The 54,769-nt window shown below is 73.2% G+C and carries 53 protein-coding genes, 3 tRNA genes and 1 pseudogene (1 of these 57 cut by a window edge); 23 read left to right on the top strand and 34 right to left on the bottom strand.

Translation table 11 applies throughout. The features are described from left to right. From ACILQ5_RS06905 to ACILQ5_RS06890, 4 genes are all read left to right on the top strand, one after another. On the top strand, positions 1–69 hold the 3' end of the coding sequence (locus tag ACILQ5_RS06905; protein ID WP_395657241.1) for a response regulator. Its footprint begins 576 nt before the window's first position; the window shows 69 of its 645 coding nt (coding positions 577–645); its start codon lies beyond the left edge, outside the window; the stop codon is at positions 67–69. A 100-nt stretch (positions 70–169) separates the two neighbouring features. Beyond that, positions 170–1,081, top strand: a complete 912-nt coding sequence (locus ACILQ5_RS06900) for an ABC transporter ATP-binding protein (RefSeq protein WP_395657240.1) — start codon at positions 170–172, stop codon at positions 1,079–1,081. Continuing rightward, the gene (locus ACILQ5_RS06895) at positions 1,078–1,920 is read left to right on the top strand and encodes an ABC transporter permease subunit (RefSeq protein ID WP_395657239.1); all 843 of its coding nucleotides are present in this window, start codon (positions 1,078–1,080) and stop codon (positions 1,918–1,920) included. Before ACILQ5_RS06900 ends, ACILQ5_RS06895 begins: the two co-directional genes overlap by 4 nt. 247 nt (positions 1,921–2,167) lie before the next feature. Next, on the top strand, positions 2,168–2,653 hold the full coding sequence (locus tag ACILQ5_RS06890) for an Hsp20/alpha crystallin family protein (protein ID WP_395657238.1): 486 nt from the start codon (positions 2,168–2,170) through the stop codon (positions 2,651–2,653). 101 nt (positions 2,654–2,754) lie between these two features. Here the strand turns inward: ACILQ5_RS06890 and ACILQ5_RS06885 are convergent. Both ACILQ5_RS06885 and ACILQ5_RS06880 read right to left on the bottom strand, forming a co-directional pair. Beyond that, positions 2,755–2,837 (bottom strand) — tRNA-Glu (locus ACILQ5_RS06885). Positions 2,838–2,860: 23 nt separating this feature from the next. Beyond that, a tRNA-Glu gene (locus tag ACILQ5_RS06880) sits at positions 2,861–2,933 on the bottom strand. A 114-nt stretch (positions 2,934–3,047) separates the two neighbouring features. On the opposite strand from ACILQ5_RS06880, the gene ACILQ5_RS06875 reads away from it, so the two are divergent. Continuing rightward, a tRNA-Phe gene (locus ACILQ5_RS06875) sits at positions 3,048–3,121 on the top strand. Between the two features lie 60 nt (positions 3,122–3,181). Here the strand turns inward: ACILQ5_RS06875 and ACILQ5_RS06870 are convergent. Beyond that, positions 3,182–4,033, bottom strand: a complete 852-nt coding sequence (locus ACILQ5_RS06870; RefSeq protein ID WP_395657237.1) for a hypothetical protein — start codon at positions 4,031–4,033, stop codon at positions 3,182–3,184. Positions 4,034–4,406: 373 nt separating this feature from the next. Beyond that, complete coding sequence (locus ACILQ5_RS06865; protein ID WP_395657236.1) at positions 4,407–5,636, bottom strand: IS256 family transposase; 1,230 nt, start codon at positions 5,634–5,636, stop codon at positions 4,407–4,409. 212 nt (positions 5,637–5,848) lie between these two features. Between ACILQ5_RS06865 and ACILQ5_RS06860 the strand changes: the two genes are divergently transcribed. Next, positions 5,849–6,688, top strand: coding sequence for a transglycosylase family protein (locus ACILQ5_RS06860; protein WP_395657235.1), 840 nt, complete (start codon positions 5,849–5,851; stop codon positions 6,686–6,688). Between the two features lie 283 nt (positions 6,689–6,971). Here ACILQ5_RS06860 and ACILQ5_RS06855 read toward each other — a convergent pair whose 3' ends face one another. The 4 genes from ACILQ5_RS06855 to ACILQ5_RS06840 all read right to left on the bottom strand — a co-directional run bounded on the left by ACILQ5_RS06855 (position 6,972) and on the right by ACILQ5_RS06840 (position 12,508). Continuing rightward, positions 6,972–8,576 carry an alpha/beta hydrolase gene (locus ACILQ5_RS06855; protein WP_395657234.1) on the bottom strand — a complete coding sequence of 535 codons (1,605 nt, stop codon included), beginning with the start codon at positions 8,574–8,576 and terminating at the stop codon, positions 6,972–6,974. 86 nt (positions 8,577–8,662) lie between these two features. Continuing rightward, the gene (locus ACILQ5_RS06850; RefSeq protein ID WP_395657233.1) at positions 8,663–10,315 is read right to left on the bottom strand and encodes a glycoside hydrolase family 44 protein; all 1,653 of its coding nucleotides are present in this window, start codon (positions 10,313–10,315) and stop codon (positions 8,663–8,665) included. A 640-nt stretch (positions 10,316–10,955) separates the two neighbouring features. Beyond that, the gene (locus ACILQ5_RS06845; protein WP_395657232.1) at positions 10,956–11,336 is read right to left on the bottom strand and encodes a hypothetical protein; all 381 of its coding nucleotides are present in this window, start codon (positions 11,334–11,336) and stop codon (positions 10,956–10,958) included. Positions 11,337–11,449: 113 nt separating this feature from the next. Continuing rightward, positions 11,450–12,508 (bottom strand): LLM class flavin-dependent oxidoreductase, encoded by a 1,059-nt coding sequence (locus ACILQ5_RS06840; protein ID WP_395657231.1) that lies wholly within the window; start codon positions 12,506–12,508, stop codon positions 11,450–11,452. A gap of 17 nt (positions 12,509–12,525) precedes the next feature. Between ACILQ5_RS06840 and ACILQ5_RS06835 the strand changes: the two genes are divergently transcribed. The 4 genes from ACILQ5_RS06835 to ACILQ5_RS06820 all read left to right on the top strand — a co-directional run bounded on the left by ACILQ5_RS06835 (position 12,526) and on the right by ACILQ5_RS06820 (position 19,050). Further along, positions 12,526–13,221: an HNH endonuclease family protein gene (locus ACILQ5_RS06835; RefSeq protein WP_395657230.1), complete on the top strand. Its 696-nt coding sequence runs from the start codon at positions 12,526–12,528 to the stop codon at positions 13,219–13,221. Positions 13,222–13,231: 10 nt separating this feature from the next. Continuing rightward, positions 13,232–16,477, top strand: coding sequence for a response regulator (locus tag ACILQ5_RS06830; RefSeq protein ID WP_395657229.1), 3,246 nt, complete (start codon positions 13,232–13,234; stop codon positions 16,475–16,477). Beyond that, positions 16,474–17,712, top strand: a complete 1,239-nt coding sequence (locus tag ACILQ5_RS06825) for a hypothetical protein (RefSeq protein WP_395657228.1) — start codon at positions 16,474–16,476, stop codon at positions 17,710–17,712. The genes ACILQ5_RS06830 and ACILQ5_RS06825 overlap by 4 nt, the downstream gene beginning before the upstream one ends. 261 nt (positions 17,713–17,973) lie before the next feature. Beyond that, positions 17,974–19,050, top strand: coding sequence for a Glu/Leu/Phe/Val dehydrogenase (locus ACILQ5_RS06820; protein ID WP_395657227.1), 1,077 nt, complete (start codon positions 17,974–17,976; stop codon positions 19,048–19,050). Between the two features lie 77 nt (positions 19,051–19,127). Here ACILQ5_RS06820 and ACILQ5_RS06815 read toward each other — a convergent pair whose 3' ends face one another. The 3 genes from ACILQ5_RS06815 to purF all read right to left on the bottom strand — a co-directional run bounded on the left by ACILQ5_RS06815 (position 19,128) and on the right by purF (position 22,138). Next, on the bottom strand, positions 19,128–19,316 hold the full coding sequence (locus ACILQ5_RS06815; protein ID WP_395657226.1) for a DUF3073 domain-containing protein: 189 nt from the start codon (positions 19,314–19,316) through the stop codon (positions 19,128–19,130). A gap of 156 nt (positions 19,317–19,472) precedes the next feature. Further along, the gene (gene purM, locus ACILQ5_RS06810; RefSeq protein WP_395657225.1) at positions 19,473–20,585 is read right to left on the bottom strand and encodes a phosphoribosylformylglycinamidine cyclo-ligase; all 1,113 of its coding nucleotides are present in this window, start codon (positions 20,583–20,585) and stop codon (positions 19,473–19,475) included. Positions 20,586–20,593: 8 nt separating this feature from the next. After that, positions 20,594–22,138: an amidophosphoribosyltransferase gene (gene purF / locus ACILQ5_RS06805; protein WP_395657224.1), complete on the bottom strand. Its 1,545-nt coding sequence runs from the start codon at positions 22,136–22,138 to the stop codon at positions 20,594–20,596. Positions 22,139–22,253: 115 nt separating this feature from the next. Between purF and ACILQ5_RS06800 the strand changes: the two genes are divergently transcribed. After that, positions 22,254–24,026: a sensor histidine kinase gene (locus ACILQ5_RS06800; protein WP_395657223.1), complete on the top strand. Its 1,773-nt coding sequence runs from the start codon at positions 22,254–22,256 to the stop codon at positions 24,024–24,026. A 129-nt stretch (positions 24,027–24,155) separates the two neighbouring features. On the opposite strand, the gene ACILQ5_RS06795 is transcribed toward ACILQ5_RS06800, so the two are convergent. From ACILQ5_RS06795 to ACILQ5_RS06775, 5 genes are all read right to left on the bottom strand, one after another. After that, positions 24,156–24,632, bottom strand: coding sequence for a (2Fe-2S)-binding protein (locus tag ACILQ5_RS06795; RefSeq protein WP_395657222.1), 477 nt, complete (start codon positions 24,630–24,632; stop codon positions 24,156–24,158). A 4-nt stretch (positions 24,633–24,636) separates the two neighbouring features. Next, positions 24,637–26,937 (bottom strand): molybdopterin cofactor-binding domain-containing protein, encoded by a 2,301-nt coding sequence (locus tag ACILQ5_RS06790; RefSeq protein WP_395657221.1) that lies wholly within the window; start codon positions 26,935–26,937, stop codon positions 24,637–24,639. Positions 26,938–27,114: 177 nt separating this feature from the next. Then, positions 27,115–28,464 (bottom strand): dipeptidase, encoded by a 1,350-nt coding sequence (locus ACILQ5_RS06785; RefSeq protein ID WP_395657220.1) that lies wholly within the window; start codon positions 28,462–28,464, stop codon positions 27,115–27,117. A 71-nt stretch (positions 28,465–28,535) separates the two neighbouring features. Then, entirely contained in the window at positions 28,536–28,895 is a 360-nt protein-coding gene (locus ACILQ5_RS06780; protein ID WP_395657219.1) for a sterol carrier family protein, read from the bottom strand. Then, positions 28,895–29,485: a winged helix-turn-helix domain-containing protein gene (locus ACILQ5_RS06775; RefSeq protein WP_395657218.1), complete on the bottom strand. Its 591-nt coding sequence runs from the start codon at positions 29,483–29,485 to the stop codon at positions 28,895–28,897. Before ACILQ5_RS06775 ends, ACILQ5_RS06780 begins: the two co-directional genes overlap by 1 nt. Positions 29,486–29,554: 69 nt before the next feature. On the opposite strand from ACILQ5_RS06775, the gene ACILQ5_RS06770 reads away from it, so the two are divergent. Next, positions 29,555–30,817, top strand: a complete 1,263-nt coding sequence (locus ACILQ5_RS06770) for an MFS transporter (protein WP_395657217.1) — start codon at positions 29,555–29,557, stop codon at positions 30,815–30,817. A gap of 10 nt (positions 30,818–30,827) precedes the next feature. On the opposite strand, the gene ACILQ5_RS06765 is transcribed toward ACILQ5_RS06770, so the two are convergent. Then, positions 30,828–31,457, bottom strand: a complete 630-nt coding sequence (locus ACILQ5_RS06765) for a class I SAM-dependent methyltransferase (protein WP_395657216.1) — start codon at positions 31,455–31,457, stop codon at positions 30,828–30,830. Between the two features lie 69 nt (positions 31,458–31,526). On the opposite strand from ACILQ5_RS06765, the gene ACILQ5_RS06760 reads away from it, so the two are divergent. Further along, the gene (locus tag ACILQ5_RS06760; protein WP_395657215.1) at positions 31,527–32,135 is read left to right on the top strand and encodes a hypothetical protein; all 609 of its coding nucleotides are present in this window, start codon (positions 31,527–31,529) and stop codon (positions 32,133–32,135) included. Positions 32,136–32,151: 16 nt separating this feature from the next. Next, on the top strand, positions 32,152–32,856 hold the full coding sequence (locus ACILQ5_RS06755; RefSeq protein WP_395657214.1) for a hypothetical protein: 705 nt from the start codon (positions 32,152–32,154) through the stop codon (positions 32,854–32,856). A 22-nt stretch (positions 32,857–32,878) separates the two neighbouring features. On the opposite strand, the gene ACILQ5_RS06750 is transcribed toward ACILQ5_RS06755, so the two are convergent. The 3 genes from ACILQ5_RS06750 to ACILQ5_RS06740 are packed head-to-tail and all read right to left on the bottom strand — an operon-like array spanning position 32,879 to position 36,304. Then, on the bottom strand, positions 32,879–33,655 hold the full coding sequence (locus ACILQ5_RS06750; protein ID WP_395657213.1) for an alpha/beta hydrolase family protein: 777 nt from the start codon (positions 33,653–33,655) through the stop codon (positions 32,879–32,881). Positions 33,656–33,694: 39 nt separating this feature from the next. Beyond that, the gene (gene purL / locus ACILQ5_RS06745; protein ID WP_395657212.1) at positions 33,695–35,935 is read right to left on the bottom strand and encodes a phosphoribosylformylglycinamidine synthase subunit PurL; all 2,241 of its coding nucleotides are present in this window, start codon (positions 35,933–35,935) and stop codon (positions 33,695–33,697) included. Between the two features lie 9 nt (positions 35,936–35,944). Next, positions 35,945–36,304 carry an STAS domain-containing protein gene (locus ACILQ5_RS06740; RefSeq protein WP_395657211.1) on the bottom strand — a complete coding sequence of 120 codons (360 nt, stop codon included), beginning with the start codon at positions 36,302–36,304 and terminating at the stop codon, positions 35,945–35,947. A gap of 212 nt (positions 36,305–36,516) precedes the next feature. Here ACILQ5_RS06740 and ACILQ5_RS06735 point away from each other — a divergent pair, with 212 nt between their 5' ends. Next, the gene (locus ACILQ5_RS06735) at positions 36,517–37,266 is read left to right on the top strand and encodes a hypothetical protein (protein ID WP_395657210.1); all 750 of its coding nucleotides are present in this window, start codon (positions 36,517–36,519) and stop codon (positions 37,264–37,266) included. A gap of 35 nt (positions 37,267–37,301) precedes the next feature. Here the strand turns inward: ACILQ5_RS06735 and ACILQ5_RS06730 are convergent, their stop codons facing one another. Further along, the gene (locus ACILQ5_RS06730) at positions 37,302–37,856 is read right to left on the bottom strand and encodes a TetR/AcrR family transcriptional regulator (protein ID WP_395657209.1); all 555 of its coding nucleotides are present in this window, start codon (positions 37,854–37,856) and stop codon (positions 37,302–37,304) included. A gap of 153 nt (positions 37,857–38,009) precedes the next feature. On the opposite strand from ACILQ5_RS06730, the gene ACILQ5_RS06725 reads away from it, so the two are divergent. Then, complete coding sequence (locus tag ACILQ5_RS06725) at positions 38,010–39,500, top strand: MFS transporter (protein ID WP_395657208.1); 1,491 nt, start codon at positions 38,010–38,012, stop codon at positions 39,498–39,500. Positions 39,501–39,520: 20 nt separating this feature from the next. On the opposite strand, the gene ACILQ5_RS06720 is transcribed toward ACILQ5_RS06725, so the two are convergent. Then, positions 39,521–39,724 (bottom strand): hypothetical protein, encoded by a 204-nt coding sequence (locus ACILQ5_RS06720; protein ID WP_395657207.1) that lies wholly within the window; start codon positions 39,722–39,724, stop codon positions 39,521–39,523. 228 nt (positions 39,725–39,952) lie between these two features. Between ACILQ5_RS06720 and ACILQ5_RS06715 the strand changes: the two genes are divergently transcribed. Beyond that, on the top strand, positions 39,953–41,356 hold the full coding sequence (locus ACILQ5_RS06715; RefSeq protein ID WP_395657206.1) for a glycoside hydrolase domain-containing protein: 1,404 nt from the start codon (positions 39,953–39,955) through the stop codon (positions 41,354–41,356). 112 nt (positions 41,357–41,468) lie between these two features. Here the strand turns inward: ACILQ5_RS06715 and ACILQ5_RS06710 are convergent, their stop codons facing one another. The 3 genes from ACILQ5_RS06710 to purS are packed head-to-tail and all read right to left on the bottom strand — an operon-like array spanning position 41,469 to position 42,849. After that, on the bottom strand, positions 41,469–41,915 hold the full coding sequence (locus ACILQ5_RS06710; protein ID WP_395657205.1) for a DUF3817 domain-containing protein: 447 nt from the start codon (positions 41,913–41,915) through the stop codon (positions 41,469–41,471). After that, a complete protein-coding gene (gene purQ, locus ACILQ5_RS06705; RefSeq protein ID WP_395657204.1) occupies positions 41,912–42,580 on the bottom strand; it encodes a phosphoribosylformylglycinamidine synthase subunit PurQ in 669 nt (222 codons plus the stop codon). The genes ACILQ5_RS06710 and purQ overlap by 4 nt, the downstream gene beginning before the upstream one ends. After that, on the bottom strand, positions 42,577–42,849 hold the full coding sequence (gene purS, locus ACILQ5_RS06700; RefSeq protein WP_395657415.1) for a phosphoribosylformylglycinamidine synthase subunit PurS: 273 nt from the start codon (positions 42,847–42,849) through the stop codon (positions 42,577–42,579). Before purS ends, purQ begins: the two co-directional genes overlap by 4 nt. A gap of 72 nt (positions 42,850–42,921) precedes the next feature. Here purS and ACILQ5_RS06695 point away from each other — a divergent pair. Both ACILQ5_RS06695 and ACILQ5_RS06690 read left to right on the top strand, forming a co-directional pair. Continuing rightward, positions 42,922–43,398: pseudogene (locus ACILQ5_RS06695) on the top strand (general stress protein); the annotation flags it as partial. A 106-nt stretch (positions 43,399–43,504) separates the two neighbouring features. Beyond that, positions 43,505–44,110 carry a dihydrofolate reductase family protein gene (locus ACILQ5_RS06690; protein WP_395657203.1) on the top strand — a complete coding sequence of 202 codons (606 nt, stop codon included), beginning with the start codon at positions 43,505–43,507 and terminating at the stop codon, positions 44,108–44,110. Positions 44,111–44,125: 15 nt separating this feature from the next. On the opposite strand, the gene ACILQ5_RS06685 is transcribed toward ACILQ5_RS06690, so the two are convergent. From ACILQ5_RS06685 to ACILQ5_RS06670, 4 genes are all read right to left on the bottom strand, one after another. Beyond that, positions 44,126–44,377 carry a DUF4242 domain-containing protein gene (locus tag ACILQ5_RS06685; protein ID WP_395657202.1) on the bottom strand — a complete coding sequence of 84 codons (252 nt, stop codon included), beginning with the start codon at positions 44,375–44,377 and terminating at the stop codon, positions 44,126–44,128. A gap of 234 nt (positions 44,378–44,611) precedes the next feature. Continuing rightward, positions 44,612–46,198: a long-chain fatty acid--CoA ligase gene (locus ACILQ5_RS06680; protein WP_395657201.1), complete on the bottom strand. Its 1,587-nt coding sequence runs from the start codon at positions 46,196–46,198 to the stop codon at positions 44,612–44,614. A gap of 46 nt (positions 46,199–46,244) precedes the next feature. After that, complete coding sequence (locus ACILQ5_RS06675) at positions 46,245–46,655, bottom strand: SRPBCC family protein (RefSeq protein WP_395657200.1); 411 nt, start codon at positions 46,653–46,655, stop codon at positions 46,245–46,247. A 14-nt stretch (positions 46,656–46,669) separates the two neighbouring features. Further along, on the bottom strand, positions 46,670–47,554 hold the full coding sequence (locus ACILQ5_RS06670) for a phosphoribosylaminoimidazolesuccinocarboxamide synthase (RefSeq protein WP_395657199.1): 885 nt from the start codon (positions 47,552–47,554) through the stop codon (positions 46,670–46,672). Between the two features lie 57 nt (positions 47,555–47,611). Here ACILQ5_RS06670 and ACILQ5_RS06665 point away from each other — a divergent pair, with 57 nt between their 5' ends. Next, entirely contained in the window at positions 47,612–48,577 is a 966-nt protein-coding gene (locus ACILQ5_RS06665) for a sulfotransferase family protein (RefSeq protein WP_395657198.1), read from the top strand. Between the two features lie 7 nt (positions 48,578–48,584). Here ACILQ5_RS06665 and ACILQ5_RS06660 read toward each other — a convergent pair whose 3' ends face one another. Then, a complete protein-coding gene (locus tag ACILQ5_RS06660; RefSeq protein WP_395657197.1) occupies positions 48,585–49,487 on the bottom strand; it encodes a hypothetical protein in 903 nt (300 codons plus the stop codon). Between the two features lie 126 nt (positions 49,488–49,613). Between ACILQ5_RS06660 and ACILQ5_RS06655 the strand changes: the two genes are divergently transcribed. Further along, the gene (locus ACILQ5_RS06655) at positions 49,614–49,820 is read left to right on the top strand and encodes a hypothetical protein (RefSeq protein WP_395657196.1); all 207 of its coding nucleotides are present in this window, start codon (positions 49,614–49,616) and stop codon (positions 49,818–49,820) included. 6 nt (positions 49,821–49,826) lie between these two features. Here ACILQ5_RS06655 and ACILQ5_RS06650 read toward each other — a convergent pair whose 3' ends face one another. Further along, complete coding sequence (locus ACILQ5_RS06650; RefSeq protein ID WP_395657195.1) at positions 49,827–50,405, bottom strand: antibiotic biosynthesis monooxygenase; 579 nt, start codon at positions 50,403–50,405, stop codon at positions 49,827–49,829. 60 nt (positions 50,406–50,465) lie between these two features. On the opposite strand from ACILQ5_RS06650, the gene ACILQ5_RS06645 reads away from it, so the two are divergent. Further along, complete coding sequence (locus ACILQ5_RS06645) at positions 50,466–51,080, top strand: hypothetical protein (RefSeq protein WP_395657194.1); 615 nt, start codon at positions 50,466–50,468, stop codon at positions 51,078–51,080. Positions 51,081–51,207: 127 nt separating this feature from the next. Here the strand turns inward: ACILQ5_RS06645 and ACILQ5_RS06640 are convergent, their stop codons facing one another. Beyond that, complete coding sequence (locus ACILQ5_RS06640; RefSeq protein WP_395657193.1) at positions 51,208–51,492, bottom strand: acylphosphatase; 285 nt, start codon at positions 51,490–51,492, stop codon at positions 51,208–51,210. A 31-nt stretch (positions 51,493–51,523) separates the two neighbouring features. On the opposite strand from ACILQ5_RS06640, the gene ACILQ5_RS06635 reads away from it, so the two are divergent. Next, positions 51,524–52,978: an MFS transporter gene (locus ACILQ5_RS06635; RefSeq protein WP_395657192.1), complete on the top strand. Its 1,455-nt coding sequence runs from the start codon at positions 51,524–51,526 to the stop codon at positions 52,976–52,978. Between the two features lie 6 nt (positions 52,979–52,984). On the opposite strand, the gene ACILQ5_RS06630 is transcribed toward ACILQ5_RS06635, so the two are convergent. Together ACILQ5_RS06630 and ACILQ5_RS06625 are read right to left on the bottom strand one after the other, a co-directional pair. After that, on the bottom strand, positions 52,985–54,034 hold the full coding sequence (locus ACILQ5_RS06630) for a hypothetical protein (protein ID WP_395657191.1): 1,050 nt from the start codon (positions 54,032–54,034) through the stop codon (positions 52,985–52,987). Further along, positions 54,031–54,588 carry an RNA polymerase sigma factor gene (locus ACILQ5_RS06625; protein ID WP_395657190.1) on the bottom strand — a complete coding sequence of 186 codons (558 nt, stop codon included), beginning with the start codon at positions 54,586–54,588 and terminating at the stop codon, positions 54,031–54,033. The genes ACILQ5_RS06630 and ACILQ5_RS06625 overlap by 4 nt, the downstream gene beginning before the upstream one ends. Between the last annotated feature and the right edge of the window lie 181 nt (positions 54,589–54,769).

Raw genomic sequence — 54,769 nt, 5'->3', positions numbered from 1 at the left:
AAGCTGGACCTGCGCGACCGCGCCCAGGCGATCGTGCTGGCCTACCAGACCGGCCTCTTCGAGTCCTGACCTCCGACCTTCGGAGGACCCGGACGGCACCCAAGGTGCCGCTCGACGAGCGACCTCGCGACGACGCGGCGACCCCCTCGCCGTCCCTAGCGTCGACGCCATGATCACCATCGACTCCCTGACCAAGAAGTACGGCGGCACCACCGTCGTCCACGACATCAGCTTCACCGCCCGACCCGGGCGGGTGACCGGCTTCCTCGGCCCCAACGGCGCCGGGAAGTCCACGTCCATGCGGATGATGGTCGGCCTCACCACACCCACGGAGGGGACCGCGACCATCGCCGGCCGGCAGTTCGCCGACCTGCCCAACCCCGGGCGCGAGGTCGGCGTGATGCTCGACGCCTCCGCCCAGCACGCCGGGCGCACCGGTCGCGAGATCCTGACCATCGCCCAGCGGACCATGGGCATCCCGGCCACCCGGGTCGCCGAGCTGCTGGACCTCGTCAGCCTGACGCCGACCGAGGCGGACCGGCGGGTGGGCAGCTACTCGCTCGGCATGCGCCAGCGCCTCGGCATCGCGGCCGCCCTCGTCGGCGACCCGTCGGTGCTGATCCTGGACGAGCCGGCCAACGGACTCGACCCGGCCGGCATCCGGTGGATGCGCGACCTGCTCCGCGACTACGCCGACCACGGCGGCACCGTGCTGCTGTCGTCGCACCTGCTCGCCGAGGTCGAGATCGTCGCCGACGACATCGTGATGATCGGCCAGGGCCGGATCGTCTGCCAGGGCTCCAAGGCCGAGCTGCTCCAGGCCGCGGGCACCGTGGTCCGGTCGGCGGACCCGGCCGGGCTCCGCCGGGCGCTGGCGGCGGCCGGCATCGCGACGACCACCTCGGACGACGGCTCGCTGCGCACCGAGGCGGACCCCGCCGAGGTCGGGCGCGCCGCGCACGAGGGCGGGGTGGCGCTCACCGAGCTCCGCACCGCCGACAGCGGCGGGCTCGAGGAGATGTTCCTCGCGCTCACCGCCGACACCCAACGAGACTCCCAGCCCGAGAGGACAGCGGCATGAGCGCCACGACCACCACACCCAGCACCACCCCCGGCCGGACCCCCGCCGCGCGGGTCCGCACCGGCCGGCGTACCGACCTGCCGCCGATCGCGCCGATCCCGCTCGGGCGGGTGGTCCGGGTCGAGCTCCGCAAGATGTTCGACACCCGGTCCGGCTTCTGGCTGATCGCCAGCATCGGCATCACCGGCCTGGTCGCGACGATCGCGACCATCGCGTTCGCGCCGGACGACCAGCTCACCTACTACACCTTCGCCAAGGCGATCGGCTTCCCGATCACGGTCATCCTGCCGATGGTCGCGCTGCTGTCGATCACCAGCGAGTGGAGCCAGCGCAGCGGGCTGACCACGTTCACCTACGTCGCCAGCCGGCGGCGGGTGGTCGGGGCCAAGACGCTGTCGTCGGTCACCGTGGCGATCGCCTCGATGCTGTTCGCGTTCGCCGTCGGCGTCGTCGGGAACGTCGTCGGCAGCCGGGTCGCCGACGTGCCGACGGTCTGGGACCTCTCGCTGGGGCACGCCCTGACGATCGTGCTGGGCAACCTGATCTCGCTGTCGATCGGCACGGTGATCGGGATGGTGCTGCGCAGCTCGGCCGGCGGACTGGTCGTCTACTTCGTGCTGGTCCTGCTCGTCCCCAACCTGTCGTCGCTGCTGGCCGCCAGCCAGGGCTGGTACCACGACCTCCAGCCCTGGGTGGACCTGCCGTACGCGCAGAGCTACCTCTTCGAGGGCATGGAGACCGGCGCCCAGTGGGCGCACGTCGCCACCGCCGTGACGCTCTGGCTGGTGCTGCCCGGCATCTACGGACTGCGCCGGGTCATGCGGTCCGAGGTGAAGTAACCCGCCCTCCCCGCGACCCCGTCGCCCGGTCCCTCGCGAAGGGACGAGCGGCGGGGTCGTCGTTCCGACCGGCCCGGGTCGTCCTGCCTCAGCCCGCCGGGCCTCAGGACTCTGGCGGCCCGCAGTCGCCCGGAGCACGATGGGATCGCCACGGCTGAGGGACCGTCTGCGGTCCTCGGTGGAGGGCGCTGCGGTTCCCGGCCGACGAACGATCCTGAGGACCAGGACGAGAAGGAGGGAACGATCCATGAGTCTGATCAAGCGCGAGCCACGCACCGCGTGGCCCCTGGAGACCATGTGGAGCCAGGACGTGGTCGACACGGCCTTCCGCGACATCTTCCGCAACTTCTTCGGTGTCGAGGGGCTCCTCGACCGGGTCGCCGACGTGGCGGGCCCGGTGATGCGGCTGGAGGAGTTCATCGACGGCGACAGCTGCGTGATCCGCGCGGAGCTGCCCGGCCTCGACCCCGAGAAGGACGTCGAGATCACGGTCGCCGACGGCATGCTGCACCTGAGCGCCGAACGGGAGGAGCGGACCGAGGACGAGCGCCCGGACGGCTACCACAGCGAGTTCCGGTACGGCCGGCTGGTCCGCCACGTCCGGCTGCCCGAGGGCACGACCGAGGCCGACGTGACCGCGTCGTACAAGGACGGGATCCTCGAGGTGCGGACCCCCGCGCCCGGGAAGGCCGTCCCGGTCGAGCCGAGGAAGATCCCGGTCGCCCGCGGCTGAGCCCGCCCGCGACCGACCAGCTGTCCCGGGAGCCTCGGCCGTGGCCGACCGGTCACGGCCGAGGCGCTGCCCCCACCTCGGGACCGGCGTGGGTGGCTGGCTGGCACCCCCAACGGGATTCGAACCCGTGCTACCGCCGTGAAAGGGCGGGGTCCCTGGTGGCCCGCCGCTAGACGATGGGGGCCGCCCCCACCCGCGAGGATCGAGCACCCCCAACGGGATTCGAACCCGTGCTACCGCCGTGAAAGGGCGGGGTCCTGGGCCGCTAGACGATGGGGGCCGGACTGCAGGGAGAAGCATAGGGTCCCCGCGCGGGGCGCTCCAAAGCCGCTGCCACGGACGGCGGCACCGTTTTCGTCGGCCCCGGCGGGCTCCTGTAGGGTGTCCGTCGCTCGGGCAGGTAGCTCAGTTGGTACGAGCGTCCGCCTGAAAAGTGGAAGGTCGGCGGTTCGACCCCGCCCCTGCCCACGAGCCGCGACGCCCCCGCCGGGAGACCGACGGGGGCGTCGTGCATCGGCGTCCGGGCGATCAGGCCTCGGCGACCCGCATTCCCCACGGGCCCCCCAGCCACGACACCTCGTACCGGTGACCGACGGGGAGGGTCGCCTCGAGCGTGGTCGTGGTGGACACCTCGGCCGACACCTTCAGGCTCGCGTCCAGGCCGATGGCGTCGACCTTGAGCCCGATCGTGAAGTCGGCTCCTGCCTCGAGGGCGAACGACTTCGCGATCTCCGCCGGCTTCGACCCGCCGGCGCGGTTGTCCACGACGAGGGAGCTCAGGGCACGCGCCTCGAGCGGTACGTCGAGCCGCCGGAACCGGATCGGGAGCGGGCCGCTCACGTCGCCGATCTCGGTGTGGATCCAGTTGTCGTCCGCGTTGCCGGGCGTCGCACGACGCTCCCAGCGGATCGGGAGGCTGACGCTGGCGACGAGCACCTCGCCGGGGCTGCACGTGAGCTTCAACGACTCCGAGATGGTGACCTTCGCGCTGGCGCCGACACCGCTGCCCCCGACCTTCAACGAGACCTCGCCGCCGCTCGCGTGCGAGACCTCCTGGCTCGCGACCAGCTCGAGCCCGGGCACGTCGGCCGCCGAGGCGGTCAGCGCCGGGACGTCGGTGCCGACGACACCGGAGTCGAGGACGTCGTACCGGTCGGCGCTCTTGCCGAACCAGTCCCGGAGGTCCCGCAGCCTCGGCGCGGCGGCCGCGAAGTCGTCGCGGCGCAGGGCCTCGACGAGATCGGGCCCGATCTCGGGCCCGTGACCCTCGTCCGGCCCCAGGGCCAGGAGGTCGGCCAGGAGGCGCTCCCCTCCGTAGGCTGCGGGCTCCTCGAGCGGATCGATCTGCTCGACCTCGGCGGTGACCTGGTGATCTGTCATGTCGCGGACCCTTCGCTCGACAGCCACCACCAGCCTGGGGGCAGGCGGGGACTCCGTCAACGGAGCCGGCCGGATCAGGCGACCGGGACCCGCTGTGAGCCCCACCACGACGCCCCGTGGCGGAGGGCCCGGCCTCCGCCCGAGGATTTGCGGACGCGTCCGCGGCTGTGATTAGGGTGGCCGCGCGCGGGACGTGGACAACGTTGTCCGCAAGCGCATTGTCCGGCCGATCCAGGCGCTGCTCGGGTGGCACGACCACGGGTCGTGAGCACAGCCCTCGGGTGGCGCAGTCGGACCCCTCTTCCTCGCAGTCCCGCGCAGGAGCACCGACAGAGCCCCGCGGGGTGGTGGGCTTTGAGGTGATCCTCGGTGCCTACTCGCCGGCCTCGATGGCGGCGATGTGTCCAGTATCGCTGTCGGGGTAGAGCAGCGCCATGGATCCCTCGGATAGGTAGCGGCGGTCACCGGCTTGCCATTCGTCGTGCATGTCTGCCAGCACGGCTCCGACGAGCCTGATGACGGCGGCGGGGTTGGGGAAGATCCCGACCACGCGGGCGCGGCGCTTGATCTCCTTGTTGACCCGTTCGAGCGGGTTGGTGGACCAGATCTTCTGCCAGTGCGCCCGCGGGAACGCGGTGAACGCGAGTACCTCGGCCTTGGCGTCGTCCATCAGCGGCCCGATCTTGGGGAACGACTTGGCGAGCTGGTCGCGGACCTCGTCCCACGCGGTGCTGACGGCCTCGGCGTCGGGCTGGGCGAAGACCGTGCGGAACACCGCCGCGACCATGTCGGTGTGGGACTTGGGCACGTGCGCGAGCAGGTTGCGGGCGAAGTGGACCCGGCACCGCTGGTGTCCGGCGCCCTGGAAGGACCGCTTGAGTGCCTTGACCAGCCCGGAGTGCTGGTCTGAGATCACTAGCCGCACGCCGTGCAGGCCGCGCTGCTTGAGCGCGACCAGGAAGCCGCGCCAGAAGGTCTCGTCCTCGCTGTCGCCGACGTCGAGTCCGAGGACCTCGCGGGAGCCGTCGGCAGCGATCCCGGTGGCCACGACCACGGCCATGGACACCACTTGGCCGGTGGCATTGCGGACGTTGAGGTAGGTCGCGTCGAGGTAGACGTAAGGGAACTCGGTGTGCTCCAGGGACCGGGTGCGGAACGCGCCCACCTGTTCGTCGAGGCCGGCGCAGATCCGGGACACCTCGGACTTGCTGATCCCGGCGTCGACGCCCATGGCTTCGACCAGCTCGTCCACGGCGCGGGTCGAGACACCGTGGACGTAGGCCTCCATCACCACCGCGTACAGCGCCTGGTCGATGCGGCGCCGCGGTTCCAGGATGACCGGGAAGAACGACCCCTTGCGGAGCTTGGGGATCCGTAGCTCGACATCACCGGCCTTGGTCGACAGCATCCGAGGCCGGTGTCCGTTGCGGTCGGTGACCCGATCCGGGGTGCGTTCGTACGGTGCTGCGCCGATCCTCTCGGTCGCTTCGGCTTCGATCAGCTCCTGCAGCGCGACGCGGACCGATTCACGGATCAGATCCACGCCGTCACCGGCACGGAACGCCTCGAGCAACTCAGACAGGGCAGACTGGGGCAAGGCCATCGGTGGATCTCCTTCAGTGTGTTGCTTGGTCGTTTCACACCGAAGATCCCGCCGGTGGCCGCCTACGTCAGCACGCCTCGCCGGTGAACCTCAAACCCCACCACTCCCTGGGACGCCTACGGAGCACCACTCCGGACCGCACGGTCCGCTCCTGCCGAACCTGGTCGCAACACCGCGCCCGGGCACCCGACACCGAGTGAGGTCTTCGCCGCATGCGAGTGCGACATCTCTTCCGCACCACCCCGAGCACCACCCCTGACCACCACCACCGCCGCTCGTCGGCGCCGACCCGGGCCGCCGCCGTCACCGTCGCGGTCGCCTCCGCCGTCGCGATCGCTGCGGCACCCGCCACGGCCGCCGACGGGACCGCTCCCCGGAAGGCCGTCGAGGTCACCGTCCGCGTGGCCGACAACCCCGCGCAGACCGTCGTCAGCGACGCGGCCCGCCCCGTCGGCGTGCTCGCCGACGCCGGCGTCGAGCGGACCAAGTTCGACCGCATCCTGCTGATGCGCGACGGCCGCGTGATCCACGCCGAGGGCAACAAGGACCTGCACGCCGACGACACCGTCAAGCTCGTTCGGATCGGCCGCGACGTGACGTTCAAGCGCACGCCGATCAAGCAGGGCACCGTCGTGCACAAGACCACGAAGCTCAAGCCGGGCCAGCGCAAGGTCGTCGCCCCGGGCCGCCCCGGCGTCCGCCAGGCCAAGATCGTGCGCTGGACCCGCAACGGCGAGCACGTGGACACCGACCGCTCGCACCGGGTCCTCCGGGCGCCGGCGCCGCGCCGCGTGCTGCTCGGCGTCAAGGCGGCCCCCGGCGGGAACCTCAACTGGGCCGCGCTCGCGCGCTGCGAGTCCGGCGGCAACCCGCACGCCGTGAACCCGGCCGGCTACTACGGCCTCTACCAGTTCAGCATCGGCACCTGGCGCAGCGTCGGTGGGCACGGCATGCCGAACCAGGCCTCGCCCGCGGAGCAGACGCACCGCGCGCAGATCCTCTACTCGCGCAGCGGCCGGTCGCCGTGGCCCTACTGCGGCCGCTTCCTGTGAGGTAGTTCCTGGTGGTCGCATCCCTGCGCGGTCCGTTTCCGCGCAATTGAACGATCAGGGACCGTCTACGCGCGGGTAACACGTACTTTTCCCAGCAATTGAACGGAAACGGACGCTGACCCGGCGCCGCCCGACCCCGCGCCGCCCCGCTCGTACGACGAACGCCCGACCCGTCAGGGTCGGGCGTTCGCCGTCGCGGGCCGAGGTGGACTCCGCCGGGTCGTGTGCCTGAGGACGCGCCATGACGCGTGGTGAGGCACACGACCCGCTCAGGCGGAGCCCGTCAGTGCAGCACCACCGGTCGCGCCGGGGTGAGCAGCCGCTCGCGCGGCGTCGTCCGGGTGCCGGCCGCGCTCGGCGCCGGCGGCGAGACCGGTGCGCACTGCACGTCCGAGTGGCCGTTGCCGGGCTTCCGGTCCGGCAGGGCGCCGGTCTTGAGGTAGCGCGCGATCCGGTTGTCGGTGCAGCCGACGCCCGAGAGCGACCCGGCGTGCGTCGTCCCGTCGACGCCCTCGATGAGCACCGACCTGGTGAACCGCTTGCGGACCTCGAGGGCGCCGGCCCACGGGGTCGCGGCGTCGTCGGTCTCCTCGATCAGCAGGATCGGCGGGACCTTGGCGCCGTTGACCTTGACCGGCGTGCCCGACCGAGCCGGCCAGGTGCGGCACGGCGCGTTGTACCAGGCGTTGTTCCAGGTCAGGAACGGGTGCTCGGCGTAGAGCGCGTCGTTGTCCTGCTGCCAGGTACTCCAGTCCTCCGGCCACGGGGCGTCGGCGCACTGCACCGCCAGGTAGTTGGCGTAGGTGTTGTCCGAGCCGGGGCCGGTCGGGTCGCCGTACCACTCCTTGGCCGGGCCGAGGTCACCGTCGGCGGCGGCCACGAGGACGTGCGCGAGGTCGTCCCAGCCGTAGACGTAGTACGCCGCGCTGACGAAGACGTCGTTCCAGTCCGCCGCACCGAAGTGCGCCTGCGGGTGGTCGCTCAGGTCCTGCAGCGTGTCGTAGTAGATCTGCCGGACGGCGTCACCGTCGGTCCCGAGGCCGTAGGTGTCGTCGTGCGCGGCGATCCAGTCGAAGTAGGTGTCGATGTTGGTGTCGAACTGCTTGTCCTGCTCGAGGTTGGCGGCGTACCAGACGTCCTTCGGGTTCACGACGCCGTCGAAGACGAAGCGGCGCACCCGGTCGGGGTGCTGGGTCGCGTAGACCTGGCCGAGGTAGGTGCCGTAGGAGAAGCCGTAGTAGTTGATCTTCTGCTGGTGCAGCGCCTTGCGGATGCTCTCCATGTCCTGCACCCAGGTGCGGGTGTCGGTGTGCTTGAGGAGCTTGAGGTTCGCCTCCTTGCAGGCGACCGAGTAGCCGACGGCCTTGTCCTGCCAGTAGTCCTCGAGCTGCGGCGTCGTCGGCACGTAGGACGGCCGGCCCGCCGCGAAGAAGTCCTCGTCACAGCTCAGCGACGGCTGGCTGCTGCCGACGCCACGCGGGTCGAAGCCGATCCAGTCGTACGGCGCCCCGCCACCGTTCGGGACGTAGGCACCGAGCCGCGCCAGACCGAGCCCGGAGCCGCCCGGCCCGCCGGGGTTGACCAGCATGACGCCCTGGGACCTCACGCTCGGGTCGTGCTTGATGCGCGACACGGCCAGCTTGATCTTGGTGCCGCCGGGCTTGGCGTAGTCGAGCGGCACCGTGACCATGCCGCACTTCGCGCCGGCCGACTGCAGCGACGACGAGGCGCAGGTGCCCCAGTGGATGGGCGGCGGCGTGTAGCCGCGGTGCGCGGGGGCGGGCGCGGTGCGCGCCGGAGCGGCGGTCGCACCGCCGGCGGTCGCGACCGCGGCCAGCCCCGCGGAGAGCAGGGCCGCTGACGCGACCGCGCTGACGAGCTTCCTCATCGAGGATCCTCCCGAGATGTGAGTGGACGTGGCCCGGAACGGGCCCCGGGACAACCAACCATCTCCGGCGGCCGGAGGGAAGCACCTCAGCGCGGGCGGATCTCGACCAGCGTGACCGACTGGCCGGGGTAGGTCCCGGTGAAACCGCTCCGGCCGACGGCGACCTTGCCGAGCGCGACGATGCCCGCACCGGCGTACTGGTAGGCCTGGGCGGCTCGGGCGTGCGGGAAGTGCTCGAGCGACAGCCGGCTGGTCAACGCCGTCGTGGACTTGTTGACGACGACGACCGTCAACGGTCCGGCGCCCCCGCGCCGGGCTGCGAACACCGAGACCCGGCCGGCGTCGGCGCTGGTGGCTCTCACCCCGCGGTTGCCGAACCCGTGGTGCAGCCCGTCGTAGTTGCGGAAGATGCCGAAGGCCGCCTCCGGGATCCCGGAACGCTCCTCGGGCCAGAAGGTGGCCAGGTCGAGCCCCTCGCGGCCGAAGATGCCGAGCGTGTCGGCCTGGATCACGTTCTGCAGCCGGACGTCGTCGGTGACGCCCAGGCTCATGTTGTACTCGGTCAGCGACGTCTTGGTGCCGGGGTAGCTGCCGTCGACCCAGGCCTGCATCCGCGGCAGCAGCCGGATCCGCTCACCGATCCACGACGGGTCGCGGTAGGTCGGGTCCCACAGCGAACGGGTCACGTCGGTGGTCGGCGAGTAGCCGCCCTGCGGGTAGTAGTGCAGGTCGAAGTAGTCGAGGAGCCGGACGCCGGTCTGCTGCTCGCGGCGCGCGAACTGCTGGAGGTACCAGGAGGAGATGTCGGTGCCACCGTGGGCGGCCCGGTCCGGGGACGAGGGCGAGCAGCCGCCGGCTGCGAGGTCGGCGGCCGAGCAGAAGTAGTTCGGCCAGCCCCACTCGGAGGGCCCGAGGACACCGGCCGTGGGGTCAGCCGCCTTCACCGCGGACGCGATCGCCCTGGACGTCGACCACAGCTCGTCGTAGTCGACCGGGTCGGGGTGGAAGTCGCGGTGCGTGCTGTTCCAGAGCCCCGGCTCGTTGCCGATCTCGTAGAGGCCCACCCCGCCGGCGGCCGCCGACCCGTAGCGCGACACCAGGTCGGCGACCCAGTCACCGTCCCAGGCAGCGCCCGCCGGCGTACCGGCGCGGGTCGGGTCGACCGCGGGAGAGGTGATCCAGTGGCCGTTGCGCTCCCCGTTGCCACACACCGGGTGGTAAGGGTCGTGGTCGTCCTGCGGGTCGAAGACGGCGGCGGGGTAGCTGCACAGCTGGTCCTGGTCGTACGCGACGGACTTCGCGACCCAACCGGCCGCGGGCAGCGTCGCCAGGGTCGTGGCACCCGTCCGGGCGTCCGTCTCGACGAGGTCGTCGAACGCGCTGTAGTCGCGGCCCGTCTCGCAGTAGCCGAAGTCCACGGTCCAGCAGTCCGGGAAGTTCTCGAAGTACCAGTTGGCACCCTGGTTCGCTCCGCGGACCTTCCAGTTGTAGGTCTCGGTGGCGTCGCCTCCCCAGCGGTCGACCGGGAGGCCGACGGAGGTCGCGAACGCCTCGTCGGCGAAGTTCACGCCGTAGATGTCCGGCGAGATCGAGTGCCGGCCGGCTTTGACGTCGACGGTCAGGACCGGACCACCGGAGACCCGGGCGGGGTCGGCGGGCACCGCCCCGTGCGCAGGACCGGCCAGCAGCACGCCGGACACGAGGCCGGCGACGGCCGCAACGCAGACGCTCTTCCTCATCCCAGGGTCCTCGCACAGGTGGTGCGAGCACTCTAGGTGATCGCGGCACGGTCAGCCGGCTGTTCCGAGCCGGACGTCGTCCACGCGCACCCCGTCCCAGCCGTCGGCCGACGAGCACAGCGGACCGCCGAGGTTGGAGCACACCTCGTCGGAGGCGAACCGGAACCACCTGGACCGGCCCGTCGGGCGAGAGGCAGTCGACCTCCTACGCCGACCAGCCGGGTGCGTCCGGACGTCACGCCTGGCCGGCCGGGGCGTCGGTGGTGCCCGCGCCGTGACCGGGACCCGACCGAAGCCCGAGCACCGCCACGTTCGGATATGTCGCGCTTGAGCGCGACGCTCGCGACCGGCGCAGCCGGCAGACCGGCGAGGCGGGCGAACGCCGGCCCGCGCTGCGTCGTCCCGTGCATCCCGGACGCGAAGGCGCCGACGTCGGTCCCGACCAGCGCTGGCCCTTGCGGAGCGCGTCCCAGCTCGCCGGCGCGTCCGGCAGCACCCAGCGGCGGGTGTCACCGCCGAGTGTCACGAACACGGTCCGGTCGTCCCTCGGGTCGGTCGCGACCGAGGTGATGCACCGGTTCGGCGGCCCCGAGGTCATGCCCTGTCGGGGAGGTGGTCACGCGGTTGACCAGACCGGTGGTCAGGCGGTCCGCTCGCGCGGGACCCGCAGCGGCGGCACGCCGCCGAGACCGAGCCGGTAGCGGACGTGCTCGGCGTACTGCTCGAGGGTGCGCCACAGCACCTGGTGGGCCGACCACGGGAGCGGGTCGTCGCCGGTGTACCAGCTCTCGCCGAAGGAGATCCACACCGGCGTCCAGGTCGCGGCGTCGTCCCACGCGCCGCGGCGGGCCTGGAGCATCCGGTGGCGGATCTGGAACGCGCGCCGCGGACCGTCGACGCAGATCGGCGCCGTCGCCACCGGCCACAGCCGCAGGTCGAGGGTCATCAGGTGCACCTCGAGCTCGTGCAGCACGGCCGGGTCGACCAGGACGGTCGCCACGTTCTCGTGCGGATCACGCATGGAGGCACGCTCCCCGTCCGCCCCGCGGCCCGTCAACCCTCCCTTCGGGGGGGTGTGGAGGGCCGCCCGACGCCCGGCCCGCGACCCGGCCCGCGCGCTGTAACGCCGACGCGTCAGCCCTCCGCGAGCAGCTCCCGGACCCGGGGGGCGACCACGGTGCCGTAGAGCCGGATCGACTCGAGCCGCTCCTCGTGGGGCAGCGTGCCGACGGCGTACTTGAGCTGGAAGCGGGACAGGCCGAGGGTGCGCACCGCCCAGGCGATCTTCTGCGCGACGGTCTCGGGCGAGCCGACGAACAGCGACCCGGTGGGGCTCGCGCTCTGCTCGAACTGGATCCGGGTGTAGGGCCCCCACCCGCGCTCCTGGCCGATCTTGGTGAACGCGGCCGCCTGGTGCGGGTACATCTGCTCGCGCGCCAGCTCGTCGGTGGCCGCGACGTGTCCGGGGCTGTGCATCGACACCGGCAGCGTGCCGTGGCCGTAGTGCTCCAGCGCGCGGTGGTAGAGCTCGACAAGGGGGACGAACTGCTCGGGCGAGCCGCCGATGACGGCCACCACGAGCGGCAGCCCGTACGACGCCGCCCGGACCACCGACTCCGGCGTGCCCCCGACGCCCACCCAGGCCGGCAGGCCGGCGGCGGTGCGCGGCCAGACCTCGACACCCTCGAGCGGCGGGCGGACCGTCCCCTCCCAGGTCACCGGCTCCTCGGCCAGCAGCGCGGCGAACAGGTCGAGCTTCTCCGAGAACAGCCGCTCGTAGTCGTCGAGGGAGAGCCCGAACAGCGGGAACGACTCGGTGAACGACCCGCGGCCGAGGGTGACCTCGGCCCGGCCGTCCGAGACCGCGTCCAGCGTCGCGAACCGCTCGTAGACCCGGATCGGGTCGTCGGAGCTGAGCACCGTCACCGACGTCCCCAGCCGGATCCGACGGGTCCGTCCCGCGATCGCGGCCAGCACGACGTCGGGGGCGCTCACGGAGAAGTCGGGCCGGTGGTGCTCGCCGACGCCGAAGAAGTCGAGGCCGACGGCGTCGGCCAGCTCGGCCTCCGCCACCACCTGGCGGATCGCCTCGGCCTGGCTCAGCGGCTCGCCGTCGGGGCCGAGCGCGACGTCGCCGAAGGTGTCCAGGCCCAGGCTCGGGTCCTGCGGGGTGCCGAGCATCGTGAGGTCCACTAGGTCATCATCGGACAATGACTCGGTGCGCGTCGCTCGTCCTCGCGATCCTGGCGCTCCTCGCCGGGACCACGGCGGGCGCCACGGGGCCGGCATCCGGTGCCGCGGACGGCGCCGCGGACAGCGCCGACGCGCCCGCTCGGCACGAGTCGATGCGCCTGCGGGCGGCGGTGCGGGCGCTCCCGGTGGCCGCCGAGACGCCCGACGGCTACGACCGCGACCTGTTCCGGCACTGGGTCGACGCCGACGGCGACTGCCAGGACACCCGGGAGGAGGTGCTGGTGGCGGAGTCCCGGGTGCCCCTCGACGGCTGCACCGTCACGACCGGCGAGTGGTACTCCTGGTACGACGGCGCGACCTGGACCGCGGCGTCCGACGTCGACATCGACCACCTGGTCCCGCTCAAGGAGGCCTGGGACTCCGGGGCCGCCGGCTGGGACGCCGACCGGCGCGAGGCGTACGCCAACGACCTGGGCGACCCGCGGTCGCTGGTGGCGGTCACCGATAACGTCAACCAGTCCAAGGGCGACCGCGACGTCGCCGAGTGGCTCCCCGACCTGGCGGTGTGCCGCTACGTCCGCAGCTGGGTCGCCGTGAAGCTGCGCTGGGGTCTCGCCGTCGACCACCCGGAGCGGTCCGTGCTCGTCCACCGCGCCCGGCACTGCCGGAACCGGTTGGTCGGATTCACGCCCGTCCGACCGGCCGAGCGGTAGGAATGGACCCATGACCTCGGGCGGTTTGGACGGACGGACGGGCGACGACGTCGCCCGACTGCTGTTCGACCTCGTCCCGGACGGCCTCTGGGTCTTCGACGACGACGCGGTCACCACCTGGGCGAACGACCGGATGGCCGAGCTGCTCGGCCGCGACCCGGCCGAGATGGTCGGCCTGTCGGTCTACGACACGCTGGACGAGCAGGGCCGCGAGGACTTCGCCCGGGCGCTGCACCGGATGGTGCGCACCGGCGAGCCCCAGGACGACGTCGACTCCTACTTCATCCGCCCCGACGGGACCGCCGTCTGGGGGCTGATCAGCTTCCGGCCGGTCCTGGACGGCGACCGCCGGATCGGCTGGCTGCACCGGGTGACGCCGTACACCGACCGCAAGGAGCTGCTCGACACCCTCGCGGCCCGGGAGCAGCAGCTCGCCGCGGCGCAGCGGATCGCCCACATCGGCAGCTGGTCGTGGGACGTCGTCGAGGACCGCGTCGAGTGGTCCGACGAGCTGTGCCGGATGTTCGGGGTCGAGCCCGGGACGCTGGTGACGTACGCCGACTACGTGGTCCGCCTGCATCCCGACGACCGCGAGTCCGCCGACCGGGCCATCCAGGAGGCGGCGCGGACCGGCGAGGAGTACTCCTTCGACCACCGCATCATCCGCACCGACGGGGAGGTCCGGTGGATCCGCGGGCGCGGGGTCGTGGAGCTGGCGCCGGACGGGTCGGTGCTGTCGATGAGCGGGACCGCGCAGGACATCACCGAGACCCGCCGCGCCGACGAGCAGGTCGCCGAGGCGACCCGCCGGCTCTTCCTCCTCCAGCAGATGGCGATGGCCGCCAACCGCGCGCGCAGCCTGCGCGAGGCCCTGCTGATGGCCGGCGCCGGCCTGCCCGAGCACACCACCTGGAGCGCGGTGGGCGCCTGGCTCTACGACAAGGACGGTGGCGAGCCCGAGCTCCTCGACCTGCGGCCTCCGGGGAGCCCGGTCACCTGCGACCGGGAGCTCGCGGAGCGGGCGCGGGCCAGCGGCGAGACCGTGATCGGGACGCCGACCGGCCTCGAGGGGACGCACAGCCTGGTCGTGATGCCGGTGCTCCTGGGCGCGGAGGTCGTGTGCGTCGTCGAGCTCGTCGCCGACGAGGTGCCGCCCGACGAGAACTCCCGGCAGCTGATGGCCCAGATCGGCCACCAGCTCGGCGTCGTCGCGGAGCGCGAGCGCAGCGCCGTGGAGCTCGCCGAGGCGCGTGACGACGCGATGGAGGCCTCCCGGCTGAAGTCGGAGTTCCTCGCCACGATGAGCCACGAGATCCGCACGCCGATGAACGGCGTCATCGGGCTCACCGACCTGCTGATGCGCACCGACCTCGACGACCACCAGCGCCGGCTGACCGAGAACCTCCAGGGCGCCGGCCTGACCCTGCTCGGGATCATCAACGACATCCTCGACCTCTCCAAGATCGAGTCCGGCAAGCTCGAGCTCGAGACCGCCGACTTCGACGTGCGCCAGGTCTTCGACCAGGTCGCGTCGGTGCTCAGCGGGCCGGCCCACCACAAGGACCTCGAGCTGGTCGTCGGCTGTGCCCCGGAGGTCCCGCCCCTGGTGCGCGGCGACGCCGTGCGGTTCGGGCAGATCGTGACCAACCTCGGCTCGAACGCCGTGAAGTTCACCGACCACGGCGAGGTGCTCATCCAGGCCCGGGTCGAGTCGCGCACCGACACCGAGGTGGTGCTCCGCATCGACGTCGCCGACACCGGGGTCGGGATCGCCGAGGAGGACCGCGAGCGGCTCTTCGACGCCTTCACCCAGGCCGACCCGTCGACCACCCGGCGGCACGGCGGCACCGGCCTCGGGCTGGCGATCTCCAAGCAGCTCGTCGAGGCGCTCGGCGGCGAGATCGGCGTGACCAGCGAGCTCGGGAGCGGCAGCACCTTCACGTTCACCGTCCGGCTCGGCGTGGCCCCCGACCCCGCGGTCGCGGCCGCCTCCGGCCGGGAGCTGCGCGGACGACGGGTCCTCGTGGTCGACGACAACGAGACCAACCGGTTCATCCTGGTCGAGCAGCTCGGCGGCTGGGACATGCGACCGGTCGCCGTACCCTCCGCCGCCGAGGGCCTGGCGACGCTGCGCGAGGCCGCCCGGTCGGGGCACCCCTTCGAGGTCGCCGTCCTCGACCTGGTGATGCCGGAGACCGACGGGCTCGAGCTGGCGCGCCGGATCCGGTCCGACCCGGCGCTCGCCGGGATCGCGCTGCTCCTGCTCACCTCCGACCAGTCGGTGACCCGCGCCGAGATCGAGGCCGCCGGGATCCACACGTCGCTGAGCAAGCCGGTGCGGCACTTCGAGCTGCGCGGCGCGCTGATGTCGCTGCTCGGCGGCGCGGCGACCGTGGCGGCGCCGGAGGCCGCCGCCGCCCCGGGGCTCGGCGTGCGGGCCCTCGTGGTCGAGGACAACCGGGTCAACCAGCTCGTCGCAGCCGGCATCCTCGAGAACCTCGGCTGCACGGTCGACGTCGCCGAGGACGGCCTCGCCGCCGTCGAGCTGCTCACCCGCCCCCACGACTACGCCGTCGTGCTGATGGACTGCCGGATGCCGCGTCTCGACGGCTTCGACGCGACCCGGCAGGTCCGCAAGGAGGAGCCGGTCGGCCGGCGGGTGCCGATCATCGCGATGACCGCCTCGGCGCTCGAGGGCGAGCGGGAGCGCTGCCTCGCCGCCGGGATGGACGACTACCTGACCAAGCCGGTCGACGCCCGCGAGCTGGAGCGGGTGCTGCGCGACTGGGTGCAGCCCGGCGAGCCGGTCGCCCCACCGCCGGCGGCGGACCCGGACCCCGCTCCGACCGCCACGGCCGAGCCGGTCGGGGAGCCGGTCCCGCTCCCCCGCACCGACCTCGACCGCGGGGTGCTGGACCCCGACCGGGTGGCGATGCTCGCGGACCTGCGCAAGGACGGGGTCAGCTTCTTCGAGCGCACCGCCGCCTCGTTCATGGGCCGGGTCGGCAACCAGCTGGTCGCGATCCGCGACGCGGTCGAGCGCGACAGCGCGATGTCGCTGCTCACCTCCGCGCACCAGCTCAAGGGCAGCGCCCTCAACCTCGGCCTCCCGCGGGTCGCGGCGGCCGCGAAGAAGCTCGAGGAGCTCGGCATCGCCGGCACCACCGAGGGCGCCGGACCGATGCTCGCCGACCTCAACGCCGAGGTGGAGCTGGCGGTCGCCGCCCTCCAGCGCGCCACGACCGACCGCCGATGACGGCGCTGCTGCCGCCGTTCCGGGCGGCCGGGCGGAGCCGCCCGATCGCCCTGGTGGTGCCCGGCTCGACGCTGGCCGAGGTGCGGGCGCCGTACGCCGCCGTGACCGGGCCGACGGCCGGCGGCGGGGCGAGCATCGAGCTGGCGTCCGGCGGGGACCGCCTGGTCGCGCGGTACGACGGCCGCGCGGCCTGGCTGGAGGTGACGACCGGCGGGCGGCGGACCGTGCACCGCTCGCGGCGCCACGGCCGGCCCGACGGCCCGGTGCGCGAGCTCGGGCTGACGCTGACCGGGACGCACCTGACCGTGCTCACCCGCGGGCCGGAGCCGTGGACCGCCCGGTCCCGGGTCGACCTCGCCGGCCGGGTCGACACCCGGTCGGAGGCGTGGCTGTCCGGGCTGCGCAGCGACGCCCCGGTCGCCGGTCGGTTCGGCCAGCTCGGCCTGCGCGACCTGCGCGTGGTGACCGGCGGCCCTCCGGGGCGGGTGCTGCTCTCCGCGACCAGCGCCGGGCCGGGGTTCTTCGACACCGCCCACGCCTCGGTCTGGGAGCTGGACCTCGCCACGCTCGGGCTCACCCACCTGTCCGACCTGTTCTTCCGCCGGCCCGACCGGCCGGGGGCCTACGGCGACCACGCGACGCACCTGGTGCGCGACGGCGACGCCTGGCTGGTGGCCACCAGCACCTGGGGCGACTTCGACCCGAAGCGGCCCGCGGTCGGGGTGACCCTGGCGCGCTCGACGGCCGACCTGCTGCAGGGTGTCCACCTGCTCGACACCGAGCCGCTGCCGCTGCCCGTCGACGGGCTCGGCTCGGTCGGGACCTGGGACCCGCAGCTGGTCCGCACCGACGACGGCTGGCTGGTCGGGTTCGTCAGCGCGACGGAGTTCTTCCGCTTCCACCCGGCGGTCGCGGCCGGCCCGTCGCTCGACGCGCTCACGCTCCGCGGCGCCGCGACCGACCTCGGCCAGACCGAGGGCACGACGCTGGCGCACCTGGGCGGGGAGTGGCGGGTGCTGGCCAGCGACGGCGACGCCCGGCGCTACCCCGTGTTCGACCTCGCGATGCGCGAGACGGGCACCCTGGACGCGCCGTACGGGTCGAACATCCCGTGGCCGACCCTGGTCCGCGACGGCGACGGCTGGCTCCTGGTCGGGTTCGACGGGAGCACGGCCGGCGGGCCGGTGACGGGCTACGGCACGCACGGGGACGTCGTCCTCGCGCGGTCGGTCTGAGCGTGCGGGGGCTGTTCTCGTTCAATTGCTCGGTCCGGTACGCGCTACTGAGCAGTAGACCGGGCCGGACCGCGCAATTGAACGAAACCGGCCGCAGACCCGCGCGACCAGCCCGCCACCAGCGCGCCCCGAGCGCGCCTCCACGTCGTCTTCGCCGACCCGGCCGGACCGTACTACCGTGTGAGGTAGGGCACGACGCCACCGATGTCGCGCCTCCCGCCGCCACCACCCACGTGGCCGACACCAGAAAGCAGGACCACCATGTCCGACGTCTTCGAGCTCGGCTCCGAGCACGAGCAGGTCGTCTTCGCCAACGATCCCGCCACCGGCCTCAAGGCCGTCATCGCGATCCACTCGACCGCCCTCGGCCCCGCCCTCGGCGGCACCCGCTTCCACCCCTACGCCTCCACCGCCGACGCGGTGCAGGACGTCGTGAACCTCTCGCGCGGGATGTCCTACAAGGCGGCGCTCGCCGGGCTCGACCTCGGCGGCGGCAAGGCGGTCATCATCGGCGACCCGGCCACGCTCAAGTCCGAGCCGCTGCTGCGGGCCTACGGCCGGCACGTGCAGTCGCTGGGCGGGCGCTACTACACCGCCTGCGACGTCGGGACGTTCTCGGCCGACATGGACGTGATCGCGCGCGAGTGCTCGTTCGTCACCGGCCGGACCGTGGCGCACGGCGGCGCGGGCGACAGCTCGGTGCTGACGGCGTACGGCGTGTTCCAGGGCATGCGCGCGGCCGCCTCGGTCGCGTGGGGCACCACGTCGCTCGAGGGCCGCGTCGTCGGCATCGCCGGCGTCGGCAAGGTCGGCCACCACCTGGCCCGGCACCTGGTCGAGGACGGCGCCACGGTCGTCGTCACGGACGTGAGCGCGGCCGCCGTCGAGCGGGTCCGCTCCGAGCTGCCGGCCGTGCAGGTCGTCGACTCGACCGAGGCACTGGTCGCCTCGACCCTCGACGTCTACGCCCCCTGCGCCCTCGGCGGGGCGCTCACCGACGAGGTCGTCGAGACGCTCTCGGCCCGGATCGTGTGCGGCGCGGCGAACAACCAGCTCGCCCACCCCGGCATCGAGAAGGCGCTCGAGGAGCGCGGCATCCTCTACGCCCCCGACTACTGCGTGAACTCCGGCGGGCTGATCCAGGTCGCCGACGAGCTCGAGGGCTTCTCCTTCGAGCGCGCCCAGCAGCGCGCCACCGGCATCTTCGACACCACGCGCACCGTCTTCGAGCTCGCAGCCTCCGACGGCGTACCGCCGGCGATCGCCGCCGACCGGCTCGCCGAGCGCCGGATGCGCGAGGTCGGCCGGCTCCGCGGGATGTGGCTGCCCCGGGCCTGACCGGCGCACGCCAGGACGTCATACGGGCCGGTCGCCGAGGCGACCGGGTCGTATGACGTCCGACCGTTACCGACCGCTCAGTCGCGCGAGGGCTGGGAGTAGTCCGACCACTTCTCGAGCTCTTCCGGCTCGAGCTGGTCGGTGTCGTCGCTGTGGCTCTGCCCGTGCAGCTCGTTGGCCAACGCCCCGAAGTCCGTCTCGTGAGTGCGGTACTTCAGGTCGCGGGCGACCTTCGTCTGCTTGGCTTTCGCTCGGCCGCGCCCCATAGGGTCAGCCCCCTCGCACGCTCGGCCGGGGGCGCAGTGGCTCCCGGGCTGTCTCAAAGATTTCTCGTGGAGGCAACGCTACCTGCTGGGTGGCTGTTCCCGCACATCACATCCCGCTATTGCGCCGGCGGGTCTCCGCCGCCGCGCGGCCGGACCTCACCAGCCGGGGTGCCGGCCGACCAGCTCGACCCGCCCGGCGGAGGCGCCGGCGGCGGAGTCGTCCATGCGTACGTCGCCGGCGACCCAGGCGCGCACGCCGTGCTCGGCGAGCACCGCGATCGCGGCGTCCGCGTCGTCGGCGGCAGTGAGAGCGACCATGCCGACGCCACAGTTCAGGGTCATCTCGAGGTCCGCCTCCGAGACCGAGCCGACCTGGCGGACCAGGTCGAAGACCGGCTGCGGGGTCCAGGTGCGGCGATCCAGGCGGGCGGTCAGCTCGACGGGGAGCACCCGCTCCAGGTTCGCGGCCAGCCCGCCGCCGGTGATGTGGGACATCGCGTGGGTCCGGGTCCGGTCGGCGAGCGCCAGGCAGGCGCGGGCGTAGATCCGCGTCGGCTCGAGCAGCTCCTCGCCCAGGGTCCGGCCGAGCTCGTCGACGTGCCGGTCGAGCGACCAGCCGGCGCCGCCGGCCGCGGGGTCGCCCAGCAGGACGTGCCGCACCAGGGAGTAGCCGTTGGAGTGCAGCCCCGAGGACTCCATCGCGACGACCACGTCGCCGGGCCGCACCCGGCCCGGGCCGAGCAGCCGGCCGGCGTCCACGACGCCCGTGGTCGAGCCGGCGACGTCGTACTCGTCCTCGCCGAGCAGGCCGGGGTGCTCCGCGGTCTCGCCGCCGAGGAGGGCGCAGCCGGCCTCGACGCACGCCTCCACGATGCCCTTGACGATGGCCGCGATCCGCTCGGGGACGACCCGGCCGGTGGCGATGTAGTCGGTGAGGAACAGCGGCTCCGCGCCGCACACGACCAGGTCGTCGACGAGCATCCCGACCAGGTCGAAGCCGATCGTGTCGTGCTTGTCGAGCGCCTGCGCGACCGCCACCTTGGTGCCGACGCCGTCGGCGGAGGTGGCCAGCAGCGGCCGGTCGTAGGCCTTGAGGGCGGAGGCGTCGAAGAGCCCGGCGAAGCCGCCGATCCCGCCGATCATCTCCGGACGCCGGGCCTTCTCGATCCAGACCTTCATCAGCTCGACGGCCTTGTCCCCGGCCTCGATCGAGACGCCGGCGGCGGCGTACGCGTTGGGTGCAGCAGGGTCGGGCACGGGGCTGGACAACGGGGCTCCTACGGGTTGTTCAGGACGGGGAGCGCCTTGCCGAACGACGGCGCCTTGATCGAGCTCTCGAGGAGGTGCTTGCCCAGCAGGCTCTCGTCGGGCAGCGCGATCGGGTACTGGCCGGTGAAGCAGGCCTGGCACAGCCGCTCGGGAGCCTGCCCGGTCGCCTCGACCATCCCCTCGAGCGAGATGTAGCCGAGGCTGTCGGCGCCGACGCTGGCCGCGATCTCGTCGACGTCGAGCCCGTTGGCGATCAGCTCGGCGCGGGTCGCGAAGTCGATGCCGTAGAAGCACGGCCACTTCACCGGCGGGCTGGAGATGCGCACGTGCACCTCGAGCGCGCCGGCCTCCCGCAGCATCCGGACCTGGGCGCGCTGGGTGTTGCCGCGCACGATCGAGTCGTCGACGACCACGATCCGCTTGCCGCGGATCATGTGGTCGAGGGCGTTCAGCTTGAGCCGGATGCCGAGCTGGCGCAGCGTCTGGCTGGGCTGGATGAAGGTGCGCCCGACGTAGGCGTTCTTGACGAACCCCTGGCCGAACGGGATGCCGGACTCCTCGGCGTACCCGGCCGCGGCCGGCGTGCCCGACTCGGGCACCGGCATCACGAGGTCGGCCTCGACGGGGAACTCCCGCGCCAGCCGGCGGCCCATCTCGACCCGCGCCTCGTGGACGCTGCGGCCGCTGATCCGGGCGTCCGGGCGGGCCAGGTAGACGTACTCGAACACGCAGCCCTTGGGCGCGGGCTCGGCGAACCGGTGGGAGCGCAGGCCGTTCTCGTCGATGACGATCATCTCGCCGGGCTCGACCTCGCGGACGACGCTGGCGCCGATGGTGGCGAGCGCGGCGTCCTCGCTGGCGACCACCCAGCCGCGCTCGAGGCGGCCCAGGACCAGGGGCCGGATGCCCTGCGGGTCGCGGGCGGCGTACAGGGTGTTCTCGTTCATCCAGACGAAGCAGAAGGCGCCGGAGAGCTGCGGCAGCACCTCGAGCGCCCGCTGCTCGAGCGAGGTGTCGGGGTGGTGGGCGAGCAGCGCGGTGACCAGGCCGGTGTCGTTGGTCGAGGTCTCCACCGGCCGGGTGTGCAGGTCGAGCTCGTCCTCGGGGCCGGGGAGGTCGGTGACCATCTGTGCGAGGTCGTGGGTGTTGATCAGGTTGCCGTTGTGGCCGAGGGCGATCGAGCCGTCCGCGGTGGGCCGGAACGTCGGCTGGGCGTTCTCCCAGGTGCTGGCACCGGTCGTGGAGTAGCGGGCGTGGCCGATCGCGAGGTGGCCCTTGAGCGAGGCCAACGTGGTCTCGTCGAAGACCTGCGAGACCAGGCCCATGTCCTTGTAGACCAGGATCTGGCGCCCGTTGCTGACCGCGATGCCGGCCGACTCCTGGCCGCGGTGCTGGAGGGCGTAGAGGCCGAAGTAGGTGAGCTTGGCGACGTCCTCGCCGGGGGCCCAGACCCCGAACACGCCGCACGCGTCCTGGGGTCCCTGCTCGTTCGGGTCGAGGGCCGCGGTCAGCCGGCCGTCGCCGCCCCGTCGGGGGCTGCTCTGGAAGGGCACGACCGGAGTCTACGGGCGCGAGTGGGGCGTGTCCCATTCCTGGCTCGCCCATTGACCGGTGGGCAGGGTCTCGACCAACGTACGATGGACGAGCCACCTGAGCAGACGAGGATCGATGTCACGGGAGACCCCGGAAGCCACGGCCAGCCATGCGACCCGCTGGTCGGACGCTCCGTCGCGGGACGCCCTCCAGCTGATCGCCGAAGGCGTGACCAAGGTCGCCGGGTTCGGGATCGCCGCGATCAGCGTCGCCCGCAGCGACGGCAAGCTCGAGGTGATGGCGGTCGCCGGGAGCGACGAGGCGCGCGAGTCGCTCCAGGGCCGGCGTACCCCGCTGGACCAGCTCTCCCGCGAGATCGAGAAGGCCGACGACTGGGGGCTGTTCCGCTTCGTCCCGCACGAGCGGCTGGACCCCAGCGCCGGCGAGCAGTGGGGCTGGGTCCCCGACATCGAGCCGATCGACGACCCGGACGCCTGGCACCCGCTCGACCTGCTCCTCGCCCCGCTGAACGACGACGAGGGCCAGCTCCGCGGGACCCTCGCGATCGACCTGCCCGTCGACGGGCGCCGGCCGGGTGAGCAGCAGCGCGCCGTGCTCAACACCTACGCCGAGCAGGCCCGTCAGGCCGTGATCGTGGCCCTGGAGCGCGAGGCGCTCGCCGACCAGGTGCGGATCGCCGAGGCGGCCCGCCGGATCGTCCGCCGCGCGACCGCGCAGCTGAGCTTCGAGCGGATGGTCGCCGACAGCCGCGACGCGCTGCTGGAGGGCTTCCGGGCCGCCGGGATGTGGCTCCAGACCTTCGACCAGGACGGCCACGGGGAGATCTACACCGCCGACGGCCGCGGCATCGTGCTCGGGCCCGAGCTGGTGGCGATCGCGGAGACCGCGGCCCGGCTGGCGTGGGAGGAGCAGACCGCGGTCGTGGTCGCTCCCGGGCGCACCTTCGACGCGATCGGCGAGGAGCGCGGCCGGCTGGTGGCGGACTTCATGGCGTCCATCGGCGTGGAGACGCTGCTCTTCACACCGGTCGGCGCCGGGCCGGAGTGCCTCGGCAACCTGGTGCTCACCCGGACCGTCGGGGCCACGGAGTGGACCGACGCCGAGGCGACCATGGCGCTCGACATCGGCCACGACCTCGGGCGCGCGATCCTCAACGCCCGCACCTTCGAGCGCGAGCACCAGCTGGTCGAGGAGCTCCAGGAGCTCGACACCTACAAGGGCCAGCTGATCGCCACCGTGGCCCACGAGCTCAAGAACCCGCTCACCTCGGTGATGGGTCACCTCGAGATGCTCGAGTCCTCGCCCGACCTCTCCGGCACCACCGTGACCTCGCTGCACGCGATGGAGCGCGGCACCCGCCGGATGGTCCGCGTCATCGACGACCTGCTGCTGCTCTCCAAGGTGGGCGACGCCGAGAACCCGCTCATCGCCGTCCCGGTCGACCTGCACAAGGTCGTCGACGACGTGCTCGACCTCGTCACGGTGGCCGCCGGCCAGAAGGGTCTCGAGCTCCGGGTCGAGGTGCCCGAGGGGCCGGTCACGGCGCTCGGCGACGCCACCGAGCTCGACCGGGTCTGCGCCAACCTCGTCAGCAACGCCGTGAAGTACACCCCCGAGGGCGGCACCGTCACCATCGCGCTCGACCGCGAGGGCGACGAGGTGGTGCTGACGGTCAGCGACGAGGGCATCGGCATCTCCGAGGCCGACGTGGCCAAGCTCGGCACCGAGTTCTTCCGCTCGTCCAACCCGGTCGCGGCCGCCCAGCCGGGCACCGGCCTCGGGCTGGCGATCGTGCGGCGGGTGCTGGCCCGGCACGGCGGCCGGATGTCGATCCGCTCCGCGCTCGGCGAGGGCAGCACCTTCCGGGTGCACCTGCCCGCCGCCTGAGGTCGGTGACACGCCGGGTTTCACCGGCTGACCGGTGAGACCCGCACGACCCGCCGAGTCCCCACGGCGTGTCGTGCGGGTCTGCCCGGGCAGGTTCGCCGGGCCCTCAGCCGAGTCAGGTCACCGGACTCACATCGCGCGCTCGCCCTGCGCGATCGCCTCGCGGATCCGGGTGTAGGTGCCGCAGCGGCAGATGTTGCGGATGCCGTCCAGGTCGGCGTCGGTGATCCGCCGTCCCTCCCGCCGCGCCCGGTTGACCAGCGCGACGGCCATCATGATCTGCCCCGGCTGGCAGTAGCCGCACTGCGCGACGTCCCGGTCGAGCCAGGCCTGCTGCATCGGGTGCAGCGCGGCGCCGACGGTGTCGGGGAGGCCCTCGATCGTGGTGACCTCGTCGTCGGGCCCGAGGTCGCCCACGCGCACCGAGCAGGGGTTGAACGCCTTGCCGTTGACGTGGGAAGTGCAGGCCTTGCAGACATTGATGCCGCAGCCGTACTTGGGCCCGGTCACCCCGAGGAGGTCGCGCAGCACCCAGAGCACCCGCACGTCCGGGTGGACGTCGACGGTCACGGTGCGGCCGTTGAGGACGAAGGTCTGCTTCGGCATCAGGTCACCACGCCTTCCTCAGCCCGTTGGTCGGCGACTGCGGGATCGGGGGCACGGTCGGCTTGGGCCGGAACCGCAACGGGTCGCGGTGGTTGAGCGGGAAGTACGCCGGCACCTCGCCGACCGCCCGGGCGTAGGCGCACGCGACGGCGGCGAAGGTCGCGGCCACGCCCGCCTCGCCGGCTCCGCCGGGCTGCCCGCTGTCGGAGGGCATCACGACGACCTCGACCTCGGGCGGGGTGTTCCACTGGCGCGTGTAGAAGTAGTTGTCCCAGCTCGCCTCGAGGAAGTGCCCGTCGCGCAGGTGCAGGCTCGAGGTCAGCGCGAGGGCGATGCCGTCGTTGATGCCGCCCTGCATCTGGGCCTCGAGGCCGCGCGGGTTGACGACCAGCCCGACGTCGATCGCGAAGACGACCTTGGTGACCCGCGGGCCGCCGATGCCGTCGCGGATGTCGCGCCCGGTCTGGGCCGGGCGGCAGTCGATCTCGACGAGGCAGGCGCTCGCGCCCTTGTACTCCTTGTGGATCGCGATCCCCTGCGCCGTCCCGCTCGGCATCGACCGGCCCCAGCGCCCGAGGTCGGCGACCCGGTCGAGCACCGCTCGCACCCGGTCGTTGCGCAGGTGCGCGCGACGGAACTCGTAGGGGTCCTGGCGCATCGCCGCCGCCAGCCGGTCGACCATCAGCTCGCCGGCGGCCCGGACGTCGGGTGAGTAGATGTTGCGCATGCTGCCGGTGTTGAACCGGTCGTCGGTCTCGACCAGGGTCTGCACGACTGCACCGAAGTCGTAGGGCACCTCCTGGGTGAGCTCGAAGACCGTCTCGGCGAAGCCGAGGTTGCCCAGGCCGGCCGGCAGGTCCGCGGCGTGCGCGGTGATGAGCTCGCCGAGCCCGTGCCGGAAGTCGGTCTCGACGCTGGTGTGGGCCTGCTGGAACGCCAGCACCTGCCCGCCCGCGTGGACGGCGCGCACCCGGCTGGTCGCCATCGGGTGGGTGCGCCCGACCCGGGCGTCGTCGGCCCGGTGCCACATCAGCTTCACCGGCTTGCCCATGGCCTGGGAGATCTTCGCGGCCTCGAGGGCTCCGTCGAAGAAGAGCCGGCGGCCGAAGGACCCGCCGCCCTGGACGACGTGCACGGTCACGGCGTCGGGCGTGAGGCCGAGCTCCTCGGCGATCCGCTCCTGCGCGGTGATCGGGGACTTCAACCCCGACCAGATCGTGGCCCGGCCGTCGCGGACGTCCGCGATCGCGGAGTTGGTGTCCATGGCGGAGTTGCTGCGGAAGTAGAAGAGCACGTCGAGCTCGACGGTCTCGACGAGCGGGTTGTCGGGCAGCTCCGGCATCGGCGTCTCGGCGGCCCGGAGCTCGCGGACGATGTCACGGTCGGCGAGCCCGGCGACCGGGCCGTCGGCCCAGTCGACGTGCATCGCCCGGATCGCGTCGATGCACTGGCCGAAGGTCTCGGCACGCACGGCGACGCCGGTGTCGACCAGCGCCACGTCGGTCACCCCCGGCATGGCCAGGACCTCGCGCTTGTTGCGCAGCCGCTTCGGCGTCCCGTTGAGGGTGGGCGCCCGACAGACCATGGTCGGCAGCGCGCCGTCGACCTGGAGGTCGGTCGCGTACTGCTTGCGGCCCGTCACCGCCTCGAGCGCGTCGACCCGGGGCTGCCCCGTGCCGACGACGCGGAACTCGCCCGGGTCCTTGAGTCGGACGCCGACCGCACGGGTGGTCCGGCTCGCGGCGGCACCGGCCAGCTCGCCGTACGACAGCGACCGCCCGTCGGGCGCCTGGACGACGCCGCCCCTGGCGACCAGGTTCGCGACCGTGTCACCGAGCTGGATGGCGGCGGCCTCGAGCAGGGCCTGCTTGGCGACCGCGGCGGCGACCCGGATCGGGGTGTACGTCGAGATGGTGGTGTTGGAGCCGCCGGTGAGCTGGTTCCAGACGAGCTCGGGGCGGGCGTCGGCCAGGGTGACGCGCACCTTGTCGAGCGGGAGCTCCAGCTCCTCGGCGACGAGCATCGCCGTCGAGGTGGTGATGCCCTGCCCGACCTCCATGCGGGGCAGGGCGAACGAGGCCGCGCCGTCCTCGTGCACCTCGACCGTGATGAGGTTCGCGGTCGGCATCGCCGCCTCGGTCAGGAAGTCGTTGAGGTCGTAGAGCTCGGCGGGCTGGGGCGTCCCCGGCACCGCACCCGCCGGCGCGATCCCGAGGTCGGCCGCCGCGACGAGGGTGGCCCCCGCGACGACGTACCCGACGAAGGTCCGCCGGCCGACCACCACCCGAGCCTGTTGGGTCGTCATGCCGGTCTCAACGAGCCGGCGTGACCGCCGTCACGGGTCCGGCTCAGGATTTTCGGACGGGATCTCTCCGGCGTGTCGGTTTCCCCGGCCGGCCGGGGATCCCTGGACTTAGTGGGCGAAGCAACACCCACTAGGTCCAGGGATCCCCCACGGAGTCGCCCGGCCCGTACGCCGGCCTCAGCGCGCCAGGTTGCGCAGCAGCAGCGCCTCGGCGAGGACGACCCGCTCGAACTCGGCGAGGTGCAGGCCCTCGTTGGCGCCGTGCGCGCGGGTGTCGGGGTCCTCGACGCCGGTCACCAGGACGCTCGCCTCGGGGAAGGCCTCGAGGAACTCGGCGATGAACGGGATCGAGCCGCCCACGCCCATGTCGACCGGCGCGGTGCCGTCCCAGGCCTCGGCGAACGCCGCGCGGGCGGCGTCGTACGCCGGGCCGCTGGCGTCGATCTGCGTGGCCTCACCGGTGTCGACGACCGTGTGGGTCAGGGTCGCGCCCCAGGGGACGTGCGCCTCGAGGTGGCGGACCAGGCAGTCGAGCGCGTGGGCCGTGGTGTCGCCCGGGGCGATCCGCATCGAGATCCGGGCGCGGGCGGCCGGGACGAGCGTGTTGCTGGCGCCCGCGACCTTCGGCGCGTCGAGGCCGGTGATGCTGATCGACGGCTTGGTCCACAGCCGCTCGACGGTCGAGCCGCTGCCGATCCACTCGACGCCGGGCGCGGCGCCGGACTCGGCGCGCAGCCGGTCCTCGGGGTACTCGACGTCGGCGGCCGGCCCCGCGTGCAGCCCCTCGACGGCCACGTTGCCGGCGTCGTCGTGCAGGCTGCTGAGCAGCCGCGCGAGCGTCATCACCGCGTCGGGGACCAGACCGCCCCACATGCCGGAGTGGACCGCGTGGGTGAGGGTCCGGACCTCGATGTCGAGCCGCACCAGGCCGCGCAGGCTGGTCGTGAGGGCGGGCACGCCGATGTCCCAGTTGCCCGAGTCGGCGATCACGATGACGTCGGCCTTCAGCCGCTCCTGGTGCTCGGCCAGCAGCGCCGAGAGCGTCTCCGAGCCGATCTCCTCCTCGCCCTCGATGAACATCGTGACGCCCACCGAGAGGTCGTCGCCGTGCACGCGCAGGGCGCCGAGGTGGGCCACGATGCCGGCCTTGTCGTCCGCGGCGCCGCGTCCGTAGAGCCGGTCACCGCGCTCGGTGGGCTCGAACGGCGGGGAGTCCCAGTCCGCGTGGTCGTTCTCGGGCTGGACGTCGTGGTGTGCGTAGAGCAGCACGGTCGGCGCGCCCTCCGGGCCGGCCTTGTGCGCGATCACCGCGGGCAGGCCGCCCTCGACCGTGACGATGTCGACCTGGTCGAACCCCTCGGCGCGGAAGAGGGCCGCGACCGCCTCGGCGGACCGCTGCACCTCACCGTGGCGCGCCGGGTCGGCGCTGACGGACTCGATCCGGACCAGGTCCTCGAGGTCCGAGCGGACCCCCGGGAGGACGGCCTGGACACGGTCGCGGATGGCGTCGGGAGAAAGCTGGGTCATGGCGCCCAACCTAGCGAGACGGGCCGCGGGCCCCGCCATCGGCGAGGGTCACGGCTGGGGCGGTCAGACGGTCAGGCGAGCGGAAGCCAGGGGGCCAGGTCCGCCCGCTCGCCGCTGGCCACGACCCGTCCGGAGGAGACCGCGTCGTGCCAGTCGAGCTCGCCGGTGGCCAGCGCCAGCCAGGTCGCGGCGTCGGTCTCGACCACCGCCGGCGGGGTGCCGCGGGTGTGGCGGACGCCCGGGACGACCTGCACCGCGGCGTACGGCGGCACCCGGACCTCGACGGAGTGCCCGGGGGCGCGCTGCTCGAGCACGGCGAGGAAGTGCTTGGTGAGCAGCCTCAGGTCGGCGCGGTCCGGCTCGCCGGACCCGACCCGGGCCAGCGCCGCGGACACCTCGGCCACCGGCGCCGGCCTCAGGCGGGCCGGCATCAGTCCCCGTCCTTCGCCCGGTCCCCCGGGTAGGGCTGGAGCACCGAGAACCAGAGGTACGTCGTCCGCTCGGGGTCGCGGCCGCGGGTCCGGTCGAGCCACCGGGTGACGACGTCGTCCAGCTCGCCGGCCAGCTCCTTGGCCTCGTCGACGGTGAGCCGGACCGCCTGCTCGGTGACCGTCCGGAACGTCGCGGGGTCGCGGCGGTCGTCGCTGTACGCCGCGTCCACCACCACGTGTCCCCAGCCGGCGGCGTGCTGGCGGTAGACCGACGAGGCCGCCTTGCCGCCGGGCTGCTTCTCCAGGTCGGTCAGGTTGACCGAGAACCCGTCGGGCGCCACCGGCCGCCACACCCGGTCACGCTTGTCGCGCGCGGCGTCGTGGTCCTCCTCGACCAGGCCGTACTTGGCGAGCTGACGCAGGTGGAAGCTCATCTGGTTGGCGGGCAGGTCCAGCTCGCGCGCCAGGTCGGCCGCGCGCATCGGGCCGCTCGCGGCGAGCTCGGTGAGGATCCGGTTGCGGACCGGGTGGGCGATCGCGCGCAGCACCTTGGGGTCGTGGACCGCTTGGCTCCGGTTCGGGTAGGTCACGTCGCCATGCTAGCGCGAATTCCGCACGCACTCTTGCGCAACTATTATTGCGCAACATATGGTGCGGACATGCCGTCGTACCGCTCCCTCGCCCGGAACCACGACTTCACCGCGCTCTGGGTCGGCCAGACCGTGAGCGAGATCGGCAGCCGGATGACGATGTTCGTCTTCCCGCTGCTCACCTACGCGCTCACCGGCTCGGCGCTGCTCGCGGCGGCGAGCGAGGCGCTCCACCTGCTCGGCCTCGCCGGCACCCTGCTGCCGGCGGGGGTGCTGGCCGACCGGGTCGACCGGCGCCGCATCATGCGGGTCGCGAGCGGGTCCGGCGTGCTGCTCTACACGTCGGTCGCGGTGGCCGGCGTGCTCGACGTGCTCACCGTCGCGCACCTGCTGGTCGTCGCCCTGCTGACCGGAGTGGGCGCCGGGCTGTTCGCCCCCGCGGAGATGTCGGCGGTCCGCACGGTGGTGCCGACCGACGAGCTGCCGACGGCGCTGAGCCAGAACCAGGCCCGCCTGCACGTCGCCTCGCTGCTGAGCGCCCCCCTCGGCGGCGTGCTCTACAGCATCGCCCGCTGGCTGCCGTTCGCGGCGGACGCGGTGTCGTTCGCGGTCAGCTGGGTGCTGCTCGGCCGGCTGCGCACCGACCTCGCGCCGGCGCCGTACGACGGACCCCGGCGCCGGCCGGTCCACGACCTCGGTGAGGGCGTGCGGTTCATCCTGCGGCAGCCGTTCTTCCGCGTCCTGACCGTCTGGGGCGCCCTGGCCAACCTCACCGTCAACGCGCTGTTCTTCGTCGCGGTCCTGCGCCTGATCGAGGGCGGCTTCGGGTCGTTCCAGATCGGCCTGGTCGAGGGCGTGGCCGGCGCGGCCGGCATCGTGGGCGCGGTGCTCGCGCCCTGGGTCATCGACCGGGTGGCGACCGGTTCGCTGACCGTCGCGATCGCCTGGTCCTTCGTGCCGCTCGTGGTGCCGATGGCGTTCTGGAACCAGCCCGCGGTCGTCGCGGCCGCGCTCGGGCTGGGCCTGCTGCTCAACCCGGCCGGCAACGCCGGCATCCAGTCCTACCGGGTCGCGGTCACCCCGCCCGAGCTCATCGGTCGCGTGCAGTCGGCGTCGCAGTTCGTGTCGATGTCGATGCTGCCGCTCTCGCCGGTGATCGCCGGCGTGCTGCTCTCGGCCCTCGGCGGCCAGGCGGCGATCCTGGTGCTGGGCGTCCTCACCGCGGCGGTGGCGATGATCCCCACGCTGTCGCGGTCGGTGCGCTCGGTCCCGCGGCCGGCGGCGTGGGAGCGCTTCGAGGCCCCCGTCGCCGCGGTGCCGGTGGCCGCCTGACCTCCTGGCCTCACCGCCGGACGGCGACCAGCACGGCGTCGGTGACGGCGTGCTCGTCACCGTGGTGCGACTCGGTCCGCGGCCGGGCCTCGGCTCGTACGTCGAACGCGGCCGGGTCGACCGCCGCGGCGAGGTCGTCCGCGGTGAACAGCACTCCGGGCAGCGACCACCGCAGCCCGGTGTGCTCGTCGTCGGGGTGGTGGCCGACCACGAGCAGCGTCCCGCCCTGTGCGACGGCGGCCGCCATCTGCCGGGTCGCGCCGGCCATGCCGTCCCCGAGCAGGTGCAGGAAGTGCGAGGTCACCAGGTCCCACTCCTCGCCCTCCGGCGCCCAGGTCCGCAGGTCGGCGTGCCGCCACTCGACCCGGTCGGCGACGCCGCGCTCGGCGGCGTGGGCGGCCGCGCGCTCCAGGCCCGCCTCGGAGAAGTCCACCGCCGTGACCTGCCAGCCGCGCTCGGCGAGCCAGATCGCGTCCCCGCCCTCGCCGCAGCCGAGGTCGAGCGCCCGCCGGGGCGGGAGGCCGGACGCCTCGGTCACCAGCACCGCGTTCGGGCGGCCGCTCCAGACCCGGTCCGCGCCGCCGTACCGCTCGTCCCACGACGGCTGCTCGAACATCTCCGGGGTGATCTCGTGGTCCATGCCTCCGAGTGTGGCCCTCGGGCCAACCCGGGGAGCGGGTGCGCCACGGGCATGCGGCAGGCTGGAGCGGTGACGCAGGAGGACGCGGACCGGCTCGCCGGCTGGTTGGAGGGACTCGGCCTCGCCGGGACGCTCGCCGAGGCCGGGCTGCCGACCTTCACCCGGGACGCCGACGGCCACGCCGTGTGGACCGAGCCCGACCGGCTCGAGGACCTCGAGAGCGTCCTGCGCAGCGTCGGTGAGGACCCGGAGCACGCCGTCCCGGTCGGGCTGGTCGTCCTCGCCCGGCAGGCCCGGCTGCGGACCGAGCTGCTCGCGACGCCGTGGTTCACCTACGAGACGCTCGGCGAGCTGCGCGGGACCTCGACGGAGGCCACCCGGTTCGCGGTGCACAAGGCGGCGCAGACGCACCGGCTGCTCGTCGTACCGGTGGAGGACGGGGTGGTGGTCCCGGCGTTCCAGCTCACGCCGGACGGCGAGGTCCGGCCGGACGTCGCGCCGCTGCTCGAGCCGCTGCTCGCGGCGCGGATGGACCCGTGGCGGCTGTGGGTCTGGCTCACCCAGCCGGCCGCGCTGACCTTCGGGCGCGCGCCCGAGCAGGCCGTGACCGACCCGGAGCTCGCGGACCTGGTCCGGCACGCCGCCGTACGCCTGGCCGAGCACGTGGGGCGTCGGTAGGGACTACCGTTCGGCCGTGGGCCACTCCCTCGACAAGCTGGACGCCGAGCCGGTCGCGGACACGGTGGCCCGGCTGCGCAACCGGATCGCGGAGCGGTTCGCCGACCGCAACCTGGTGCACGTGGCCGACGCCCTGCTCGGCCTGGTCAGCGAGGTGCGGCTCACCGGGAGCCTGGTCCGCGGGCGGATCCGCACCGCCCGCCTCGTCTCCCGCACGCTCATCGCCGCGATCCTGGTCGCGACCGTGGTGGCGCTCGGGCTCGCCCTCCGCACCGCGGTCGGGGACCAGGGCCCCGACGGGCTCGACTGGCTGCCGCTGATCGAGACCACCATCAACGACCTGGTCTTCGCGGCGATCGCGATCTTCTTCCTCTACACCTTCCCGGAGCGGCTGCAGCGCGGCGACCTGCTCGGCCTCCTCCACCAGCTGCGGTCGCTCGCGCACGTCGTCGACATGCACCAGCTGACCAAGGACCCCGAACGGCTGCGCCCCGGCTTCCACCCGACCGACGCGGGCACGCACGACGACCTCGACCGCGACCAGATGGAGCGCTACCTCAGCTACTGCTCCGAGCTGCTCAGCCTGATCGGCAAGACCTCCGCCCTGTGCGCCGAGGAGTCCCGCGACGCGGTCGTCCTCGACACCGTCAGCACCATCGAGGAGCTCACCCTCGGGATGTCCCGCAAGATCTGGCAGAAGATCTCGGTCCTCCCCGGCTGACGGTCGGGTCGAGCGTCTCGGCTCAACCGGCGATCCGGGCGAGCAGGTCGAGCTGGCGGGCCCAGGCGTCGGAGTCCGGGTCGACGACGGTGAAGTGGTCCCCCTCGACCTCGACGAGGTGGGCGGTCGCGCCGGCGGAGCGGGCCGCGTCGACGTAGGCACGCGACTGGCTGATCGGCACCACGTCGTCCTCGCGGCCGTGCACGCACCAGACCGGCACGCCGAGCGGGACCATCCGGATCGGGTCGACACCCGCGTCGGCGGGCCCGGGCGGGTGGCCGAGGAAGCGCTCGACCGCGCCGCCGCCGAGCCCCTCGTCGTACGCCGAGCGCAGGTCGAGCACGCCGGCCTGGCTCACGACGTGGGTCAGCCCGCCGCCCGCGGCTGCCCAGATGGCCAGGTGTCCCCCGGCGGAGTGCCCGACGCCGACGACCACGTCGGCCCCCATCGGGAGGGCGTCGACCGCGGCGCGCACGTCGCCGAGGGTGTCGGCCGCGCCGGTGCCGCGCCGGTACTCGACGGCCCAGGTCGCCCAGCCGGCCGCGACCAGGCTCGGGACGAGCGGGCGGGCGTACTCGATGCCGTACTCCGGCTTCCAGAAGCCGCCGTGCACCAGCACCGCGACCCCGCGCGGGTCGCCCGCCGGCAGCGTCAGCTCCGCGAACTGGGCCGGGTGCTCGCCGTACGCGTGCCGGCCCTCCCGCGGTCCGCTCACCGGCCGGTCCTCCTCACGCCCGCACGCCGCGAGCGCGACGAGCCCGCCCAGCGCGGGCAGGGAGAGCAGGGTACGACGGCGCACACCCACTGTTCGTAGCGGATCGTCCCCGGGGCGGGTCGGTCAGGCGAGCGCCGACGGCAGGGTCGCCGTCCAGGCGGCGCGCAGCTCGTCCAGCGGGACCTCGAGCTGGCCGTCCACGGCGAGCGCCGCGCCCCCGGTGACGCCGAGCGCGGCGATCGGGACCCCGTGCCGCTCGGCCAGCTCGACCAGCCGCTCCGCGTCGCCGTCGGGGACGGTGACCAGCACCCGGCCGGTCGACTCGCTGAACAGGCCGACGAACGGGTCGCCCGGCACCGCGACCGAGACGCCGACGTCGTGCCGCAGCGCGCCCTCGACCAGCGCCTGGGCCAGCCCGCCCTCGGAGAGGTCGTGCGCGGAGGTGACCAGGCCGACCCCCTCACGGAGCAGCTCCGCCAGCCGGCGCTCGGCCTCGAGGTCGAGCCGCGGCGGCAGCCCGCCGAGGTGGCCGTGCACGACGTGCGCCCACTCGGAGCCGGACAGCTCCTCGCGGGTCTCGCCGAGCAGGAACACCCGCTCGCCCGCGGCCGACCAGGCCGACGGCGTCCGGCGGGTGACGTCGTCGATCACGCCGAGGACCGCGACCACCGGGGTCGGCAGGATCGCGGTCTCCCCGGTCTGGTTGTAGAGGCTGACGTTGCCGCCGGTCACCGGGATGCCGAGCTCGGCGCACGCGTCCTTGAGCCCCCGGCAGGCCTCGGCGAACTGCCACATCACGGCCGGGTCCTCCGGCGAGCCGAAGTTGAGGCAGTCCGAGACCGCCAGCGGGGTCGCGCCGCCGGTGGCGACGTTGCGGTAGGCCTCGGCCAGCGCGAGCTGCGCGCCGGCGTACGGGTCGAGCAGCGCGTAGCGCCCGTTGCAGTCGGTCGACACCGCGACGCCGAGGTCGGTCTCCTCGTCGACGCGGATCATCCCGCTGTCGCTGGGCTGCGCGAGGACGGTGTTGCCGCGCACGTAGCGGTCGTACTGGTCGGTGATCCAGGACTTGTCGCAGAGGTTCGGGCTGGCCGCGAGGGTGAGCAGCGTCTTGCGCAGGTCGTCGCCGGTCGCCGGGCGCGGGAGGGTCTCCGCGCCGTCGGCCTGGACGTCGTCCTGCCACTCGGGGCGGTCGAACGGACGCTGGTAGGTCGGCCCGTCGTGCGCCACCGACCGCGGCGGTACGTCGACGACGCGCTCGCCGTGCCAGTCGATGTGCAGCCGCCCGGTGTCGGTGACCTCGCCGACGACGACGGCCTCGACGTCCCACTTCTCGCAGATCGCCATGAACGCGGCGACGTCGCCGGGCTCGACGACGGCCATCATCCGCTCCTGCGACTCGCTCATGAGGATCTCCTCGGGGGCGAGCGTGGAGTCGCGCAGCGGCACCCGGTCGAGCTCGACGTGCATGCCGCCGTCGCCCGCGGACGCGAGCTCGGAGGTCGCGCACGACAGCCCCGCGCCGCCGAGGTCCTGGATGCCGGCGACCAGGTCGGCGGCGAAGATCTCGAGCGTGCACTCGATGAGCAGCTTCTCCATGAACGGGTCGCCGACCTGCACGCTGGGCCGCTTGGCGGGCCCGTCCGCGTCGAAGGTCTCCGACGCCAGCACCGAGACCCCGCCGATGCCGTCGCCGCCGGTGCGGGCGCCGTAGAGGATCACCTTGTTGCCGACGCCGCTCGCCTTGGCGAGGTGCAGGTCCTCGTGCCGCAGCACGCCGACGCACAGCGCGTTGACCAGCGGGTTGCCGAGGTAGGTCGGGTCGAACACCGCCTCGCCGCCGATGTTGGGCAGGCCGAGGCAGTTGCCGTAGCCGCCCACGCCGGCGACGATCCCGGGCAGCACCCGGTGGGTGTCGTCGGCGTCGAGCGGGCCGAACCGCAGCGGGTCCATCACCGCGACCGGCCGGGCCCCCATCGCGAGGATGTCGCGGACGATGCCGCCGACCCCGGTCGCCGCACCCTGGTACGGCTCGACGTACGACGGGTGGTTGTGCGACTCGATCTTGAACGTGACGGCGTAGCCCTGGCCGATGTCGATGACGCCGGCGTTCTCGCCGATGCCGGCCAGCATCTTGCCGGCCGGGGTCTCCTGGGCCAGCTCGCCGAACTGCTTGAGGTGCACCTTGGAGCTCTTGTAGGAGCAGTGCTCGCTCCACATGACCGAGTACATCGCCAGCTCCGAGCTGGTCGGGCGGCGGCCGAGGATCTCGCGGATGCGCTGGTACTCGTCGGCCTTGAGACCGAGGTCGGCCCACGGCTGGTCTCGCTCGGGATCCTGGGCGGCGACGGCGACGGTGTCCAGCACGCGGCCAATCTACCGGCGGACGGCGCAGCCCTTGACCAGGTGTCCGTCGTCGACCGCGGTGACGTCGAGCCCGAAGGCGGCGGCGAGGCCGGCGACGCCGGTCACCTGCCGGAACCGGGGGCTGGCCACGGTGATGGTCATCGCCCCGCCCCGGACGGCCATCGCGTTGCGGAGCCGGACGAAGACGCTCAGCCCGCCGGCGTCGACGAAGGTGACGTCGGAGACGTCGACCACGAAGTCCTCGAAGCCGTCGAAGACGGCGTCGTCGACCTGGCGACGCACCTGGCCGGCGGTGAACGCGTCGAGCTCGCCACTGACGGCGAGGTCGGCATGGTCGTCGTGCTGGGTGAGCAGTGAGGTGAACTCCATGGGCCGTCCCTGGGATAACTCGTCTCGTCAAACCGGGAACGGAGACGCCGTGGCGGCGGGTCACGAGTAACTCTCGGCTGTCCACCACTGTACGCCGGACCCACCGCCACGAGCACACCCGCACGGGGGGGCTCGTCCCGAGGGCGTTGACCGCGCCTGCACGCGAAACTAGTGTCACTTCTACTGCCAGTTGTTTCGAGAACGGATCCGCCATGACCTCCGACCCGGCCCACCCGCCGTACGGCACCGTCGACCACGAGTACGCCGTCCGCCTGGCGACGACTCCCGCGGCCGAGGACGGCCCGGTGTGGATGATCAACCTGATGAAGTACCGCGACCGCGCGGAGTACCTCGACGGGCGCGAGACGACCCTCACCGGCCGCGAGGCCGACGACGCCTACGCCCCGGTCGACGTGCTGGAGGCGATCGGGGCCGAGGTCGTCTTCTTCGGGGACGTCGAGCACCAGCTGCTCGGCGACGCGCCGCGCTGGGACCGGGTCGCCGTCGTGAAGTACCCGACCCGCCGCTCGTTCATCGAGATGCAGGCCCGCCCCGACTTCCGCGAGCGGTACGTGCACAAGGAGGCCGGGATGGAGCAGACCTTCGTCATCGGCGCCCAGCCGTTCGCGCCGCCCGAGATCCCGATCGAGCAGCCCGACTGGGCCGACGTGCCGTTCCCCTCGACCGCCGAGGACGGCGACGTCATGGTCATCCACGTGATCCGCTTCAACGGCGGTCCCGCTCGGGGTCCGCCTCGCCGGGTGGTTCGCCGTCGAGGGCACGATCGTCGGCGACGGCCGGAGCTGGGACCAGGTGCGGTTCAACCACTTCCCCAGCCTCGAGGCCTTCATGACGCTGGCCCTGCACCCGGACCGGGTGGCGCCGCACCGCGACCACCGCGAGGTGGCGATCGCCGACACCTACACGCTGGTGGTCCGGCCGCTCGTCAACCGGATCGCTGAGTCGATCGGCTGAGTCGATCGGCTGAGCCGATCCGCTAGGCCGGCTTCAGCAGCCCGTCGGCGACGACCTCGAGCATCGGGCGCACGGCGTCCGCGTCGAGGTCGGACTGGTCGGCGACCGAGGCGATGCCGCCCACGAGGCGGCAGACCTGGACCGTCTCGACGCCGTCGCGGAGCGTCCCGTCCGCACGCAGCCGGTCGATGATCCGGTCGTTCGCGGCGGTGAGCACCTGGCACTTGGTGCGGATCGGGGAGTCGGGGTCGTCCATCGCCGAGGTGATCTTGGCGGGACCGCCCTTGTGCTGGCTGATGAGGGCGACGTACTCCTGGAACCAGTTCACCAGCAGGTCGCGGTCCGCGCCCTCGTAGGTGAGCGCCTTGTCGGCGGTGTCGGTGACCTTGTCGACCCACGACTGCATGATCGCGTCGAGGAGGTTCTCGCGCTTCGGGAAGTGCCGGTACAGGGTGCCGGGCCCGACGCCGGCCCGCTTCGCGACCTCGTCGAGCGAGGCGTCGTACCCCTGCTCGCGGAAGACCTCGCGGGCGACCTCGACGATCCGGTCGTAGTTGCGCCTGGCATCGGCACGCACGTTCTGTGGTCCTTCGGTCGGGTCGTCGGTCGGGTCGTCGGAGAAAGGGGCTTGCTAAACGGAGACTGTCTCCGTATTGTTCTCCAGGAAGCGGAGTCATCCTCCGGATCTACTGTACCTCGGCCCGTCGGGCCAGAACAGGACCTCACCCACATGTCCCTGAACGCCACCTCCCTCCCCGCCCGCCAGCCGGGTCGGGAGCTGCCGAGCGAGCTGCCGCCGAACGCCGGCCGCGCAGCAGCCGGCGTCGCGATCGTCCTGGTCGCGCAGCTGATGATCGTCCTCGACGCCACCGTCGTGAACGTCGCCCTCCCCCGCATCGACGACGACCTGGGCTTCGGCCCCGCGTCGCTGTCGTGGGTCCTCAACGCCTACACGCTCGCCTTCGGCGGTCTGCTGCTGCTCGGCGGCCGGCTCGGTGACGTCTTCGGCCGGCTCAAGGTCTTCGAGATCGGCCTGGCCGTCTTCACCCTGGGCTCCGCCCTCGGCGGGCTCGCCCAGACGCCCGGCCAGCTCGTCGCCGCCCGCACCTTCCAGGGCGTCGGCGCCGCACTCGCGGCCCCGAGCGTCCTCGCCCTGCTCACCACGAGCGCGCCCGACGAGGCGGCCCGCAACCGCGCGCTCGCGCTCTTCGGCGCGGTCTCCTCGGGCGGCGCGTCGATCGGCCTGATCCTCGGCGGGCTCCTGACCGACGTCGGCTCCTGGCGGTGGACGCTGTTCATCAACGTGCCCATCGGCCTCGCCGTGATCCTGCTCGCGCCGCGCTTCGTCACCGAGACGCCGCGCCGCCCGGGGCGGTTCGACGTCGTCGGTGCGCTGACCGCCACCGGCGGGGCCGTCGCCCTCGTGTGGACGCTGATCGGTACGCCGGAGCACGGCTGGGTCTCGACCCGGACCGTCGTCGGGTTCGCCGTGGGCGTCGCGCTGCTGGCAGTGCTGGCGCGCACCGAGCTGCGGCACCCGCACCCGCTGGTCCAGCCCCGGCTGGTCCGCGACCGCAACCGCGTCGGCGCCCTGGCCGTGATGGCCCTGCTGCTCGGCGCGAACCTGTCGATGTTCTTCCTGGTCGTGCAGTACGTCCAGGGCGTGCTCGGCTTCGGGCCGCTGATGGCCGGCGTCGCGTTCCTGCCGTTCAGCCTGGGCATCTTCGCCACCTCGCGGGTGACCCCGGCCCTGATCGGCCGGGTCGGCCCGCGGGCGATGATGCTGGCCGGCACCGGCACGCTCGCGCTGGCCTACGCGTGGCTCAGCACGATCGGCACCGGCGACACCTACCTGGCGGCGGTCTTCGGGCCGATGGCGCTGGCCGGCATCGCGTCCGCGCTGACGTTCATGCCGGTGACGGTGATCGTGCTCTCGGGCGTCGAGCCCGAGCACGCCGGTTCCGCGTCGGGGCTGCTGCAGACCACGCAGCAGCTCGGCGGGGCCGTCGGGGTGGGTGTGATCGTGTCGGTCTACGCCACCGGCGCGGTGCCGGGCCAGCTGGTCCCGGGCATGGCCGCCGCCTTCCTCACCTCCGCCACCTTCGCCGCCCTCGCCCTGGTGGTCACCGCGCTGGTGATCCGCACCCGGCGACCGGCGACGGCCGAGGCCGGCGCCGCGGGCGACGAGCTCGTCGAGGCGGTGGCCGCCGAGGCGGCCTGAACCCCGGCCCGGCCCTCGGATCAGCCGGCGCCCGCCACCGGGGGGGCCGGCTGCTCCGTCTCCAGGTCGGCGGCGACCGCCGTCAGGTCGGGCGTGGGCGTCCACGCGTAGCCGTCCCACCACCAGTGGCCGTCGGTGCTCACCAGCGGGACGCCCTCGACGGGGTCGAGGTGGAAGTGCGGCACCAGTCCGAGGAACGGCTGGGTGCTCCAGGTGTCGGTCATGATCGTCTCCCCCCAGGATCGATCCCGGTCGCTCAGGTCGACCGGTCCGCCCAGCGTGCGCCGCCCGCCGACGACCGCGGGCGGAGTTGAGCAAACCTTGCAAGTCGGGCGCCAGCGAACTACACGTCTGTAGTTACCCGGAACTGCTGTTACTGGTGTGATTCCTGAGGTTATGGTGACGTCGCCTCACCCGAGGCAGCCTCCTCTTCCCCGTGCCAGGAGACCGCCATGCCAGCCTCCGTCCGCGCCCTGTGGCGCCGCACGATCGCCGTCCTCGCCGGCGGGGCCCTCGCCGGCGCCCTGCTCGCGACGACGACGGCCGACGGCCCCGCGGCCGCCGGTGAGAGCGCGCGCGGACCCGCGGCCGCGAACCCCGTCACGCCCGGCGACTTCACCGGCTACGGCTTCGACCAGTGCCTCGCCCCGAGCCAGGCGGCGATGGACCGCTGGCTCCAGAGCTCGCCGTTCCTGGCGGTGGGCGTCTACATGTCCGGCGCCTCGCGCGCCTGCCGCAACCAGCCGGAGCTGACCGCGGCCTGGGTCCGGACGCAGCTGCGGCACGGCTGGCGGATCCTGCCGATCACCCTCGGTCCGCAGGCGTCCTGCCAGCCGCGCTTCCCGCGGTACGGCGACGACCCCACCATCATCCCCAAGCCCGGCGCCGACGGCCGTTACGGCAAGGCGCGCAAGCAGGGCAGCGCCGAGGCCGCGACCAGCGTGGCCGCCGCGAAGTCCCTCGGCATCGTCGAGGGGAGCACCCTCTACTACGACCTCGAGGGCTTCGACCTGCGCGACACCCGCTGCCGCGAGTCCGCGCTGGCGTTCCTCAGCAGCTGGACGTGGCGGATCCACCAGCTCGGCTACCTCTCGGGCGTCTACTCGAGCGCCGGCTCGGGCATCAAGATGCTCGACGACGCCCGCCACAACGGCCGCAGCGACATCGTCCTGCCCGACCAGATCTGGATCGCCCGCTGGGACGGCCGCGCCAACACCGAGACCGAGGCGCAGTACCTCCGCGCCGACGGCTGGCGCCCGCACGCCCGCATCAAGCAGTACCAGGGCGGCCACGACGAGCGCTGGGGCGGCGTCACGATCAACATCGACCGCAACTACCTCGACGTCGGCAAGGGGTCGTACGCCGTCCCCGAGACCCACTGCGAGGGCGTGCACATCGGCTTCGGCACCTACCCCACCATCGCTCCGGCGACCGGCAGCGTGACCGCGCCGCCGTCCCGGGTCCGGGCACTGCAGTGCCTGCTGCAGGAGCAGGGCCTCTTCGGCGGGCGGATCTCCGGCGTCTACAACGCCCGGACCCAGGACGCCGCCCAGGCCTTCCAGGCCAAGCGCGGGTTCCCGGTCTCGACGACCTGGAGCCGGCGCAACTGGATGTCGCTGCTCGTCGCGGGCGACCGGCCCGTGGTCAAGTACGGCTCGGCCGGACCGGCCGTCCGCCGGGTCCAGCGCGCGCTCAACGCCATCACCGACCGGGCCACCCCCCTCCGGGCGACCGGCGTCTTCGACGCGACGACCACCATCGCCGTCAAGGCCTGGCAGAAGTCGGTCGGGATCGAGCAGTCCGGCGTGGTCGGGTCGGTGAGCTGGAAGGCGTTCGCGGCCGGCCAGCGGCGGTAGTCCCTGACGTTCTGGCCCCGGATCGGGCGTTGTGGGGGCCGAAAGGCCAGGGACTATCCCCCTGACGACGTTCCGGGCGGTCGGGGCGGGTGCCCGGTCCGGGCCGCGCGGATCAGCCGGCGGGCGGACCGGCGAGGAGGGCGAGACCGGTGAGCGCGGCGACCGCGAGCACGCCGGTCGCGGCCCCGTGCAGCGGCTTGCGGACCAGCCACCCGGCGACGGCGTCGAGCCGGCCGGCCGGCGCCGCCGAGCGCAGCCGCCAGGTGGGCGCGAGGAGGCCGCGCCGCTCGGCGTACCGGTCGAAGAGGACGGTCGCGAACGGCGGGACGGACGAGGCCAGCCCGAGCAGCGCCCGGCCGCGCGACCAGCGCTGGTCGACGGCGACGAGGAGGGTCGTGAGGCAGTAGGCGATGAACACGACGCCGTGCAGCATCCCGAAGACGCGCACCCCGAGCTCGGTGGTGCCGGTGACGTACTTGAGGACCATGCCGAGCAGCAGCAGGCACCAGGTGACGGCCTCGGCGATCGCGACCCGGCGGAAGAGGAGGAGCGGGCTCACGCCAGGACGGCCGCGGCCAGGCTGGTGAAGAACCCGAGGCCGTCGGTGCCGGCGCCCGTGAGCGCCTCGACCGCGTGCTCGGGGTGCGGCATCAGCCCGACCACGTTGCCGCGGTCGTTGGTGATGCCGGCGATGTCGCGCATCGAGCCGTTCGGGTTGTCGTCGAGGTAGCGCGCCACGACCCGGCCCTCGCCCTCGAGCCGGTCGAGGGTCTCGGTGTCGGCGACGAACCCGCCCTCGCCGTTCTTGAGGACGATGGTGACCTCGGCGCCGTCGTCGTACGCCGAGGTCCACGGGGTGCGGTTGTTCTCGATGCGGAGCCGCTGGTCGCGGCAGACGAACTTGCGGTGGTCGTTGCGGATCAGCGCACCCGGCAGCAGGTGGGACTCGCACAGGATCTGGAAGCCGTTGCAGATGCCGAGCACCGGCAGGCCGCGGCCGGCGGCCTCGACCACCTCGGTCATCACGGGGGCGAACCGCGAGATGGCCCCGCAGCGCAGGTAGTCGCCGTACGAGAAGCCGCCCGGCAGCACCACCGCGTCGACCCCCTGGAGGTCGTGGTCGCCGTGCCACAGCGGCACCGCCTCGTGGCCGCCGATCCGGACGGCGCGCTGGGCGTCGACGTCGTCGAGGGAGCCCGGGAAGGTGACGACGCCGACCCTCACGGGAGGGTCTCCACGGCGGCGGGGACGGTCTCGACCGAGACGGTGTAGTCCTCGATGACCGGGTTGGAGAGCAGGGTCGCGGCCATCTGCCGGACCTGCTCGAGCACCTCGTCGGTGAGCTCGCCGTCGATCTCGAGCTCGAACCGCTTGCCCTGGCGCACGTCGCTCACCCCGGTGAAGCCGAGGCGCGGCAGCGCGCCGAGCACGGCCTTGCCCTGGGGATCGAGGATCTCGGGCTTGGGCATGACGTCGACGACTACGCGAGGCACGGCGGTCAGCCTATCGGGCGGTACGGCGCGCGCGACGCCCCGGCGTACGGGTGGCTGCGGCAGACTGGCCGCATGAGCCTGCCCTCCGGCAACCCCGCCATGAACCCGCTGCGGTTGCAGTACCCGCAGTCCCTCGCCGTGTACGACGACTACGCCGCTGCCCAGAAGGCCGTGGACTTCCTCAGCGACAACAAGTTCCCGGTCGAGCACCTGATGATCGTCGGGACCGACCTGAAGCGGGTCGAGCGGATCACCGGGCGGCTGACCTGGGGACGGGTGGCGCTCGGCGGCATCCTGTCCGGCCTGTGGCTGGGCCTGTTCGTGGGGCTGATCTTCTCGTTCTTCGTCGACGAGGACGTGCTCGCGATGATCCTGTCGACGATCCTGCTCGGCGCGCTCTTCGGGCTGGTGTGGGCGCTGTTGGGCTACGCGCTCACCCGCGGGCAGCGGGACTTCTCCTCGGTGACCCAGGTCGTGGCCACCCGCTACGAGGTGCTCGTCGAGCACAAGGTCGCCGCTCAGGCCCGCGAGGTCCTCGCCGGGCTCCCCGGGCCGGCCGACGAAACTCGCGGGTGGACGACGAAGCTTCGTCGTCCCGGAGCGGAATTCGTCGGCCGGCCGATGAAACTCGCCACCCCCCGGAGTCGGAGCCGACATGACCTTCACGACCGCCCACATCTCCGTCTCGCTCGACGGGTACGTCGCCGGGCCGGACCAGAGCTTCGACGACCCGCTCGGTCGCGGCGGGATGGCGCTCCACCGCTGGCACCTCGGGTCCGACCAGCACGAGGTCGACGCCCGCTGGAGCGACCGGATCCTGCGGTCCGGCAGCACCTACGTCATGGGGCGCAACATGTTCGGCCCGGTGCGCGGGGAGTGGGACAGCTGGCCGGAGCCGTGGCGGGGCTGGTGGGGCGAGGAGCCGCCGTACCACGCGCCGGTCTTCGTGCTCACCCACCACGAGCACGAGCCGATCGAGATGCAGGGCGGGACGACCTTCCACTTCGTCACCGGCGGCTTCGCCGAGGCGCTGCGCCTGGCCCGGGAGGCGGGGGACGGCGACGTCTCGGTCGCCGGCGGCGCCTCGACCGTGCGCCAGGCGATCGCGGCGGGCGAGCTCGACGAGCTCACCCTCGACATCGCCCCGGTCGTGCTCGGCGCGGGTGAGCGGCTCTTCGACGGCACCACGCTGCCCACGCTGGAGCTGGTCGAGACCGAGGGCTCGGAGCTCGCCACGCACGTGCGCTACCGGGTGGGGTGAGCGCACGACCTGCTGTCAGGCGCCTTGCGTGACCGGGTAGATCTCGTCGGCCTCGAGGCCGTGCGCCTCACGGTGCACCCGGGCGGCCGTCTCGGCGTCCGGGGCGTCGACCAGGCAGAAGATCTTCCCGTGGGCCTCGTCGACCCAGTAGTGCTTGTAGTCGACGCCGTAGGTGGCCTGCAGGTCCAGGTCCTTCGCGTGGGCGCCGGCGACGTCCTCGGCGCTGACGCCGCCGTCCAGGTGGTGGACGTCCATGAACAGTCCCATGACTGACCTCCTCAGGAGGCCGCGACGGACGCGCCAGGGGTGTCCGGCGCGCCGCCGGCCTCGACCGACCACGCTCGTCCGCGCACCCGGGGAAGTCCATGGCCCGATCAGGCCCCGGGGACCTGCGCACGCAGCCCGGGCGAACCCCAGGTCATCCCGCCAGCGCCGACCCGGCACCCCGGGCGCGCACCCCGGGCGCGCAACCCGGGCGCTCACCCCAGCGGCGCCCCGGCGCTAGGAGAGCTCGCGCTTCAGGATCTTGCCGGTGGACGTCATCGGGAGGGCGTCGACGAACTGCACGATCCGCGGGTACTTGTAGCCGGCCATCTGCTCCTTGCCCCAGGCGACCAGCTCGTCCTCGGTGAGCGCGGCGCCGGGGTTGCGGATGACGACCGCCTTGATCTCCTCGCCGTGGCTCTCGTCGGGGACCCCGATGACGGCGGCCAGCGAGACGTCGGGGTGGGTCATCAGGACCTCCTCGACCTCACGCGGGTACACGTTGTAGCCGCCGCGGATGATCATGTCCTTGGACCGGTCGACGATGTAGTACCAGCCGTCCTCGTCCCGCCGGGCCAGGTCGCCGGAGCGGAACCAGCCGTCGCGGATCGCCTCGGCGGTCGCCTCGGGCCGGGCGTAGTAGCCCTTCATCACGTTGTGGCCCTTGATCGCGATCTCGCCGATCGCGTCGCCGCCCTCGACCTCGGCCCACTCCGGCGAGGCGGGGTCGATCAGCTTCATCTCCACGCCCGGGACCGGGGTGCCGATCGAGCCGACCCGCACCGGCTCGCCGTACCGCGAGAAGGACGCGACCGGCGAGGTCTCCGAGAGCCCGTACCCCTCGAGGATGGTGACGCCGAAGCGCTTCTCGAACTCGCGGTGCACCTCGACCGGCAGGGCGGCGCCACCGGCGACCGCCACGCGCAGGTTGGCGGCGAGCTCGGAGACGTCGATGTCGTGCTCGTCGGAGAGCGCACCCAGCAGGCCCCAGTACATCGTCGGGACGCCGGCGAAGAAGGTGATCCCCTCCCGGAGCATCAGGTGCAGCGCGGCGTGCGCCTCGAACCGCGGCAGCATGACGACCGTGCCACCGAAGGCGAACGCGCCGTTCTGGCACACGGTCTGGCCGAAGGAGTGGAACAGCGGCAGCACGCACAGGAACGTGTCGGGCCGGTCGGCGCTCGCGCCGAAGAGCTCGACGCCCAGCAGGGCGTTGTCGCGCATGTTGCGGTGCCGCAGCTCGGCACCCTTGGGCTGTCCGGTGGTGCCGGAGGTGTAGAGGATGACCGCGGTGTCGTCCTCGTCGGTCGCGATGCTCTCGAAGGTCGCGGGCTGGCCGCCCATCGCCTGCGCCATCGTCTCCACGCCGTCGATCGGGGACGGCGACGCGAGGTCGGCGGTGATCACGAAGAAGTGCTCGCAGCCGTCGACCTGGGAGAACCCGGTGTGCCCGGCCTCGCCCATCGGCAGCTCCGGGGTGCCCTCGAAGCAGAAGTAGGCCTTCGCGTCGGAGTCGCCGAGGTGGTAGGCGACCTCGCGGCCCTTGAGGAGCACGTTGAGCGGCACGACGGTCGCACCGGCCTTGAGGATCCCGAAGTAGACGACGGTGAAGTAGGGCAGGTTCGGGCAGGTCAGCGCGACCTTGTCGCCGGGCCGGATGCCGCGGGAGACGAGCAGGTTGGCGACCATGTTCGCGAACGCGTCCACCTCGGCGTACGAGAGCCGGGTGGCCTCGCCGTCGGGACGGGGCAGCACGACGGCGGTGCGCTCGGGGTACTTCTGCGCGCTCTCCTCGAGCAGCGTCGCCAGGTTGTACGTCGTCACGGTGTGGCCTCCATCACTCGGGTCTCGCGGCCAACCTACTCACCGGTCACGAGCGGCGCGACAGGACCTCCGCCGCCCGGCGCAGGTCGGACCGCACGGCCGGCACGCTCGCCGCGGTGAAGGCACGGCCGACCGGTCCGAGCATCCGCACCCGGAAGCCGAACGCCACGTCGCAGCCGCCCGGCGTGGCGGTGAACCTCAGCTCGAGGTCCGCGGTCACGCCGTGCCAGCTCCCCGACTCCGCCCAGCGGGCGGGCCGCTCGAAGACGGTGGTCCGCATCAGCGGGCGCAGCCCGGGCTTGGTCACGTCGACCCAGTGCTGGCCGACCCCCACATCGCCGGCCACGTGGTCCACGCGGCGCAGCGAGGACTGCCACTCGGCGCGGTTCGCGGGGTCGACGAGGTAGTCGAAGGCGACGTCGGGCGCGACCGGGAAGGCCACCGTGCCGCCGGGCATCCCGCCCACGCCGTTCAGAACCGCTCCCCGGTCAGCAGCTCGTAGGCCTCCACGTAGCGGCTGCGGGTGCGCTCGACGACCTCTGGTGGCAGGGGCGGCGGCGCCTCGCCGGAGGCCCGGTCCCAGCCGGACTCCGGCGACAGCGCCCAGTTGCGCACGATCTGCTTGTCGTACGACGGCTGCGCCTGTCCCGGGCGCCACTGGTCGGCCGGCCAGAACCGGGAGGAGTCCGGGGTCAGCACCTCGTCGCCGAGCACCGTGGTGCCGTCGGGCCGGGCGCCGAACTCGAGCTTGGTGTCGGCCAGGATGATGCCGCGCTCGCGGGCGACCGCCTCCGCCCGGCCGTAGACGGCGAGGGTGAGGTCCCGCAGCTCGGCGGCCCGCTCCGCACCGACGGTCGTCGCGACCGCGTCGTAGGAGACGTTCTCGTCGTGCTCGCCGAGCTCGGCCTTGGTGGCCGGCGTGAAGACCGGCTCCGGCAGCCGGCTGCCGTCCTCGAGGCCGGCCGGCAGGGCGATCCCGCACACCTCGCCGGACGCGCGGTAGTCGAGGAGTCCCGATCCGGTGAGGTAGCCCCGGGCGACGCACTCGACCGGGTACATGGCCAGCCGCTCGCACACCACGGCCCGGCCCCGCACCTGCTCCGGCACGTCGGTCGAGACCACGTGGTTGGGCACCAGGTCCGCCAGCTGCCGGAACCACCACAGCGACATCCGGGTGAGGATCTCGCCCTTGTCCGGGATGGTCGTGTCGAGCACGAAGTCGAAGATCGAGATCCGGTCGCTGGCGACCATGAGCAGGTCCCCGCTCGCCAGCTCGTAGAGGTCGCGCACCTTGCCGCTGTGCAGGTGCGAGGCACCCGCGATGACGGGGGCCGCCGGGATGTTGAGGTCGGGCACGGTCCCACTCTAGGGAGGAGGGTTTCCCTCCTTCCCCTATCGGGTTACTTTGGTTTCGTGACGCGGACGCCCCAGCCGGACTTCCTCATCGTCGGCGCCCCGAAGGCGGGGACGACGGCCCTGCACGCCGCGCTCGCCCAGCACCCCGAGGTCTTCATGACCCAGCCGAAGGAGCCGAAGTACTGGCTCTGCGACGGCGCCCCGCCGCCGGCGTGGCGCGGCCCGGGCGACGCGCACTCCCAGCAGGAGTGGACCTGGCGGGCCGAGGAGTACGCCGCCCTGTTCGCCGAGGCGCCCGCCGGCAGCATCCGCGGCGAGAGCACCCCGTTCTACCTGTGGAGCCGCGGCGCCCACCGACGGATCGCCGAGGCGCTGCCGGACGTGCGGCTGGTCGCGGTCGTGCGCGACCCGATCGACCGTGCCTACTCGAACTGGATGCACCTGTGGTCCGACGGCCTCGAGCAGGTGCCGGACTTCGAGGAGGCCTTCGCGCTCCAGGACGCGCGGGTGCACGCCGGCTGGGCGCCGTTCTGGCGCTACCGCGAGCTCGGGATGTACGGCGAGCAGCTCGAGCACCTCTTCCAGTACGTCGACCGCTCGCGGGTGCTGGTGCTGCGCTACCGCGACGTCGTGGACGACCCGCGCGGCACGGTCGACCGGACCTGCCGGTTCCTCGGCATCTCCCCCGGCGTCATCGCCTCGATCCCGCGCGACAACGCCCGCTCGTACGTCGAGCCCGGCTGGCGCCCGCGGGTGCTCGGCCCGGCGGTCCGCGCCGGCGCCTGGGCCGGGCAGTTCGTGCGCCCGGAGGTCTGGCGCCGGGCGAGCGCACCGCTGGTCAGCCGGCTGGCCGGGCCCCAGGCGGGACCCCGCCCGCACCTCGACCCCGGTCAGCGGGAGCGGCTGGTGCCGACCTTCGACCGCGACATCGCGCTGCTCTCCCGGCTGACCGGCGAGGACTTCTCCGACTGGCTCTCGACCACCAGCCGCGGCGCGTTCGACCAGCGGCGCACCTCGGCCTGAGCTCGGCTCAGCCGACGACGGTGACCAGGTCGTGCGCGCCGTCGGCGCGGGCAGCCTCGACGTAGAAGCGGGTCCGACCGTCGGGCAGCGAGACGGCGGAGGCGTAGCGCCACGCGCCGTCGGAGAACGGCGAGGCGACCGGGTCCTCGTCGTCGGCGACCAGACGGATCCCGTCCCAGCGCGCCACCCCGGTGGTCTCGTGCCAGTTGGACTCGGCGTCCGGGCGGCCGTCGTAGAGGACGGTCAGCGGCTGCTGCGCGACCACGGTCGTCACCCGGGCGCCCCGGGCGTCCCAGCGGCCGGCCCGGCCGGCGAGCACCTCCCCGTGGTCCTCCCAGGCGAGCCCGTCGAGGCTGGTGAGCAGCCGGGTGGTCATCCGATCCTCCGCGCCGGCCTCGGTGAGCGGGTGGCAGCACAGCCACATCCGCCAGCCCTCCTGCCCAGCCACGACCGTCCGCTCGACCACCGGGTCCTTGACCGCCACCCGGTCGTCGCCGGGGAGGACGACCTGCCGCACGCCGTCGGCCAGGCCCTCGGGGGTCGCGGCGGTGAGGCTGTCCACCCACCAGTGCTTGGAGCCCGGCGTCGCGCAGGAGAGGTAGAGCCGCCAGCCGACGCCCGGGACCGGCACCAGGACCGGCCGCTCGAAGGACTCGCACCCGAACGCGTCGCGGTGCACCTCGGCGACCTGCTCGAAGACCACCCCGTCGGCGGACCGCGCGACCACGACCGTGACCCCGCGACCCTCGGACAGCGGCCGGCGGACCCGGTAGGTCAGCCAGAAGGTGCCGTCGACGAGGACCGCGCTCGCCGCGCCCGCCCAGTTGCCGGGGCCGGCGCTCGGCGCGGGCACCACGACCCGGACGCCGTCGTCGTACGACGGGATCGGCGGCAGCGTCTCGACGGTCATGCGCCCCAGCATAGTCCACTGGTCCAGTCGACTATGGAGGTCGACGGCGCGGCCCGGCCCGGACGAACCCGGGCGAACCCGGCCGAACCGCAGGTGCGGTCGGCGCCGCGCCGCTAGGGTCGCGCCATGACGGAGCCGGCCCCGCACCCCGACTTCGGTGCGGTCGCGGCCGAGCCGCCCGCGGAGTCGCTGGCGCACGAGAACGAGCTCGTCGAGCACATCGCGCACGAGCACGACTTCCCCGACCAGCCCTCGGAGCACCCGGTCGACGAGCAGCTCGAGGGTCTCCTCGACCCGGCCGTGCTGCGCGCGGAGATCGACCCGCCGGCCTGACCGGCCTCAGGTACGGCGCCACGGGGCCGGACGCCCCTGCAGCCACCACTCCATCCGCCGGGTGATCCACGGCAGCGCCGCGTAGGTCATCACGGGGGTCATCACCAGCACGACGGCCAGCACCCGCAGCGGCAGCGACCAGGACGCGATGGTGTGCCCGGCCGCCCAGTTGGCCAGCACGCTCAGCGGGTAGAAGACGAGGAAGATCACCACCGCCTGCTTCCACCGGGGCGGGGCCGGTGCCGACGGCCGGAGGTCCTGGACGTCACGGGCGACCGGCGGGTCGAACCAGCCCTCGATGCCGGTGCGCCGCTCGACGCGGGACTCCCCGACCAGGCCCTGCGCCGCGCCCAGCCACCAGGCCCGCTGCGGCGACGCCTCCCAGGTGGCCAGCGAGCCCTCGTCGGCGAACCGGTAGAGCATGTGCCACTCGTCGGAGTCGGGAGCGGGGCGCACCCACCCGGAGCCGAGGAACCCCTCGAAGCGGGTGGCGAGCGCCGACCCCGCGCGGATCCACGCGAGCATCTCGTCGCCGTGGCCGGACGCGACGGTCCGCGTGATGGAGACGGTGACGGGGACACCCATGACCGTGATCCTTGGGGGCCGCCGACCCGGCGTGCAAGTCGGGTTTGGCAGAGTGACGCCATGCCGGAGTCTGCAGCGGAGATGTACGCGCGAGTCCTCGCCTCGGGGGAGGGCGGTCGCCTGTCCGCTCCCGAGATGAGCACCTGGGACGTGTTCCCGTGGGAGTCGGTCGACGGGGCCGTCGTCCCCAAGGTCCTCCAGGAGCCGGGCGCCGAGCAGCCGCGCGCCGGCGAGGACGGCGGGGCCGACTGCGGGTTCTGCGCCGGCACCCTGCCGACCGACACGGTCTGGGAGGACGAGCGCTGGGTGCTCACCACCTCGGCCGAGCCGACCGGCCTGCCGCTGGTCCTGACCCTGTGGACCCGTGAGCACGTCGACGTCGGCGGGCTCGACGACGACCACGCCTCCGAGCTCGGCCGGATCTCCAGCCGGCTGGTCCGGATCATCGAGTCCCTGCCCGGGATCGGCCGCGTGCACGTCAACCGCTGGGGCGACGGCAGCGCCCACACCCACGTCTGGTTCTTCGCCCGGCCCGAGGGGTTCGCGCAGATCAAGGGGTCCTACGCCGTCGAGTGGGACGACGTCCTGCCGCCGGTCCCGGACGACGTCCGCCGCGCCGACCTGCACGCCGTCGCCACCAAGCTCGCGAACTGGGGCGGGCACGCCCGGATCTGAGGCAGTCGTCGGCCGGGGTGGTGCGCCGGGCTGCCGGTTTCCCCGGTTCTCCGGGGAAACCATCACTTCGGGGCCGAAACTTCACCCCCGAAGTCCAGGGATTGCCCCCGGAGTCGGGCCCGCCGGGTCAGGAGCGCACGCGGAACGACGTCGCGCCGACGTCCGCGGCCTCGCGGACGTCGACGCGCTCGACCCGCGCCCACGACGGGCCCTCGTGGCACCAGCGCACGAACGCCGCCACCGCCTCCGGCGGCCCCTCGGCGTGCGCGGTGACCGTGCCGTCGGGCTCGTTGCGCACCCAGCCGGTCACGCCGACGCGGGCGGCCTCCTGCTCGGCGTACGCACGGAACGAGACGCCCTGGACCCGGCCGGTCACCGTGAGGTCGACCGCCCGCCTGCTCGCGGGGTGCATGCCCCCATCCTGCCGCGGGAACCATGACCGGGTGACGGAGGAGCCGCTGGCCACGAGGGAGCGCGCGGCCGGCCAGGAGGAGCAGCCCCATCCCCGGCGCTGGCGGATCCTCGCGGTGTCCCTGGTGATCGGCTTCATGGCGCTGCTCGACGTCACGATCGTCAACGTCGCGATCCCGTCGATCCGGACCGGGCTGCACACGAGCGCCGCGACGGTGCAGTGGGTGGTCTCGGGCTACGCGCTGGCCTTCGGGCTGACGCTGGTGACCGGCGGCCGGCTCGGCGACGCCTACGGCCGGCGCCGGATGATGCTCATCGGGCTGACCGGCTTCATCGTCGCGAGCGCCGGGGTGGGCTTGGCCCCGACCGCCCTGTGGGTCGTGGTCGGCCGGCTGGTGCAGGGCGCCAGCGCCGGGCTGCTGACGCCGCAGAACTCCGGGCTGATCCAGCAGCTGTTCCGGGGGCCGGAGCGGGCCCGCGCGTTCGGGCTCTTCGGCCTCGTGGTGTCGATCAGCTCGGCCACCGGACCGGTGCTCGGCGGCCTGATCATCGCGGCGTTCGGCGAGGAGCACGGCTGGCGCTACATCTTCCTCGTCAACGTGCCGATCGGGCTCGCGGCGATGGTCGCGGTCGCCCGGATGGTGCCGGAGCGGCCGCGCGAGCTGCGCGAGACCGGCGTCCGGCTGGACCTGCTGGGCGCGGCGCTGCTGGGCGGCGCGGTGCTGTGCGTCCTGCTGCCCACCGTGGCCGCCGAGGGCGGCGGCCGGCTGCCGCTGCTGCTCCTGCTCGGCGCCGTACCCCTCGGCATCGCGTTCGTACGACGGGAGCACGGACTGGTGCGCACCGGGGGCGCACCCCTGCTCGACGTCGGCCTGCTGCGACAGACGCCCGGCTACGCCAACGGCGTGGCGGTCGGGACGCTGTACTTCACCGGCTTCACCGGGTTCTTCCTCGTGCTGTCGGTCTACTACCAGGAGCAGCTCGGGCTCTCGGCGCTGGCGGCGGGTCTGCTGATGTGCCCGTTCGCCGCCGGCTCCGCGATCACCGCACCGCTGTCGGGGCGGGTCGTCTCGACCCTGCACCGCCGGGTCACCGTGCTGGCGCTCGTGGTGATGATGACCGGCGTCCTGCTGGTCGCCCTGCTCGTGCCCGAGGCCGGCAGCGGGACGCTGTGGATGGTGGCGGTGCCGGCGTCCTTCCTCGCGGGGCTCGGCGGGGGCGGCGTGGTCTCCCCCAACATGACGCTCTCGCTCGAGGACGTGCCGCCCCGGATGGGCGGGGCCGCCGGCGGCGCGCTCCAGACCGGCCAGCGCATCGGCGCCTCCATCGGCGCCGCCCTCTCGATGACGGTCTTCCAGCTCACCCTCGCCGCCCACGGCGCCGGCGCCGCGCTCCGCGCCGCACTGCTCACCGGCCTGGTGCTGCTGTGCGCGGCGCTGGCGATGGCGGTGCGGGCGCTGCGGGACGACCCGGCCCGCGGCCGGTAGCGGACGCTAGGGCTGGCAGCTCTGCTGCCACCCCGGCGGCACCCGGCCGGCGTCCATGTCGTCGACCATCGACCAGATCCACTCGGGCCAGTCGCCGCGGTCGTTCATCTCGTCCAGCACCGGCCACCGGTACGCCGTCTCCATCACGCCGACCGCCTCCTGGAGCGCGAACTCGTCGCCGGTGCGCTTCGCCTCGGCGAACTGCCCCACCCACGCGCAGGCCACCTGCCCGGTGACCTCGGCGCCGAGCTGGTAGGGGTCGGACTGGTCCGAGGTGATGGACGCCCGCGGGACGCCGGCGGGCAGGAGCGTGCCGGCCTTGGCCTCGATCCCGTCCAGGATCGCGTCGATCTGCGAGCTCCGCTCGGCGTTGCTGACGAAGCCGTCCGGCAGGGCCGCGTCGAACCCGTCGGCGTCCACGAGCCGCAGCTCACGGAGCAGGGCGACGTACTCCTGCTGGTCCATGCCGCTGCCCCGGACCTCGAGGTAGTGGCCGTGCTCGACCGGCCGGATCACCGTGTGGTCGTCGGCGGAGTAGGCCCACATGCTGCCGCGCAGCCCGAGCACGTCGACCGGCGTGCCGTCGGACGGTGGGTCGGTGATGTGGCGGCGGTCGTCGTACCGGCTGTCGTAGTCCGAGGCGGGGTACCAGTCGATCTCGAGCGTCCGGTCGCCCTGGGCGTAGCCGATCTCGCCGGTCTCGTAGGTCGGGTCCGTGTAGGCGCTCTCGAGCGTCCACCCGTCGGCCTCGAGGACGGCGCGGTAGGCGCCGTCCGGCCCGGCCGGCGCGCCGGCCTGCGCACCGCCGCCCGCGACCGGCGTCGACTCCGGGTCGGGGCCGCCGGAGCTCGCCCACCAGGCGGAGCCGGCGGCGAGCGCGGCCACGGTCGCAGCCGCGGCGACGGGCGCGAGCCAGCTGTGCCGGCGGCGGGTCTCGGGGGCGGCGACGGGACGGTCGTCGAGCGCGGGGCTGCGCATGATCTCCTCCAGGAGCTCGGCCCGCCCGTGGTGCAGCGGCAGGTCGGCGACGGCGTCGTCGGTGAGCTTCGGGTTCACGGCTGCTCCTTCCGGGTGAGCTGCGGGTGTCTGGTGGAGTGATGTCCGGGTGGCTCGGGATCGTTGCCGAGCAGGTCGCGCAGCCGGGCCCGGGCCCGCGAGAGCCGCGGCCGCACCACCACGGAGGCGAGGCCGAGCACCTCGGCGATCTCGCGCGGCTCGAGGCCCTCCCACAGGTGCAGCTCGAGCACCTCCTGGTCGCGAGCGCTGAGCCGTCGCATCGCCGCGGTCACGTCGGCGCGCTGCACCACGTCGTCGCTCGCGTCGGGGACCGTCGCCGCCAGCTCACGACGGAGCCGGTCGCCGAGGGAGGAGCGCCGCCGGTCGCCGCGACGGTGGTTGGCCAGCACGCGGCGCGCGACGCCGTACAGCCAGGGTCGGGTCTCCTCGCCGGTCGGGACGTGGGCCAGCCGGCGCCACACGACCAGGAAGGTGTCCGCGGTGACGTCGGCGGCGTCCTCGGGCCGGTCGGTGCGCCGCAGCGCGAACCCGAGGACCGCGTCGAAGTGGGCGGCGTACAGCCGCCGGAAGTCGTCCTCGCGCCCCGAGCTCATGCCCTGCTCATGTCCGGCACCCGTCCCGGCGTTGCAGGACTTCTAGATGTACCCGGCCGGGACGTTGGTAGCGGTCCTGGCCGTTGACGTGAAAGAGAACCTCCGGGTGGGGTGTGGCTTGTCTAAGGCCCACATCCACCCGGAGGTTCCATGTCTCACGGTAGTGCGCGGCTGACCGTCT

Source organism: Nocardioides sp., assembly GCF_044226305.1.
In the GTDB taxonomy this organism is placed as follows: domain Bacteria; phylum Actinomycetota; class Actinomycetes; order Propionibacteriales; family Nocardioidaceae; genus Nocardioides.
The sequence above is the reverse complement of the archived record's forward strand: the minus strand, read 5'-3'. Positions and strand labels throughout refer to the sequence as shown.

Bases quoted from the DNA above. Each gene is read 5' to 3' on its own strand.
- ACILQ5_RS06685 (WP_395657202.1), bottom strand. From the start codon at position 44,377: ATGGGACTGTTCATGGACGTCCACCACCTGGACGGCGGCGTCAGCGCC.
- ACILQ5_RS06865 (WP_395657236.1), bottom strand. From the start codon at position 5,636: ATGGCCTTGCCCCAGTCTGCCCTGTCTGAGTTGCTCGAGGCGTTCCGT.
- ACILQ5_RS06655 (WP_395657196.1), top strand. From the start codon at position 49,614: ATGACGGAGCCGGCCCCGCACCCCGACTTCGGTGCGGTCGCGGCCGAG.
- ACILQ5_RS06835 (WP_395657230.1), top strand. From the start codon at position 12,526: ATGACTCGGTGCGCGTCGCTCGTCCTCGCGATCCTGGCGCTCCTCGCC.
- ACILQ5_RS06675 (WP_395657200.1), bottom strand. From the start codon at position 46,655: ATGCCCGGCGGCACGGTGGCCTTCCCGGTCGCGCCCGACGTCGCCTTC.
- ACILQ5_RS06795 (WP_395657222.1), bottom strand. From the start codon at position 24,632: ATGCCGAAGCAGACCTTCGTCCTCAACGGCCGCACCGTGACCGTCGAC.
- ACILQ5_RS06845 (WP_395657232.1), bottom strand. From the start codon at position 11,336: ATGCGTGATCCGCACGAGAACGTGGCGACCGTCCTGGTCGACCCGGCC.
- ACILQ5_RS06650 (WP_395657195.1), bottom strand. From the start codon at position 50,405: ATGGGTGTCCCCGTCACCGTCTCCATCACGCGGACCGTCGCGTCCGGC.
- ACILQ5_RS06640 (WP_395657193.1), bottom strand. From the start codon at position 51,492: ATGCACCCCGCGAGCAGGCGGGCGGTCGACCTCACGGTGACCGGCCGG.
- ACILQ5_RS06735 (WP_395657210.1), top strand. From the start codon at position 36,517: ATGACCTCCGACCCGGCCCACCCGCCGTACGGCACCGTCGACCACGAG.
- ACILQ5_RS06815 (WP_395657226.1), bottom strand. From the start codon at position 19,316: ATGGGGCGCGGCCGAGCGAAAGCCAAGCAGACGAAGGTCGCCCGCGAC.
- ACILQ5_RS06780 (WP_395657219.1), bottom strand. From the start codon at position 28,895: ATGCCGGCCCGCCTGAGGCCGGCGCCGGTGGCCGAGGTGTCCGCGGCG.
- ACILQ5_RS06770 (WP_395657217.1), top strand. From the start codon at position 29,555: ATGCCGTCGTACCGCTCCCTCGCCCGGAACCACGACTTCACCGCGCTC.
- ACILQ5_RS06895 (WP_395657239.1), top strand. From the start codon at position 1,078: ATGAGCGCCACGACCACCACACCCAGCACCACCCCCGGCCGGACCCCC.
- ACILQ5_RS06690 (WP_395657203.1), top strand. From the start codon at position 43,505: ATGACCTTCACGACCGCCCACATCTCCGTCTCGCTCGACGGGTACGTC.
- ACILQ5_RS06740 (WP_395657211.1), bottom strand. From the start codon at position 36,304: ATGGAGTTCACCTCACTGCTCACCCAGCACGACGACCATGCCGACCTC.
- ACILQ5_RS06860 (WP_395657235.1), top strand. From the start codon at position 5,849: ATGCGAGTGCGACATCTCTTCCGCACCACCCCGAGCACCACCCCTGAC.
- ACILQ5_RS06870 (WP_395657237.1), bottom strand. From the start codon at position 4,033: ATGACAGATCACCAGGTCACCGCCGAGGTCGAGCAGATCGATCCGCTC.
- ACILQ5_RS06850 (WP_395657233.1), bottom strand. From the start codon at position 10,315: ATGAGGAAGAGCGTCTGCGTTGCGGCCGTCGCCGGCCTCGTGTCCGGC.
- ACILQ5_RS06645 (WP_395657194.1), top strand. From the start codon at position 50,466: ATGCCGGAGTCTGCAGCGGAGATGTACGCGCGAGTCCTCGCCTCGGGG.
- ACILQ5_RS06720 (WP_395657207.1), bottom strand. From the start codon at position 39,724: ATGACCGACACCTGGAGCACCCAGCCGTTCCTCGGACTGGTGCCGCAC.
- ACILQ5_RS06800 (WP_395657223.1), top strand. From the start codon at position 22,254: ATGTCACGGGAGACCCCGGAAGCCACGGCCAGCCATGCGACCCGCTGG.
- ACILQ5_RS06890 (WP_395657238.1), top strand. From the start codon at position 2,168: ATGAGTCTGATCAAGCGCGAGCCACGCACCGCGTGGCCCCTGGAGACC.
- ACILQ5_RS06785 (WP_395657220.1), bottom strand. From the start codon at position 28,464: ATGACCCAGCTTTCTCCCGACGCCATCCGCGACCGTGTCCAGGCCGTC.
- ACILQ5_RS06625 (WP_395657190.1), bottom strand. From the start codon at position 54,588: ATGAGCTCGGGGCGCGAGGACGACTTCCGGCGGCTGTACGCCGCCCAC.
- ACILQ5_RS06900 (WP_395657240.1), top strand. From the start codon at position 170: ATGATCACCATCGACTCCCTGACCAAGAAGTACGGCGGCACCACCGTC.
- ACILQ5_RS06765 (WP_395657216.1), bottom strand. From the start codon at position 31,457: ATGGACCACGAGATCACCCCGGAGATGTTCGAGCAGCCGTCGTGGGAC.
- ACILQ5_RS06660 (WP_395657197.1), bottom strand. From the start codon at position 49,487: ATGACCGTCGAGACGCTGCCGCCGATCCCGTCGTACGACGACGGCGTC.
- ACILQ5_RS06855 (WP_395657234.1), bottom strand. From the start codon at position 8,576: ATGAGGAAGCTCGTCAGCGCGGTCGCGTCAGCGGCCCTGCTCTCCGCG.
- ACILQ5_RS06820 (WP_395657227.1), top strand. From the start codon at position 17,974: ATGTCCGACGTCTTCGAGCTCGGCTCCGAGCACGAGCAGGTCGTCTTC.
- ACILQ5_RS06825 (WP_395657228.1), top strand. From the start codon at position 16,474: ATGACGGCGCTGCTGCCGCCGTTCCGGGCGGCCGGGCGGAGCCGCCCG.
- ACILQ5_RS06830 (WP_395657229.1), top strand. From the start codon at position 13,232: ATGACCTCGGGCGGTTTGGACGGACGGACGGGCGACGACGTCGCCCGA.
- ACILQ5_RS06715 (WP_395657206.1), top strand. From the start codon at position 39,953: ATGCCAGCCTCCGTCCGCGCCCTGTGGCGCCGCACGATCGCCGTCCTC.
- ACILQ5_RS06725 (WP_395657208.1), top strand. From the start codon at position 38,010: ATGTCCCTGAACGCCACCTCCCTCCCCGCCCGCCAGCCGGGTCGGGAG.
- ACILQ5_RS06790 (WP_395657221.1), bottom strand. From the start codon at position 26,937: ATGACGACCCAACAGGCTCGGGTGGTGGTCGGCCGGCGGACCTTCGTC.